Origin of the sequence: Synechococcus sp. H55.11 (assembly GCF_047462475.1) — a bacterium.
Lineage (GTDB): Bacteria > Cyanobacteriota > Cyanobacteriia > Thermostichales > Thermostichaceae > Thermostichus.
The window spans coordinates 1-54,005 of the sequence record NZ_JANSJI010000187.1; the positions used below are offsets into that span (position 1 = coordinate 1).

General features: G+C 60.6%; 64 protein-coding genes and 1 pseudogene (1 of these 65 running past the window's edge). 26 read left to right on the top strand and 39 right to left on the bottom strand.

Translation table 11 applies throughout. From position 1 onward, the window contains the following. Nucleotides 1–72: 72 nt before the first annotated feature. The 3 genes from NW853_RS07725 to NW853_RS07735 form a co-directional block, all read right to left on the bottom strand. Nucleotides 73–1,389, bottom strand: coding sequence for a bifunctional folylpolyglutamate synthase/dihydrofolate synthase (locus tag NW853_RS07725; RefSeq protein ID WP_414334695.1), 1,317 nt, complete (start codon nt 1,387–1,389; stop codon nt 73–75). A gap of 59 nt (nt 1,390–1,448) precedes the next feature. Then, nucleotides 1,449–3,029 carry a phosphoglycerate dehydrogenase gene (gene serA / locus NW853_RS07730; RefSeq protein ID WP_414334694.1) on the bottom strand — a complete coding sequence of 527 codons (1,581 nt, stop codon included), beginning with the start codon at nt 3,027–3,029 and terminating at the stop codon, nt 1,449–1,451. Between the two features lie 220 nt (nt 3,030–3,249). Beyond that, the gene (locus tag NW853_RS07735; RefSeq protein WP_414334693.1) at nt 3,250–3,486 is read right to left on the bottom strand and encodes a DUF3148 domain-containing protein; all 237 of its coding nucleotides are present in this window, start codon (nt 3,484–3,486) and stop codon (nt 3,250–3,252) included. Nucleotides 3,487–3,983: 497 nt separating this feature from the next. Between NW853_RS07735 and NW853_RS07740 the strand changes: the two genes are divergently transcribed. From NW853_RS07740 to NW853_RS07760, 5 genes are all read left to right on the top strand, one after another. After that, nucleotides 3,984–4,205: a DUF2949 domain-containing protein gene (locus NW853_RS07740; RefSeq protein WP_041438119.1), complete on the top strand. Its 222-nt coding sequence runs from the start codon at nt 3,984–3,986 to the stop codon at nt 4,203–4,205. Beyond that, nucleotides 4,186–5,268, top strand: coding sequence for a nucleoside triphosphate pyrophosphohydrolase (gene mazG, locus NW853_RS07745; RefSeq protein ID WP_414334696.1), 1,083 nt, complete (start codon nt 4,186–4,188; stop codon nt 5,266–5,268). Before NW853_RS07740 ends, mazG begins: the two co-directional genes overlap by 20 nt. Before the next feature lie 47 nt (nt 5,269–5,315). After that, nucleotides 5,316–6,227, top strand: coding sequence for a transglutaminase family protein (locus NW853_RS07750; protein WP_414348744.1), 912 nt, complete (start codon nt 5,316–5,318; stop codon nt 6,225–6,227). Nucleotides 6,228–6,285: 58 nt separating this feature from the next. Then, nucleotides 6,286–7,494 carry a VLRF1 family aeRF1-type release factor gene (locus tag NW853_RS07755; protein ID WP_414334691.1) on the top strand — a complete coding sequence of 403 codons (1,209 nt, stop codon included), beginning with the start codon at nt 6,286–6,288 and terminating at the stop codon, nt 7,492–7,494. A 90-nt stretch (nt 7,495–7,584) separates the two neighbouring features. Continuing rightward, the gene (locus NW853_RS07760; protein ID WP_414334690.1) at nt 7,585–8,091 is read left to right on the top strand and encodes a DNA recombination-mediator protein A; all 507 of its coding nucleotides are present in this window, start codon (nt 7,585–7,587) and stop codon (nt 8,089–8,091) included. On the opposite strand, the gene NW853_RS07765 is transcribed toward NW853_RS07760, so the two are convergent. Then, entirely contained in the window at nt 8,079–10,817 is a 2,739-nt protein-coding gene (locus tag NW853_RS07765) for a CBS domain-containing protein (RefSeq protein ID WP_414334689.1), read from the bottom strand. The genes NW853_RS07760 and NW853_RS07765 overlap by 13 nt on opposite strands. Nucleotides 10,818–10,947: 130 nt before the next feature. After that, complete coding sequence (frr, locus tag NW853_RS07770) at nt 10,948–11,496, bottom strand: ribosome recycling factor (RefSeq protein WP_414334688.1); 549 nt, start codon at nt 11,494–11,496, stop codon at nt 10,948–10,950. A 485-nt stretch (nt 11,497–11,981) separates the two neighbouring features. On the opposite strand from frr, the gene NW853_RS07775 reads away from it, so the two are divergent. The 4 genes from NW853_RS07775 to cpdA all read left to right on the top strand — a co-directional run bounded on the left by NW853_RS07775 (nt 11,982) and on the right by cpdA (nt 15,228). Next, a complete protein-coding gene (locus NW853_RS07775; RefSeq protein ID WP_414348745.1) occupies nt 11,982–12,665 on the top strand; it encodes a polysaccharide deacetylase family protein in 684 nt (227 codons plus the stop codon). 65 nt (nt 12,666–12,730) lie between these two features. Beyond that, nucleotides 12,731–13,489 (top strand): PspA/IM30 family protein, encoded by a 759-nt coding sequence (locus NW853_RS07780; RefSeq protein WP_414334686.1) that lies wholly within the window; start codon nt 12,731–12,733, stop codon nt 13,487–13,489. Between the two features lie 197 nt (nt 13,490–13,686). Continuing rightward, a complete protein-coding gene (psbP, locus tag NW853_RS07785; RefSeq protein ID WP_414348746.1) occupies nt 13,687–14,271 on the top strand; it encodes a photosystem II reaction center PsbP in 585 nt (194 codons plus the stop codon). Between the two features lie 162 nt (nt 14,272–14,433). Beyond that, nucleotides 14,434–15,228 carry a 3',5'-cyclic-AMP phosphodiesterase gene (gene cpdA / locus NW853_RS07790; RefSeq protein ID WP_414334684.1) on the top strand — a complete coding sequence of 265 codons (795 nt, stop codon included), beginning with the start codon at nt 14,434–14,436 and terminating at the stop codon, nt 15,226–15,228. Here the strand turns inward: cpdA and NW853_RS07795 are convergent. After that, nucleotides 15,225–16,067, bottom strand: a complete 843-nt coding sequence (locus tag NW853_RS07795) for an ABC transporter permease (protein ID WP_414334683.1) — start codon at nt 16,065–16,067, stop codon at nt 15,225–15,227. The two genes, cpdA and NW853_RS07795, sit on opposite strands and share 4 nt — an antisense overlap. Further along, nucleotides 16,064–16,969, bottom strand: coding sequence for an ABC transporter permease subunit (locus NW853_RS07800; RefSeq protein ID WP_414334682.1), 906 nt, complete (start codon nt 16,967–16,969; stop codon nt 16,064–16,066). Before NW853_RS07800 ends, NW853_RS07795 begins: the two co-directional genes overlap by 4 nt. A 63-nt stretch (nt 16,970–17,032) precedes the next feature. Between NW853_RS07800 and NW853_RS07805 the strand changes: the two genes are divergently transcribed. From NW853_RS07805 to NW853_RS07815, 3 genes are all read left to right on the top strand, one after another. Continuing rightward, nucleotides 17,033–18,187 carry a homocysteine biosynthesis protein gene (locus NW853_RS07805; RefSeq protein WP_414334681.1) on the top strand — a complete coding sequence of 385 codons (1,155 nt, stop codon included), beginning with the start codon at nt 17,033–17,035 and terminating at the stop codon, nt 18,185–18,187. A gap of 142 nt (nt 18,188–18,329) precedes the next feature. Then, entirely contained in the window at nt 18,330–18,863 is a 534-nt protein-coding gene (locus tag NW853_RS07810) for a thermonuclease family protein (protein ID WP_414334680.1), read from the top strand. A 57-nt stretch (nt 18,864–18,920) separates the two neighbouring features. Further along, nucleotides 18,921–19,589: a cofactor assembly of complex C subunit B gene (locus tag NW853_RS07815; RefSeq protein WP_414348747.1), complete on the top strand. Its 669-nt coding sequence runs from the start codon at nt 18,921–18,923 to the stop codon at nt 19,587–19,589. 67 nt (nt 19,590–19,656) lie between these two features. Here NW853_RS07815 and bchI read toward each other — a convergent pair whose 3' ends face one another. Continuing rightward, nucleotides 19,657–20,715 carry a magnesium chelatase ATPase subunit I gene (gene bchI / locus NW853_RS07820; RefSeq protein WP_414333222.1) on the bottom strand — a complete coding sequence of 353 codons (1,059 nt, stop codon included), beginning with the start codon at nt 20,713–20,715 and terminating at the stop codon, nt 19,657–19,659. Between the two features lie 340 nt (nt 20,716–21,055). Here bchI and NW853_RS07825 point away from each other — a divergent pair, with 340 nt between their 5' ends. Both NW853_RS07825 and NW853_RS07830 read left to right on the top strand, forming a co-directional pair. Then, nucleotides 21,056–21,469, top strand: a complete 414-nt coding sequence (locus NW853_RS07825) for a DUF4168 domain-containing protein (protein ID WP_414333223.1) — start codon at nt 21,056–21,058, stop codon at nt 21,467–21,469. A 113-nt stretch (nt 21,470–21,582) separates the two neighbouring features. Beyond that, entirely contained in the window at nt 21,583–22,122 is a 540-nt protein-coding gene (locus tag NW853_RS07830; RefSeq protein ID WP_414333224.1) for a DUF3611 family protein, read from the top strand. Nucleotides 22,123–22,286: 164 nt separating this feature from the next. Here the strand turns inward: NW853_RS07830 and NW853_RS07835 are convergent, their stop codons facing one another. Together NW853_RS07835 and psaK are read right to left on the bottom strand one after the other, a co-directional pair. Next, a complete protein-coding gene (locus NW853_RS07835; RefSeq protein WP_414333226.1) occupies nt 22,287–22,424 on the bottom strand; it encodes a photosystem II reaction center protein K in 138 nt (45 codons plus the stop codon). 125 nt (nt 22,425–22,549) lie between these two features. Then, on the bottom strand, nt 22,550–22,795 hold the full coding sequence (gene psaK, locus NW853_RS07840) for a photosystem I reaction center subunit PsaK (protein ID WP_414333228.1): 246 nt from the start codon (nt 22,793–22,795) through the stop codon (nt 22,550–22,552). A 329-nt stretch (nt 22,796–23,124) separates the two neighbouring features. Here psaK and NW853_RS07845 point away from each other — a divergent pair, with 329 nt between their 5' ends. From NW853_RS07845 to NW853_RS07855, 3 genes are all read left to right on the top strand, one after another. Continuing rightward, nucleotides 23,125–24,084, top strand: a complete 960-nt coding sequence (locus NW853_RS07845; RefSeq protein ID WP_414333229.1) for a fatty acid desaturase — start codon at nt 23,125–23,127, stop codon at nt 24,082–24,084. A gap of 1 nt (nt 24,085) precedes the next feature. Further along, entirely contained in the window at nt 24,086–24,967 is an 882-nt protein-coding gene (locus NW853_RS07850; protein ID WP_414348748.1) for a hypothetical protein, read from the top strand. A gap of 70 nt (nt 24,968–25,037) precedes the next feature. Continuing rightward, entirely contained in the window at nt 25,038–25,907 is an 870-nt protein-coding gene (locus tag NW853_RS07855; protein WP_414333232.1) for an SDH family Clp fold serine proteinase, read from the top strand. On the opposite strand, the gene NW853_RS07860 is transcribed toward NW853_RS07855, so the two are convergent. Beyond that, nucleotides 25,899–26,594, bottom strand: coding sequence for a J domain-containing protein (locus NW853_RS07860; RefSeq protein ID WP_414333234.1), 696 nt, complete (start codon nt 26,592–26,594; stop codon nt 25,899–25,901). The two genes, NW853_RS07855 and NW853_RS07860, sit on opposite strands and share 9 nt — an antisense overlap. Nucleotides 26,595–26,670: 76 nt before the next feature. Between NW853_RS07860 and NW853_RS07865 the strand changes: the two genes are divergently transcribed. Then, complete coding sequence (locus NW853_RS07865) at nt 26,671–26,961, top strand: DUF3082 domain-containing protein (protein WP_414333236.1); 291 nt, start codon at nt 26,671–26,673, stop codon at nt 26,959–26,961. 55 nt (nt 26,962–27,016) lie between these two features. Here NW853_RS07865 and sixA read toward each other — a convergent pair whose 3' ends face one another. The 3 genes from sixA to murA form a co-directional block, all read right to left on the bottom strand. After that, entirely contained in the window at nt 27,017–27,598 is a 582-nt protein-coding gene (gene sixA, locus NW853_RS07870) for a phosphohistidine phosphatase SixA (RefSeq protein ID WP_414333238.1), read from the bottom strand. Nucleotides 27,599–27,679: 81 nt separating this feature from the next. Next, on the bottom strand, nt 27,680–29,812 hold the full coding sequence (locus tag NW853_RS07875) for a transglycosylase SLT domain-containing protein (RefSeq protein WP_414348749.1): 2,133 nt from the start codon (nt 29,810–29,812) through the stop codon (nt 27,680–27,682). 103 nt (nt 29,813–29,915) lie between these two features. Then, nucleotides 29,916–31,250, bottom strand: a complete 1,335-nt coding sequence (murA, locus tag NW853_RS07880) for a UDP-N-acetylglucosamine 1-carboxyvinyltransferase (protein WP_414348757.1) — start codon at nt 31,248–31,250, stop codon at nt 29,916–29,918. A 421-nt stretch (nt 31,251–31,671) separates the two neighbouring features. Between murA and NW853_RS07885 the strand changes: the two genes are divergently transcribed. From NW853_RS07885 to NW853_RS07900, 4 genes are all read left to right on the top strand, one after another. Beyond that, nucleotides 31,672–32,325 carry a DUF3386 domain-containing protein gene (locus tag NW853_RS07885; protein ID WP_414348750.1) on the top strand — a complete coding sequence of 218 codons (654 nt, stop codon included), beginning with the start codon at nt 31,672–31,674 and terminating at the stop codon, nt 32,323–32,325. A 122-nt stretch (nt 32,326–32,447) separates the two neighbouring features. Next, nucleotides 32,448–33,716, top strand: a complete 1,269-nt coding sequence (locus tag NW853_RS07890) for a GNAT family N-acetyltransferase (protein ID WP_414333243.1) — start codon at nt 32,448–32,450, stop codon at nt 33,714–33,716. A gap of 23 nt (nt 33,717–33,739) precedes the next feature. Then, the gene (locus tag NW853_RS07895) at nt 33,740–34,345 is read left to right on the top strand and encodes an Npun_F5749 family FMN-dependent PPOX-type flavoprotein (protein WP_414333245.1); all 606 of its coding nucleotides are present in this window, start codon (nt 33,740–33,742) and stop codon (nt 34,343–34,345) included. Nucleotides 34,346–34,546: 201 nt separating this feature from the next. Beyond that, a complete protein-coding gene (locus NW853_RS07900; RefSeq protein WP_414333247.1) occupies nt 34,547–35,131 on the top strand; it encodes a hypothetical protein in 585 nt (194 codons plus the stop codon). A gap of 13 nt (nt 35,132–35,144) precedes the next feature. On the opposite strand, the gene folD is transcribed toward NW853_RS07900, so the two are convergent. The 3 genes from folD to xseA form a co-directional block, all read right to left on the bottom strand. Continuing rightward, nucleotides 35,145–36,014, bottom strand: a complete 870-nt coding sequence (folD, locus tag NW853_RS07905) for a bifunctional methylenetetrahydrofolate dehydrogenase/methenyltetrahydrofolate cyclohydrolase FolD (RefSeq protein WP_414333248.1) — start codon at nt 36,012–36,014, stop codon at nt 35,145–35,147. A 144-nt stretch (nt 36,015–36,158) separates the two neighbouring features. Beyond that, on the bottom strand, nt 36,159–36,395 hold the full coding sequence (gene xseB, locus NW853_RS07910; RefSeq protein ID WP_414333250.1) for an exodeoxyribonuclease VII small subunit: 237 nt from the start codon (nt 36,393–36,395) through the stop codon (nt 36,159–36,161). Next, complete coding sequence (xseA, locus tag NW853_RS07915) at nt 36,376–37,662, bottom strand: exodeoxyribonuclease VII large subunit (protein ID WP_414348751.1); 1,287 nt, start codon at nt 37,660–37,662, stop codon at nt 36,376–36,378. Before xseA ends, xseB begins: the two co-directional genes overlap by 20 nt. Nucleotides 37,663–37,739: 77 nt before the next feature. Between xseA and NW853_RS07920 the strand changes: the two genes are divergently transcribed. The 4 genes from NW853_RS07920 (at nt 37,740) to NW853_RS07935 (ending at nt 41,661) form a co-directional block, all read left to right on the top strand. Beyond that, the gene (locus NW853_RS07920) at nt 37,740–38,870 is read left to right on the top strand and encodes an AI-2E family transporter (RefSeq protein WP_414333253.1); all 1,131 of its coding nucleotides are present in this window, start codon (nt 37,740–37,742) and stop codon (nt 38,868–38,870) included. A gap of 174 nt (nt 38,871–39,044) precedes the next feature. Further along, a complete protein-coding gene (locus tag NW853_RS07925) occupies nt 39,045–39,488 on the top strand; it encodes a ubiquinol-cytochrome c reductase iron-sulfur subunit (protein ID WP_414333255.1) in 444 nt (147 codons plus the stop codon). Nucleotides 39,489–39,559: 71 nt separating this feature from the next. Beyond that, entirely contained in the window at nt 39,560–40,696 is a 1,137-nt protein-coding gene (locus tag NW853_RS07930; protein ID WP_414333257.1) for a glycosyltransferase family 4 protein, read from the top strand. Between the two features lie 74 nt (nt 40,697–40,770). Continuing rightward, nucleotides 40,771–41,661 (top strand): PRC-barrel domain-containing protein, encoded by an 891-nt coding sequence (locus tag NW853_RS07935; protein ID WP_414348752.1) that lies wholly within the window; start codon nt 40,771–40,773, stop codon nt 41,659–41,661. A gap of 51 nt (nt 41,662–41,712) precedes the next feature. Here NW853_RS07935 and NW853_RS07940 read toward each other — a convergent pair whose 3' ends face one another. The 22 genes and pseudogenes from NW853_RS07940 to rplD all read right to left on the bottom strand — a co-directional run. After that, the gene (locus NW853_RS07940; protein ID WP_414333261.1) at nt 41,713–42,693 is read right to left on the bottom strand and encodes an alpha/beta fold hydrolase; all 981 of its coding nucleotides are present in this window, start codon (nt 42,691–42,693) and stop codon (nt 41,713–41,715) included. Between the two features lie 24 nt (nt 42,694–42,717). Beyond that, nucleotides 42,718–42,942, bottom strand: a complete 225-nt coding sequence (infA, locus tag NW853_RS07945; RefSeq protein WP_011434173.1) for a translation initiation factor IF-1 — start codon at nt 42,940–42,942, stop codon at nt 42,718–42,720. 267 nt (nt 42,943–43,209) lie between these two features. Continuing rightward, nucleotides 43,210–43,983, bottom strand: coding sequence for a type I methionyl aminopeptidase (gene map, locus NW853_RS07950; RefSeq protein WP_414333305.1), 774 nt, complete (start codon nt 43,981–43,983; stop codon nt 43,210–43,212). Between the two features lie 32 nt (nt 43,984–44,015). Then, nucleotides 44,016–44,597, bottom strand: a complete 582-nt coding sequence (locus NW853_RS07955) for an adenylate kinase (protein WP_414333263.1) — start codon at nt 44,595–44,597, stop codon at nt 44,016–44,018. Then, nucleotides 44,597–45,895, bottom strand: a complete 1,299-nt coding sequence (secY, locus tag NW853_RS07960; RefSeq protein WP_414333264.1) for a preprotein translocase subunit SecY — start codon at nt 45,893–45,895, stop codon at nt 44,597–44,599. Before secY ends, NW853_RS07955 begins: the two co-directional genes overlap by 1 nt. A 105-nt stretch (nt 45,896–46,000) precedes the next feature. Next, the gene (gene rplO, locus NW853_RS07965; RefSeq protein WP_414333266.1) at nt 46,001–46,468 is read right to left on the bottom strand and encodes a 50S ribosomal protein L15; all 468 of its coding nucleotides are present in this window, start codon (nt 46,466–46,468) and stop codon (nt 46,001–46,003) included. A gap of 35 nt (nt 46,469–46,503) precedes the next feature. Next, complete coding sequence (gene rpsE, locus NW853_RS07970) at nt 46,504–47,040, bottom strand: 30S ribosomal protein S5 (RefSeq protein ID WP_414333268.1); 537 nt, start codon at nt 47,038–47,040, stop codon at nt 46,504–46,506. An 18-nt stretch (nt 47,041–47,058) separates the two neighbouring features. After that, nucleotides 47,059–47,427: a 50S ribosomal protein L18 gene (rplR, locus tag NW853_RS07975; protein WP_414333269.1), complete on the bottom strand. Its 369-nt coding sequence runs from the start codon at nt 47,425–47,427 to the stop codon at nt 47,059–47,061. Nucleotides 47,428–47,434: 7 nt separating this feature from the next. Then, nucleotides 47,435–47,980, bottom strand: coding sequence for a 50S ribosomal protein L6 (gene rplF / locus NW853_RS07980; RefSeq protein ID WP_414333271.1), 546 nt, complete (start codon nt 47,978–47,980; stop codon nt 47,435–47,437). 33 nt (nt 47,981–48,013) lie between these two features. Then, a complete protein-coding gene (rpsH, locus tag NW853_RS07985) occupies nt 48,014–48,424 on the bottom strand; it encodes a 30S ribosomal protein S8 (protein WP_414333273.1) in 411 nt (136 codons plus the stop codon). 54 nt (nt 48,425–48,478) lie between these two features. After that, nucleotides 48,479–49,021, bottom strand: coding sequence for a 50S ribosomal protein L5 (rplE, locus tag NW853_RS07990; RefSeq protein WP_414333275.1), 543 nt, complete (start codon nt 49,019–49,021; stop codon nt 48,479–48,481). A 59-nt stretch (nt 49,022–49,080) separates the two neighbouring features. Then, nucleotides 49,081–49,479, bottom strand: coding sequence for a 50S ribosomal protein L24 (gene rplX, locus NW853_RS07995; RefSeq protein ID WP_414333276.1), 399 nt, complete (start codon nt 49,477–49,479; stop codon nt 49,081–49,083). Next, nucleotides 49,480–49,848 carry a 50S ribosomal protein L14 gene (gene rplN, locus NW853_RS08000; protein ID WP_011434162.1) on the bottom strand — a complete coding sequence of 123 codons (369 nt, stop codon included), beginning with the start codon at nt 49,846–49,848 and terminating at the stop codon, nt 49,480–49,482. Continuing rightward, nucleotides 49,845–50,096 carry a 30S ribosomal protein S17 gene (gene rpsQ / locus NW853_RS08005; RefSeq protein WP_414333277.1) on the bottom strand — a complete coding sequence of 84 codons (252 nt, stop codon included), beginning with the start codon at nt 50,094–50,096 and terminating at the stop codon, nt 49,845–49,847. The genes rplN and rpsQ overlap by 4 nt, the downstream gene beginning before the upstream one ends. Then, nucleotides 50,096–50,332: a 50S ribosomal protein L29 gene (gene rpmC / locus NW853_RS08010; protein ID WP_414333279.1), complete on the bottom strand. Its 237-nt coding sequence runs from the start codon at nt 50,330–50,332 to the stop codon at nt 50,096–50,098. Before rpmC ends, rpsQ begins: the two co-directional genes overlap by 1 nt. Before the next feature lie 16 nt (nt 50,333–50,348). Beyond that, complete coding sequence (gene rplP, locus NW853_RS08015) at nt 50,349–50,825, bottom strand: 50S ribosomal protein L16 (RefSeq protein ID WP_414333281.1); 477 nt, start codon at nt 50,823–50,825, stop codon at nt 50,349–50,351. A gap of 47 nt (nt 50,826–50,872) precedes the next feature. Next, complete coding sequence (gene rpsC, locus NW853_RS08020; RefSeq protein ID WP_414333283.1) at nt 50,873–51,622, bottom strand: 30S ribosomal protein S3; 750 nt, start codon at nt 51,620–51,622, stop codon at nt 50,873–50,875. Nucleotides 51,623–51,664: 42 nt separating this feature from the next. After that, nucleotides 51,665–52,039, bottom strand: coding sequence for a 50S ribosomal protein L22 (gene rplV, locus NW853_RS08025; protein ID WP_414333285.1), 375 nt, complete (start codon nt 52,037–52,039; stop codon nt 51,665–51,667). 41 nt (nt 52,040–52,080) lie between these two features. Next, complete coding sequence (gene rpsS / locus NW853_RS08030) at nt 52,081–52,362, bottom strand: 30S ribosomal protein S19 (RefSeq protein WP_414333287.1); 282 nt, start codon at nt 52,360–52,362, stop codon at nt 52,081–52,083. Nucleotides 52,363–52,432: 70 nt separating this feature from the next. Beyond that, on the bottom strand, nt 52,433–53,317 hold the full coding sequence (gene rplB, locus NW853_RS08035; protein WP_414333289.1) for a 50S ribosomal protein L2: 885 nt from the start codon (nt 53,315–53,317) through the stop codon (nt 52,433–52,435). Between the two features lie 58 nt (nt 53,318–53,375). Continuing rightward, entirely contained in the window at nt 53,376–53,675 is a 300-nt protein-coding gene (locus tag NW853_RS08040; RefSeq protein WP_414333291.1) for a 50S ribosomal protein L23, read from the bottom strand. A 226-nt stretch (nt 53,676–53,901) separates the two neighbouring features. Further along, nucleotides 53,902–54,005, bottom strand: a pseudogene (gene rplD / locus NW853_RS08045) (50S ribosomal protein L4); its annotated part runs 523 nt beyond the window's last position; the annotation flags it as partial.

The window sequence follows — 54,005 nt, forward strand, 5'->3', positions numbered from 1 at the left end:
TAGCTCGGTGCCAGGCTCACCTCTGCCCCCCCACCACCCAACGGGGGGGCTAGTCTTTGCTCAACCCCGCTGTCAACGGGCCAATCCCCATCCCAAGCATTCCCGCATCACTTGGCCCAATAGATACAAAGACCCGCAAACCACAGCCGGTGGCTCCCCAACAGCTTGAGACTCCTGCATCTGAACACAAAAAGTAGACAAATCGGGCAATGCTTGTGCTGAAGCGAGATGGGGTTGCAGGGTTTGGGCCAGTTGGGCCAGTTGTTCGGGATCTGTCCCTAAGTGTCCGGCAATTGGCAAGGCGAAGAAGGAATCTCCCGGTCGCAGCAGGGTGCTGAGAATACCTTTGACATCCTTGGTGCTGAGGATACCGACATACCAGGCAAGGGATCCAGGTTGGTGCTTGTCTAGATAACGACGGAGAGCCTGGGCGGCGGGTAAGTTGTGGGCTCCATCCATCAGCAACTGGCGGCAACCAAGCTGCACCCGTTGTAAGCGCCCCGGCCAGCGGGTGATGGCAAACCCCTTTTCTACGGCGGCATCGGGGATCTGCCAGCCCTGTTGTTGTAGGGTTTCCACAACGGCAAGGGCTACCGCTGCATTGGTGAGTTGTACATCGCCGCTGAGGGGCAAGGTGAGGATCTGCCCTCGCCATCGGACGGTTTGGGGTTGCAACCATTGCAGGGGTTCAACCACCCGTAGGGGGCTTTGCAACTGCTCTGCCTTGGCTCGGATAACTGCTGTAACCTCTGGGGTTTGGGGTGCGCACACTGCTGGGATCCCTGGCTTGAGAATACCCGCCTTTTCAGAGGCAATTTGGGGCAGGCTGTTGCCCAAGCGCTGCCAATGATCCCAGCCGATGGAGGTGATGGCGGTCACCACGGGCTCGATCCCGGCATTGGTGGCATCCAGCCGACCACCCAAGCCCACTTCTATCACTGCCACGTCCACCTTTTGCCGGCGGAAGTACAGCCAAGCGGCAGCGGTGATGACCTCAAACTGGGTGGGAGAAGCCTCGCCAGGAGCATAGGTTTGTAGGCAGTCGCGCACTTGGGCCAACGCTTGGCTCCAGTCGTTGGCAGAAATGTACTCCCCGTTCAGCCAGATCCGCTCCCGCCAGTCCACCAAATGGGGAGAGGTGTAGCGACCGACGCGATAGCCCGCTGCCCACAGCACGTGGCTGACCCAGGCACAGACGGATCCCTTGCCGTTGGTGCCGGCCACGTGGATAGCCGGGATCCCGGCTTGGGGCCGACCCAGGCGCTGCAGCAGGACTTGCATGCGCTCCAGGCTGAGATCCACACCAAAATGGCCCAGCGACTCCAGAAACGCCGGCCAATCCCAGTCTGGGATCTGAGGCAGGTTTAAGGACAGATCGCTCTGGCTCAAGCCAAGACTCCGTCTCGCTAGCTAGGGGAAGTGAGGTTTGGGGATCGCTACCAGCGGCTCTAGAGGTTCACCACAAAAGCGTCGCGAATGCCCGGCTGCTTGAGTACCTCTTCTAGGATCCCATCTGGCAGGGGATCATCTAAGCTGAGCACCATTACTGCATCGCCGCGGATGATCTTGCGGCCCACCTGCATGCTGGCGATGTTGACATTGTAGGCTCCCAGCAGGGTGCCAATTCGCCCGATGATCCCGGGCATATCCCGGTGCAGGGTCATCAGCATGTTGGCGGAAGGGGGCACATTCACCGGGAACTCGTCAATCTGGGTAATCCGCACCTCTCGCTCCCCGATCAACGCCCCCGAAACGGAGCGGATCCCATTGGGGCCATGGGCAATCAACGTCAGGGATCCCGAATAATCTTTCAAGGAGGGATCTCGGGTTTCCACCACCCGAATGCCCCGTTCTTTGGCCTCGATGGAGGCGTTGACGTAGTTGACCCGTTCCCGCAGCGCCAGCGTCAAAAGCCCTTTGAGGGCGGCAATGACGATCGGCTGCCCATCTTTTTCCGCCAGATCTCCCTGCAGGCGGATCTCCAACTGGTTGACGCGATCCCCAGCCAACTGGCCAACCAAGTTGCCCAAGGTTTCGGCCAAGTCCAGGTAGGGTCTCAGGTTTTGCAACACCTCTGCCTGTAAGCCGGGGATATTCACGGCAGAGCGGGCCGGCAGCCCCAGCAACACATCGCGGATCTGCTCGGCCACGTCGATAGCCACATTCACCTGGGCTTCTTCGGTGGAGGCCCCTAGGTGGGGGGTGAGCAGGACTTCCTTGCCCAAAGAAAACAGCGGAGAGTCCTTCAGCGGCTCGTTGGCAAAGACATCCAAAGCGGCTCCGGCAATTTGGCCGGATTTCAGGGCTTCGTACAGCGCCTGTTCATCCACCAAGCCGCCACGGGCACAGTTAATTAGGCGAGCAGTCGGCTTCATCATACGGAAGGTTTCGGCGTTGAACAGGTTGGTGGTTTCAGGCGTTTTGGGAATGTGCAGAGTGATGTAGTCCGATTCCTGTACCAAAGTCGTGAAGTCCACCAGGCGCACCCCCAGTTGCTCTGCCCGCTCCATGGAGAGGTAGGGGTCGTAGGCCAGCAGCTTCATCCCCATCGCCTTGGCAATCTGGGCCACGTGGGAGCCAATTCGCCCCAATCCCACAATCCCCAGGGTTTTTTTGTAGACTTCTACGCCGACAAACTCCTGCCGATTCCATTGGCCCGCTTTCAGAGAGGCATTGGCATCCGGTATGTGGCGCGAGAGGGCCATCATTAAAGCAATGGCGTGCTCGGCAGCGGCAATGGTGTTGCCCTCGGGCGAGTTGACCACCAGGATCCCGGCTTTGGTTGCGGCAGGCACATCGATGTTATCGACTCCAACACCCGCCCGCCCGATGATTTTCAAGTTCGTCCCCGCCTCGATCACCTCGCGGGTGACCCGTGTGCCGGAGCGCACCATGATGGCATCGTAGCTGGGGATAACCGCGATCAACTGCTCTGGGGTGAGCTGGGTTTGCACATCCACCTGAGCCACTTGAGAGAGGATATCGATCCCCGCCTGATCGATGGGATCTGTAACGATAACTCTGGGCATAAGCAGCGCTGGTCTTGTGGGATGGAGGGCAACAGAAGCAGAAGAACCAATTGCTGCCAGTTAAGGCGGATCCCAGCGGATAAGCCAAACCTTGATCCAACCTCAATTGGCACACTTTAATCTACCGCGAAAGTCCGCCGGTAAGGTGAAAACTCAATTCTGCAGCAAGCTGTCCGATCCCAAAAACCCATCGAGCTGCCTTGGAAGAGAGATGGGCCCGTTAAGACAGGGATCCCACCGGGGCAATATATTTCCCGTCGATGAGAAAGACGCCATTGGCAAATTGCACACAATAGGTGCCCAACAGCCGCCGCTGCAGGATCACCCCTTGTTCGTGCAAGCGGATCAAATGGGCCGGGCGCAACATCGGCATCGGGTCAGCCGTCTTTAGATAGGGCGGTATCTCCACCACCTGAACCGTCGCCCCCACCGGCAGTAACCCCTGAGCTTCAGACATAGGGAGAGTTCATGCTGCAACCATCTCTAGCTTAGCCGAGACCTAGGCCGGTGCAGGCCCGAAACCTGACCCGACCCAAACAACAAGGCAAAGCCCAGAACCCACTGGATCCCTGAGCCATTAATGTAAGATTTTTATCTTAAGTACCGAAGTTGCCAGGATAAAAAGGTAACATCTTGCTCAAGCTCCCTGGTTTTTCCCAAGAGGAAAAGCTAGCCAGCCTTTTGAGATGCTGCCAACTGTTCGTGAGTCTGCTATCATACCATGACCTCTTCCAACTGTTTTTTGTATCTTTGGATACGAAAACCTCATTTACCCGAGTAATCTAGGGGTTTTCTCGCTGTGGAGCTGTGGGCGCAGGGCTTGGCAAACCGGCCTTTGGCCCACTCGCTGGCCAGATCTTTGCCGAAATCCTATAGGAGTGTTAAGAATAGTTACATTGGTTGACTATCTTCTCAGTTTTCACAGTCGTCCTTCTTCAGCGCCGCGAAACGACCATGCTAGATCCGATTCCCCCCCCAGCCCTTGAGGAATATCTGTTGGAAACGGGTATTATCGACCGTTCTCAACTGAGTTTGGCCAAAAAGCTGCAGCATCGCCAGCAAGGGCCGTTGCTGATGATTCTTTTGGAGTTGAGTTTCATCGATCTAGAGCAGCTCAGCCGCCTTTTGGATTTGGGCCGCACCTACCCTTTTGACCATGCTGCAAACGCTGGATAGTCTTCAGCCCGACTGGCAACAGGCGCTGGCTCGGTGGTCTACTGCGGAGCAGGGATCCCTGCTGCTGAAAAGCTGTGGGGGAAAGGATCTGGGGGAGTTACGCCGTTTTCTGCAACAGGTCTGTGCCCCTGTCCAGTCTGTTACGCTGCTGGCAGAAGGCTTAGAGGTGGTGGCCGGCCCCTTGACGCTTCAAAGCTGGGATCCGCAGACAACGGGCCATTTTGCCCACCTTTATCTGGAGCGTCCCGCCTCTACTCTGCACCTGAGTCGTTTGGCGGCGATTGTGGCTCGGTTGCGTGCTCCCGACGGCTGCCCTTGGGATCGGGCCCAAACTCCAGAGTCTCTTACTCCCTACATTCTCGAAGAGGCGTATGAGGCGGTAGCGGCCATTCGCGGCGGGGATCCGGCAGCGATTGCCGATGAGCTGGGGGATTTGTTGTTGCAGGTGGTGCTGCAGTCGCAGATCTTTGCCGAGCAGAACCACTTTGATCTGGAAGCTGTGGCGGCGCGGATTGCCGATAAGCTGATCCGTCGTCACCCCCACGTATTTGGGGAGGCTGTGCCGGCAGACCTGGCCGAGCTGCACCGCTCTTGGGAGCAGATCAAGCAAGAGGAGCAACCGGATCAAAGCCTTGGTCAAAAGCTGCTCCACTATGCTCAAAGTTTGCCCCCCCTGATGGCTGCTCTGAAGATCTCCCAAAAGGTGGTGGGAGCGGGATTTGAGTGGCCAACGGTGAAGGGGATCTGGGCCAAGATCCGCGAGGAAGAAGCCGAGCTGCGCCAAGAATTGGAAAGGGATCCCCCCGATCCGGCCCGACAGGCAGCCGAGTTGGGGGATCTGCTGTTTGCTCTGGTCGACTTGGGCCGTTGCTATGGCTTGGATGCTGCCCAAGCGCTGGCTCAGACCAACCTGCGTTTTGCCCGTCGTTTTTTGCGCATGGAAGAGCTGGCCCAGGAGCCGACAGGATCCATGCCCGGCGATGGCAAAGGCTCCATGCTCAAAGGACGCAGTCTCCAGGAATTGGAAGTTCTCTGGCAACAGGCCAAGCAAGACCATCCCTAGTTCGTCTGGGGTTGGGCCGGCTCTGAGGAGTATCCATTCACCGAACCGTGCAAATTCAAATCCGCCATTTCATCGAATACCGCTACAGTTGTCCGGTGCAACTGGAGCCCCACACTGTGCGCTTGCGACCCCGTTGCAACGGGATCCAAGCCCTCTTGGCCTTTGATCTGCAGGTGGATCCCCGCCCGGCAGGCCAATCGGAGCTGGTGGATCTGGATGGCAACGCGGCGGTTCAGCTCTGGTTTGGGGATCCCACCGAACATCTGCGCGTCCAAACCCAGTCCACCGTGGTCACCCTGCGGCGCAACCCCTTTGACTATCTGCTCTGCGATTGGGCCACCCACCTTCCCATCAACTACCCCAGCACGCTGGCAGCCCAACTGCAGCCCTATCTGGCGACCCAGGCAGATGCCGGCATCCAAAGCCTGGCCTGGGAGCTCTGGGATCAGGTGCAGGGGGAGACGACGGCTTTTTTGCCGGCGCTTAACCAACGCATCTACTCCGAGTGCCGCCACATCTTGCGGGAAAAGGGGGATCCTTGGCCCGCCGGCCTGACCTGGCAGCGCAAAACCGGCGCCTGCCGTGACCTGACGCTGGTGTTTATGGAGGTCTGCCGCACCGTAGGCTTGGCCGCACGCTTTGTCAGTGGCTACCAGGTCGGTTCTTCGCAGCCGGCGGGGGAGACCACAGAGCCTGTGCATCGTCATCTGCACGCCTGGGCAGAGGTGTATCTGCCGGGGGCCGGTTGGCGGGGGTTCGATCCCACCCAAGGGCTGGCCGTGGCCGATGGCCATGTGGCTTTGGCGGCCAGCGCCTACCCCAGAGATGCCGCTCCTATCTACGGCCATTGGCTGGGCAGGGGTGTTCACAGCCACATGAGCTACACTATCCAGATCCAGGCAGAATCTTCTCCCCAAGGCCAAGCCCAACTGAGCTCCATCTTGCGTGGGATCCCTTGAGGGATCTGCCGTCGCATTCCCTACTTTAGATATCTTGCAGTGAAGCCCTTTCAAAACCATGGACGAGCTCAACACCCTGATCCGGGATTTGCAAGCTGCCTTTGGCGACAGCAGCACGCCGGTGCTCTCGTTATACGCCGACATCAACCCTGCCCGTCCTGAAAACGCCCGCCTTGCCTGGGTGGGACGCATCAAGAACGCTATCAAAGAGCTGCCGGAGTTCCGGGAGGGCAAGCGGGATCCTTCTCTCTACGAGCAAATCCTTGCCCTGCTGGAACAGGAGCGCCCTTCCGCCCGCACCTTAGTTCTTTTTGCCAGCCGCAACGCTGATGGCAAGCTAGTGCTGCGTCGAATCGACCTGCAGGTGGAGCTGCCCGTAGTGGATCTGGCCCACGGGCGGGTAGAAGCCCGCTGGGGTGAGCCGTACTTGACCCCTTTGATTTTCGCCTTCGATGAATATGAGCGGGCCGGGGTGTTGCACCTGTCCGGAGCCAGGTGGCACTTCTACGAGCTCTTTTTGGGAGAACTGCGGGAGGACACAGAAGTCTTTGCCAACATCAGCGCCGACGAGTGGCGAGAACTCCAGGAGCTGGCCGGCCGCATCGAGAATGTCGTTGCCGAGCGTCGCGCCCGCAGCGGCGGCACCTTCGACAAACTCTCCCCCAAGGAGCGGGAAGCGGCCAAGGTCAGCCTCTGGATGCACAAGCTTTACGTGCGCCTGGCCCACGCCCTCGACAAAGCGGTGGATCGCCTGGGCATCGAGCGCCTGGTGCTTATGGGCGAAGCCTGGCAGGTGTCTCACTTTGAGGGCTACCTCAACCGCGGCTTGCGCAACCGCATCGTCGCGCGGGTGGGGCATCCGACCAATTTCCACGCCCCCACACCGCAAGACATCCTCGAGCGGGTGCTGCCCGTCCTGGAGGCCGCCGAGCGCCGAGGGGAACTGGCCTTGTTGGAGCGGATTCGGGAGCAGCCCGGCGCTTGGGGCGTGGACGCGGTGCTGGACGCTCTCCAACTGGGTCGGGTGGAAATTCTCGTCCTGCCCTGGAGGTTGGAGACTACCATCTGGCGCTGCCCAGACGGCTCGGTGGGGGGAACCCAGGAGATGGCCCGGCTCCTCTGCCCAGAGCCGCAACCGGTGGCGCTGCGGGATCAGGTCTGGGTGCTGGCCCGCGATTTTGGCGCCAAGCTGGAGTTTGTCCGTGGCGAGGCCGAAGACCGCTTGCTCCACGAATTCCAAGGAGCAGCCGCGCTGTTGCGCTGGTAGAGGCCGCGACCCAATAAGGCCGGATCCCAAGGCGAAAAATTGGGCTAGCATAGCCTAGCCAAGATCTTGAAAGTTTGCCGAGGGATCCCGTTGACCCAGTCTATTGATCTTCCCACCAGCGTTGACACCTTTTTGCAGGAGCTGGCCGCGATTCAGCAAGTTGGGCCGAAACGAGTGGCAATCCTGGGCAGTCGTCACGTGCCCATCACCCACCAGTACCTCATCGAGACCCTCAGCTATGCTTTGGCCCTCACCGGCAACCAGATCCTCACCTCTGGGGCCATTGGCACCAACCTGGCCGTGATTCGGGGGGCGATGCGGGCGGACATGAAATCGCTGACGGTGATCTTGCCGCAAAGCCTGGAGCGACAGCCGGCAGAGTCGCGGGCCAGCCTGGAGCAGGTGCTGCATTTGGTAGAGCACCCCGAAAATGACCACCTTCCCCTGGCAGAAGCCAGCCGCCTGTGCAATCTGGAGATCATCAGCAAGTGTCAGCAGTTGATCTGCTTTGTCTTTCACGACAGCGTCACGCTCCTGGATGCCTGTAAGCACGCCGAGGAGCAACACAAGTTGGTAACTCTCTTCTATTTCGATTGATGGGGCTCCTCGCTGGGTTGAGCTGGCGGCAAGGGAAAGTGTTCTTGTAGCCAGGCTTCGGCTTCTGCCGGGGTGGTGAGTTCGCCGTTGAGGGTGAGACAACGCAGTTGCTCCAAGATCGCCTGGAAAGAGCGACCTGGCCTATAGCCCAGACGACGCAGGTCATGGCCGTTGAGGAGCGGCTTGACCCAGTGCCACTCCTGCAAGTAGCGCCAGATCAGTCGCCGGGCCGGTTTGTCGGCAAGGCTGGCCAACAAAATCACCGCCGGGATCCGCAGCCCCTGCAGCCGTTGCACCACCTGGGCAGGAGACAGGGATCCAGAATTCAGTTGGGCCAGCAGGGTTTGGTAGTGGGGGAACTGGCTGAGGCGTTCGACGCCCGCTTGGGTGAGGTGGAGCTGGTTGGCTACCTGGGGCGCTTGGGGCAGTGTGAGGAGGAGAGCCTCGAGGCGCAGTTGCCAGATCTCCTGGGAGCCCAGCTCGGGATAGCGGCGGCGAAAGTGATGGGCCCAGCGGCCCACCCGCTGCAACCGCCGACACAGGGAGGGATCCCACTCCAGGTCGGGGTGAATACAGCGCAAGGCTCCCCATTCCGCCAGCCGCTCAAAAGCCTGCGGCCAATCGCGGGATTGGAAAATGTAGGCCAGCTCTTGCTTGAGGCGATCCCCGCCGACAGCATCGTGCAGGCCACTGGCCACGGCAGCGCGGATCCATTTTTCTGTGGTCGAGTCCAAGCTAAAGCCCAGGCGCACCGCAAAGCGCACTGCTCGATAGATGCGGGTGGGATCCTCGATGAAGCTGTTGGGGTGCAGGGCGCGGATGATCCCCTGCTGCAGATCCGCTTGTCCGCCGAAAAAATCCAGCACCTGTCCCCGCTGGGGGCCGTTGAGGCGCAGGGCCAGGGCGTTGATGGAAAAATCCCGCCGGTAGAGATCTTGTTGGATGGATCCCATGGCCACTTCGGGGGGCGAGGCCGGGTAGGGGTAAAACTCGGTGCGGGCACTGGCGATATCCACACAAAAGCCGCCTGGCCAGATCAAAGCCGCCGTTTGGAATTTGCCGTGGATCTCCAGCCGCGCTTCTGGGAAGTGCTGTTTGAGCGCTTGTCCCAAAATCAAGCCCCAGCCTGGGGGATCTGTCCCGGCGATAGCCAAGGGGTAAGGCCCATCCACCACCAAGTCCAGATCCAGCCGCTCCAGGTTGGGTGAGGGCGGGCGCCCCCACCGGTGCAGCAACAGATCTCGTACCGTTCCCCCGACCAGATACACCCTCAGGCCCTTTTCATCGGCGATGCGGGCGGCCTGCTCCAGCAACTGTCGATGCCGTTCCGACAGAGCCGCGAAGGTGAGATCCAGAGGGCAGGAAAGGGCAGGGGAAGCCAACTGCGGCGAGAGGGCCGGCAGCTCGTGTAGATGCCGCAACACGTCGGTGCGGGTCACGATGCCCACCAACTGGTCATCCTGGAGCACGGGCAGGCGGCCAATATCCCACTGCACCATCAACCGCTGGATCTCCGCCAGCGGCGTGTCGGGGGAGAGCGTCTTGACGTCGGTGGTCATGTAGCCCTTGACAGGGGCATGGCCAAACCCGTGGTGCAGGGCGATATCGATATCCCGCCGCGAGATCACCCCCACCAAGCGGCCTTGGGCATCCACCACCACCAGGCCAGAATGGCCATAGCGCAACAGCACCCGCTGCGCCTCGTCGATGGTGATCTCCGGTCGGATGGTGCGCACCGGGGCCGACATCAAGTCTTTGGCCGTCACCGGGGGTGGGATCCGCGCTTTGACCGCCTGGCTGAGGGCCGCCAGGACTTGGGCCGGGTCGGGCAAAGGCTGGTCGGGGCTGGCTTTCAGCGTGGCCGCCGCTGCACAGTCGTGGCCGCCGCCACCGTAGAGGGCCATCACCTGGCTCAGGCGGGCAAACTCCTGCCGTGCCCGCCCGATCAGGCTCAGCCGCTCCCCCTGCCGCGCCACCAAGAGCAGCACGTCCACCCCCGTCAGATCCATCAGCCGCATCACCAAGCCGGCCAAGCCGGGCACAAACTCCGGCAGCTCCAGCAGCCACGTTCCCAGGCGATACTCCCCCACCTGCTCTACCTGCATCTGGGCCAGCCCCTGGCTGAGCAGTTCGCGCATCTGGGGGGTGAGGCCATCCCCCAAAAAGCGCCGCAACAAGACCAGGTTTACCCCCTGCTGCAACAGCCAGCTCAGGGCGGCAGCATCGCGGGCGGTGGTTTCCGGGAAAGTCAGGGATCCGGTGTCCATGTGGATGCCCAAGGCCAGCGCCAGCCGCTCAAAAGGGCTGAGGGGGATCCCGGCAGCCTGCAGCCGCTCCACCAGCAATGTACAGGTGGATCCCACAGCCTCGATATGGCAGGTAACCTGCTGCTGCGGCCAAAAGCAATCTGGCGGGGTTTCCGGATCCTGGAGGTGGTGGTCGAAAATCTCAATCTGCGCGCCGGGGACATTCACCCAAGCGGCGGCCTTGCCCAGGCGATCCGGATCGTGGCAATCCACCACAATCCACCGCTGCACCTGGCGGGGATCCACCGAACGCAGCTCGATGAGGGGAAATTCATCCCGGTACAGGGCCAAAAACTCCTGTACCCCCGGCAGGGATCCCCCGGTCAAGGCAATGCGGGCTCCCGGGTACAGGCGCGCTGCCCCCACCGCTGCCCCCAAGGTGTCGAAGTCCGCCGCTTGATGGCACAGGATCAGATCCATGGACAGCTATGCCCGCCGCCTTCTTCCTTCCATCCTGGCCCAACCTGGGATCCCGGCCACAGGGAGAGAACTGCCGCTTGACTGCTGTGGGCCAAAAATGAATTGGCAGGGGTGCTTCAAGGACAAAGCCTTAAAGAGTGGTCAGTTCCTTTTCTTTTTCTGCCAGCAGCTCATCGATTTTCTTGATGTAGCGGTCGGTCAGTTTCTGGATATCCTCTTGCAAGCTTTTGGATTCATCTTCCGACAGCTCGCCGTTTTTCTCCCGCTTGCGCACCGAGTCGATGCCATCCCGCCGGATGTTGCGGATCGAGACCCGACCCTCTTCGGCCAGTTTGGCCACCTGTTTGCTCAGCTCTTTGCGGCGTTCTTCCGTCAGAGGGGGAATGTTGAGGCGCACCACCTTACCGTCGTTACTGGGGGTTAAGCCCAGGTCAGAGGCGACAATAGCCCGCTCAATGGCCGCCAAGGTCGAGGGATCAAAGGGCTGGATCAAGAGAGTGCTGGAGTCTGGCGTGGTAAGGCTGGCCAAGGCCTTCAGGGGAGTGGGCACGCCGTAGTACTCCACCTGCACGCGATCCAGCAGGCTGGCATTGGCCCGCCCGGTGCGTACCGTATTAAAGGAGCGCTGTGTGGCTTGCACAGCTTTGTTCATCAACTCCTCAATCTCAGCTAGCTCCACGGCGTTTTCCTCGCTTTCAAAACAGTTTCCAGGCTTTGGCAGCCAACTCGACACCTCTACGGTCAGCCTGACCTCAATTTTACTGCTTCGTTGGGATCCGCAAGGGATCCAGATAGCGACAGCACGGCCAGATAGATCCAGTTTGCCCTAGTGCCGGCTCTTGGCTTCCCAGCAGTTGATGAGGTGAACCTCAGCCAAGCGGGATCCTTCCTACGCAAGAGATGGATCTAGAGATGGACCTATATTGCTAACGCTGGAAGAAGCTGCGACTGGATTGCTGTGGGCGGTCACACGTAAACTACATTGTTGTCCGGCTTCTCGCATTCCTCCCGACGCAAGGACTCCGTCCCGCTTCGCGACCGGCTACGCCAGAGCGCGGGGCTTCTGCGGTTTCTAGCTGAATGGGTTGCTTCAACTGCTCGCTCAACGCTGCCGGGAACTGGCTCTAGGCTCAAGCTATCTGTAGACTTGCCAGGCTAACGGAAATGCTCTTTTCTTCTCGGCAAATCTTGCCCTCATTCTTCTACCCACCCCTGCATTGGGGCCTCAAGATCCTCTTTCCCGAGGGCCTGTGGGAGCTGCCGGCAGATCCCCATGCTCGGCGGGTGGCCCTCACGTTTGACGATGGCCCTCACCCCGAGTACACCCCGGCTCTGTTGCGGGTTTTGCTGGATTTTCAGGTGCCGGCCACGTTTTTTGTCCTGGGAGAACGGGTGCAGCGCTGGCCCCACCTAGCCCGTCAGATCCGCCAGCAAGGTCACCGCATTGGCCTTCACGGCTGGCAGCATCGCTCTTTTACCCAGCTTGCCCCCGACGAACTGCGGCGGAGCCTGAAGCGCAGCCAAGCTGCCCTGGTGGCTGCCTGTGGCGGGATCCCCGGCGATTATCGGGCTGTGCGCCCGCCCAATGGCTTGTTTTGGCCGCAGACGCTTGTGGATCTGCGCCGCTGGGGATTCTTTCCAGTCATGTGGAGCGTAGTGCCCGAAGATTGGCTGGAACCACCGGTAGCGGTGGTGGTGGAGCGGGTGCTGGCCCAGGTACAGCCTGGCTCCTTGATCGTGCTCCATGATGGGATCCAGGGGGGATCCCAAGTGGCTGAGGTGGCGCGGCAGTTGATCCCGGCTTTGAAGGAGCGGGGGTTTGAATTTGTCCACTTGCCGGATCCCTAGAAGATCTGTCAGTTGCGGAGAAAGTTAAATACAGTAGAGGCAAGAGCAAACAGGAGGGTCAGGTCATGGGTGCACGCAAGATCATCTACGGCATTTTCGGGCAACGGGCCGGCAGCGTCATCGTCGGAACTTGGAACTGGCTGTGGGGGCTCCCCGTGGACAAAGGGGGCACAGGGGCAGTGATGGTGGCGGAAGAATCCCTGCGCACCATGCAGGAAACGGTTCAGCGTCTCACCGAAGCCGTTGCCACCCAAGTGGCTGCCTATCAGCGGGCCGAGCAGAAGTACATGCAAAAGGTGCGGGAGTACCAGGCTCTGGAGAACAAAGCTCGCCTGGCCGCCCAACGGGGCGATCAAGAGGCGGCCCGCTTGGCCATGTCCCAAGCGCTGCAAATTGAGGCCATTCTCGGCCCCCTCAAAGAGAATGTGGAAACTGCCGAGCGCTATGTCAACGCGGCCAAGCAGAAGCTGGCCCGCGAAAAGGAGCGACTGGCCGCCTACAAGAGCGAGCTGAGCAACCTCAAAGACATCAACGAGGTGAACCAAGCTCTCGAGCAGATGACCCGTGTCAACAATTCCTACAACATCGACTCAGCCAAGTCGCAATTTGAGGCAGCCAAAAACGCTGTCCAGGCTCGCCAGCTCAAGGCCCGCGCCCTGAGCGAGCTTTCGGAAGATCGCAGCGAGCAAATTGCCGCTCAACTGGACGAGATGGCCATGGACGATGAGATCTCTCGCCGCTTGGCGATGCTGACGGGCCAGGGGGGCGCGCCGGCCAACCTGCCGCTGCCAGATTTGGACTTCGAGAAGCGGCTCCCTCAATAGCGGCAGCAGCTTCCCATTCTGGGGATCCCCTGTTTCCGGGTTCCTCGGCAACTGGGCCGAACATCTCCGTCTGAGCCCATGCGGTAGCCGTGCTGTACAAGGGGGAGCCTTGCCATTGAGGGTCAACGGGCTAGCGCTGATGCGCTCGTACTAGGATGATAAGGATAGGTAACCCATCTGAGGGGAGGATCCCAGCGATGCCAGCAGCACAGGGCGGGCATTCTGCCCGATTGGTTCTACGGCTGTCCAGAGCGTTATTGCTGCTCTGTGTCTGCCTCAGCCTTTTGACCAGTGCCTGCTCTGCAGGCTCCAACCTGCGGGCCTACAGGGATCCCAGCGGGGCCTTTGCCTTTGCCTATCCCAACGGTATGGTGGCGCTCAAGCTCGGGCCGGGGAAAGGGCCGACGGTGCTGCTGCGCGACCTGGTGTACGAGACGGAGAATGTCAGCTTGATGATCGCCCCCTTTGATAAGGGAGAGACGATCGCCGACCTGGGTGGCCCGGACGAGGTGGGGCAGTTGGTGGCAGAGAAGATCATCGCTCCTGAGGGATCCGGTCGCTCCGCCAAGCTGTTGGCTGCCGAAGCCTTTGAGCGGCAAGGTCAGCCCTACTACCTGCTTGAATACCAAACCGACATGGGATCCCAGCTTCGCCATGAAGTGGTGACGGTAACCGTGCGCCACCATCGCCTTTATACTCTGACGGCCTCCACCCAAGAATCCCGCTGGCCGCAGGTGCAAGCCGCTTTTAGGAATGTGGGCCGTTCTCTAAATGTTTCCTGAAGCTTTTTCTTGAGGATTTTCTCATGAAGGGGACGGGGCGGACTTGGGCAAGTTAAAGCTGGGCCTTCCAGATGAAGTTGCCTGCCGATCCCAGCCGGGAATCCGGTGCTAAAACGGTGGTGTTTTTTATAGAGGGGATCCCGCCTCTCTCCAGCCGCTTCCATGACTGTTTACGTGGTTCAGATCAGCGACCTGCATCTGTTTGCCAAGCCACACCAGCGGCTGCTGGGGGTGGACACAGAGACCTCTTTTCTGCAGGTGCAAAAGGCCATTGCCGCCTTGGATCCCTTGCCGGATGTGCTGCTGCTCACCGGGGATCTCGCCCAAGATGGCAGCGCCGCCGCCTACGCCCGTTTGCGAGAGCATCTGCAAGCTCTTCCCATCGACACCTATTGGCTGGCGGGGAACCACGATCGCCTTCATAACATGAACTCAGAGCTCCGCGCCGAGCGGGTACACGGGGAGAAAAGCTTCAGTCGAGAGAACTGGAGCTTGATTCTATTGAACTCTCTAGTGCCGGGCAAAGACAGCGGCTACCTGACGGAGCGCACTTTGCTGTGGCTGAAACAAGAATTGCAGCGGAGCAAAGCCGCCCAACACCATGTTTTGCTGGCCTTGCACCATCCTCCTTTTTCGGTGGATTCTCCCTGGCTGGACCAAAGTGCCCTGCAGCAGCCGGAGCGGCTGTTTGGGGTTTTGGACGAGTTCGACCACATTCGCCTGGTGCTCTTCGGCCACATCCACCAAGACCTGCACCGCCGCCGGCAGGGGGTCGATTACTTGGCCTGTCCTTCCACCTGCGTGCAATTTCGCCCCAAGAGCCCTCGGTTTGGCCTGGACGTGATCCCCCCGGCTTTGAGGCAGATATGGCTGGAGCAGGACGGCAGCTTCAAAACCCAGGTGCAGCGGGTGGAAGCCGCTCTGCAAACTCCTAACTTGGCCTTGAAAGGATACTAATTCCCTTCCTCTGGGATCGCGGTGGGCGCCAGTCCGACCGCTTGTCCCAAACAGAAACTGGCTGCCAACAGGGCCAGCCATCCCGGCAGCACCGACAGGAGGGCCACCACGGCCATCGAGGTGTGGTTCCCCCCCTGCAAGAGGCTGTAGAGCAACATCGGCAGGGTGAGCACCCGCCCACCGCCGACGAAAAAGGTGAGCAAAAATTCGTTCCAAGAGATCAAAAAGGCAAAGGCTGCCCCAATAGCTGCTCCAGGGGCCACGAGGGGCAACGTTACCTGCCACCACACCTGCCAGGGATCCGCCCCCAAACAGCGGGCCTGGGCCTCGTAGCTGCGGTCGAAGCGGGCAAACACACTGCCCATCACCAAAGCCATGTAGGGGATGGTCGGGATCAGATGCACCAAAACCACCCCCAACAGGGTGCCTTCCAGGCGCAGGCGGATCAGCACCCCTTGGATCCCCATCAGCACAGCCAGAGGAGAGGTGATGACCGGTAACAGCAAGAGCAGGCGCAGCCAAGCAGGCAGCGGGCGGGTGCCCAAAACTCGTCCCGCCGGGATCCCCACCCCTAGGGCCAGCAGAGTGGTGAGCAGGGCAATTTGTAAGCTCTGGCCAAAGGCTGCCCTGAGCTGAGATCCCCGCTCTAGGAACTCCTGCCAGCCGGCTAGGCTCCACGCCTGCGGCAGGGCATCGGGGAAAAACCAGGCCCGCGTAAAAGCCCAGAGGCCCAGCACTCCAAAGGGCAAGGCCCAAAGGAAGGTCACCCCGACCACCCCCAAGCGGAGCAGGGATCCCTCCATCCATCCAGAGAGGCTGCAGGCGCGGCGTCCTTTCACGGCTTTCTCCCCGGCGGCTGCAAGAAGGCTCCCCTGGCCGCAAACAGCCCCGCCATCAGGCTGACCACCGCGGCCGAGATGGCCAGCAGGATCACCCCCAACGCCACCGCCTGCTGCCGCTGCTCCAAATTGATATGGGTAAAACGCTGGTAGATCAGCACCGGCAAGGTGCGGGGGTAGGTGGGCCCCAAAAGCAGCGGGATCTCAAAAGCGCTGAAGACAAAACCAAAGATGAGGATCCCGGTGGCCAGCAGCCCCGGCCTGAGCAAGGGCAGCGTTACCTGCCAAAACGCTTGCTCGGCAGAGGCCCCCAACAGGCGCGCCTGCTGCTCCAGCTCGGATCCCATTCCCCGTAGCAGCGTCAGCGCCACCAGAGCGGCAAACGGGATCTCCTTCCAGAGCCAGTAGAGCAACACCCCCACGTAGCCGCGGTCGTTCACCCAGAGCGGGAAATCCTGATCCGAGGCAATCCACCCCAGTTGGAAGGCCAGCCGCGCCAGCCAACCGCTGGGAGCCAACAACAGCCACATTCCCGCCGCCCCCACCAAATGGGGAACCGGCAACGTCAACTGGGCCAGCCAGATGGCCCACCCCCCTAGCCCCCGCAACAACAGCGCCGATCCCAACCCCAAAACCAGCGCCAACCCGGTCGCCAGCAAAGCAAGCCCCAGACTCAGCAGCAGGGATCCCCACACCTCGGCATCTCCCAGGAGCTCCCCGTATCCCTGCAGGCTCAACCCCGTCCTCCCCAAGCCGTAGAGGCCGACACTCTGGGCCAGGGCCAGCAGCAGCCCACCGCCGTAGATCAGACCTACCAGGCTCAGAGCCGGCAGCAGCGGCCCGTACTGCCCCAGCCAGCGGCTTACCTTCCTGAGCCCTCCCCAGCCATCTAAGCTATTCATACAGCCATTGATCAGCCATTCGGGAACGCTGCCTCAAAGGACGCGGACTGCCTCTTGCACTCCATGGAAAGAACTCTAGACCAGATTAACCAACGCATTGCCAAAGGCCAGGCGCGGGTGTGGACGGCCCTAGAGGCCAAAGCCAAGCTGGCCACCCTGGGCATTGAGCAGGCTTTTGAGCAGGTGGATGTGGTAACCACGGGCACCTTTGAGCCAATGGAGTCGTCAGGGGCAATCCTCAACCTGGGCCATACGGATCCGCCCATTAAGATTCGCCAAGCCTGGTTGAACGGGGTGCCCGCCTATGCCGGGTTTGGCGCCGTGGATCTCTACATCGGGGCGGCCCAGCCCAGTGAGCAAGCCGAGCACCCCTATGGGGGCGGCCATGTTATCGCCGATCTGGTGGCCGGCAAGCGGGTGCACCTGCGGGCTGTTGGCCAGGTAACCGATTGCTATCCCCGCGCCGACTACGAGTCCACCCTGACACGGGATCAGCTTAACCAGTTCTACTTGTTCAACCCCCGCAACGCCTACCAAAACTTCATTGTCGGCGTCAACGGCGGGGATCGGCCCTTGTACACCTATTTGGGCCTGCTGGAGCCGCACCTGGGCAATGCCGTCTATTCCAACCCAGGCGAGCTCTCCCCCCTCCTCAACGACCCCCTCCTGCGCCGGGTGGGGATCGGCAGCCGCATCTTTCTGGGGGGCGGCAGCGGCTACATCGCCTGGGAAGGCACCCAACACTTCCCGCGGCAAAAGCGGCTGCCCAACCATACCCCCATCGGCCCGGCGGCCACCTTGGCCCTCATTGGCGACGCCAAACAGATGCAAGCGGAATGGGTGCGAGGCTGCTACTTCCGCAACTACGGCCCCAGCCTGATGTTGGGGGTCGGGATCCCCATCCCCATCCTCTCCCCTGCCGATCTGGAGCCCATTGCTGTCCGGGATGAGGAACTGGTGGCGCCGGTGATCGACTTTTCCATTCCCCGGCGGGTGCGGCCCACCTTTGGCCTGGTGAGCTATGCCCAGCTCAAATCCGGCTACATTGTCCTCAACGGCCGCAAGGTGCGCACTGCTCCTCTGGCCAGCCTGCGCCGCTCAATGCAAGTTGCCGAGATCCTCAAACAGTGGATTGTCAGCGGCCAGTTTACTCTCACCCAGCCGGTTGCCCCTCTGCCCCTGGATCGGGAGTTTCTCGCCCAAAACCCTCATCCATAAAGGGATCCCCATCGCCAAAACCGGCCATCGGATCCCTGGTAAGGGGTTGTCTTCCAGGCAGTTGCCGCTACCATTACGCCTTAGGTGTTGCCGGTAAAGGCTCCCTGGGGGAAGGGGGCCGGTATCCGCAAGGGGGAAAGACATGTTCCGGCGTATTGCTTTTGGCTCGGCGGTGTTGGGATGGCTCCTGGCCCTGCCCGCCTTTCCCGGCCACGGGTTGGGGGAGCGGCGGGTCGTGCCCGACACCCTCTTCTACTTCGACAACCACTATTTCGATCGCTACCCCGAGGCAGTGGTGGTGGGCGTAGTCAATGGTGACACGCTGGTGGTGCAGATCGAAGGGGAACAGAAACTGCGCCTGATCCGCTTGGCCGGGATCCAGGGCCTCAGGCCGGAGGAGGATCCCTTTTACCAGCAGGCGATTGAGCTGATGCGGGAGCGTATCCTGCGCCGCACCGTCAAGCTGGAAGGGGACAAGCTGCTGCGCAACGTCGATGCCACCGGCTTGGTGGAGGCCTACGTCTGGCTGGAGGGCCAGCAGATGAACGCCATGCTGGTGCGCAACGGCCTGGCCCGCATCATCCCCTACAGCCACAACATTAAATACGACAGCTACTTCGGTGGCCTGCAAAAAAGAGCCCGCCAAGAGCGACTCGGCATCTGGAGCCGTCTCTAACGCCTTGGATAGCTCTAGACTGGGTTTACTGGGCACTCTTAGATACGTCTGCCTGCTTTGAGGGTTAAATCCACTCCAGCTTCCCGGGATCCCAACCGCTGGCTGAGGCATCTGCCTTTGGTGACCGGCCTTTTGGGCAGCGCCCTCTTGGTTATTAACCGACTGGCTTTTACGCCGGAACTGTTCGCCAGCCAGTCCCGCTCTGATGCTTTGGGGATCCTCCTCAGCGCCATTTTGATCCTGACCGGCCTGCTGTGGCAGCAGATCCAGCCCCGTCCCCCCCAGGCATCCCCCCTGCAGGGGAGTTCAGGCTGCGATTGGCACCCCGACCTTTCCGAGAGCGAAAAACTGGAGCTGGCCTGGGCCTCCCACACCCTCCTTAGCACCACTGCTGCCCGCACGGTAGTGATCTGGGTGGAGGGGCGCACCCTACTGCAGCGGGGGATCCTGGCCAGCCCCGGCCAGTTGCCCTCCATCCGGCCCCAGAGCATCTTGCAGCGGGTGTTGCAGACCGGACGGCCCGTCTATCTGGTGGATTTGAAACTGTTCCCGGCCCGCGCCGAGTTCGAGGGCCTGCTGCCCCCCGGATCCCAGGCGGTTCTCTGCCAGCCCATCGGCCAGAAGGGATGCCTCATCTTGGGCAGCGACACCCCCCGCAGTTTCAGCCGCCAGGAGCAAGCCTGGATTGCCGCCATTGCCGACAAACTAGAAACCCTACTCGCCTAGCTCCCCTCTCCCTTTGGGAGAGGGGCTGGGGGTGAGGGTGGGAGAGGGGCTGGGGGTGAGGGGGAGGCTAAGCAGCGCTCTCCAGGCTCACCTGAAACACCTCGCTAAAGGCCTTCTCGACCTTGTAGCCGGAGTCGATGGTTTCCAGAGGATCCTTGCGCAGGCGGTGGCGCAAACACAGGCTGATTACCCGGCGAATATCGGCAATGGTGACCTCGCTGCGCCCCTCCAGAGCCGCCAGGGCCTTGGCCGCCCGGTTGGTGACGATATCTCCCCGCAGCCCATCCACCTCCAGAGCCGCACACACGCCGGAGATCTTCAGGCGCAACTCAGGATCCACCATCACAGTGGGCAAGAGGTGCTGGGCCTTTTCAATGCGCTCCCGCAAGTGTTGCTGGGCCTCGGCGTATTTGGCCAAGAACGCCTGGGGATCGGCGTCGAACTGGCTGCGCTCCTCCACAATCTGCACTCGCAGGGCCGGATCCCGCACCGTTTCGATGCGCACGAACATACCGAAGCGATCCAAGAGTTGGGGCCGCAATTCTCCCTCTTCGGGGTTGCCGGATCCCACCAGGACAAAGCGGGCCGGGTGGCGAATGGAAATCCCCTCCCGTTCCACCGTGTTCCAGCCAGAGGCCGCCGCATCCAGCAACACGTCTACCAGGTGGTCGTCCAGGAGGTTCACCTCGTCTACGTAAAGGATGCCGCGGTTGGCCTTGGCCAAGAGCCCCGGCTCAAAGGCCTTCACCCCCTGGGAGAGAGCCCGCTCGATATCCAAGGTGCCGCAGACCCGGTCTTCGGTGGCTCCCAGGGGCAGATCCACCATCGGTACCTGGATCCAGGTGGCTTCCAGCGTTTCTCCCGCCTGCAGGCGTTCCCACACCTGGTCGCTCATCAGATCCCGCTGCCGCGGGTGGCTGTTGAAGGGATCCCCTTTGACAACCTCGATCTGGGGCAGCAGATCTGCCAAGGCGCGGATGGTGGTGGATTTGCCCGTGCCGCGATCCCCCATGATCAGCACCCCACCGATGCGGGGATCGATGACGTTGAGGAGCAGAGCCAATTTCATCTCCTCTTGGCCGACAATGGCGGTGAACGGGAAAACCGGGCGACGTTCCAAGTTCATAGGGGCAACAACCAGCAATTCATCCTCATTATCCCAGAGGCTCCTCCCTTCTGGGCGGTTCCAGGCTGCAACAGGAACCTAAAGGCCGCTTTTGGGTCAAATGGATAAAGCAAGCTCCGGTGCCGGTCGGGGATCCCTGGCTTCTTTTGGGGAAGACTAGATAACATCGGAGCCTGCACGGTTGGCTGGGAGTGGGTTGAATCTGGGTAACAGCGAAAGCTACACCAAAAGAAAGGGGGCTCCCAAAAGCGCCGGCAACCACAGAGAGAGTTCGTTATTGGGTGGGGAGATAGCAGCGGTGTCAGGTCAAGCAAGTCGGAGACGATGGACGGCATTCTCGATGCCCAGCGTGGCCCAAAAAGGGCTGGTGGGCCTGATCTGGGTCTGCACCTGGATCCCTGTCTTGAGCATTTCCCTTGCCGTAGCCCAAACCGCCGCTACCTCTCTGGTTTTGACCGATGAACAGGTCGCCAAGTATGCCCGCATCGTTTTGGAGATGGAGCCCCACCGACAAGAGGCCCAGCAGCGCTCCCAGGCCACCGCGGATCCGGCCAGCAAAGATCAAATCCGGCGGGAGTTCATTCGCACCGCCACCGAGATCATCACCCGCCACGGCATGACCGTGCCCGAATACAACCGCATCACCCTGTTGATTCGCTCCGAAGAAGGCAGAGACCTCCAACAGCGCATCGAAGCCGAAATCCTGCGCCTGCAAAGCGGGGATCCCAGCGTGAGCCCTAGCTCCAAACCCTAACCCCCCCCTTGGATCCCCTGCAGCGCTTTTGCCCGGATGTGACGGGGGACGGAAGATAGCGGTAGGCTGGAAGCGGAGGTCGGTGCTCGTCCGTAGAGAGCGGGGGGAGAGCAATGAACGAGCCTATGTCGCCGTCAGTACGGGCGGCTGTCGAGCGCATGAAGTCTCGCTTGCGCCTGACGCGCCGCTTCGGGTTCTGGTTTCAGGCGGTTCTGGGGGCAACGGCTCTGCTGCTCTGGCTGGGATTTTTAGTTGGCCAGAATACCCTCTATCGCGACGACTCGATGGGGGCCTTTATCGCCTTCTGGTTTACCCTGTTTACCCTTCTAACCCTGGCAGCCGGTCTCTTCTTTAACTGGCGCTACCTGCTCCAGGCGGAGCGCCGCTCAGTGTCTGCCGCTACCCCAAGCCAGTTGGATCTGCCCAAGCAGTTGCAATTGGTTACCTATGTCAGCCTGATCGGCGCTTTCCTCGCCCTCATCGCCATGGAGGCGCAGGTGGGAGAGCTGCTGGTGCGGCTGTTTACCCGCACGCTGAGCACCCAGACAGCAGGAGTGCTGCTATTGGCTGCCAATATCAACGTTACCTTTGCCCACTTCGTCTGCTTAGCAGGGGTGCTCTGGATTACCGGCGCCCTCGACCGCGAGCCCTGAACCCCAGCCGGCCAGTCTTAACTTTGCAAGGCAGAAAGTCAGGCCTGCGGCACAGTGGCCCGCCCTAAACTTGCCCCAGCTAAAACTGCCCCCCTGCCAGAGGAAGAGGGGCAAGCGGAAGCAGTCTCGAAGTCCGTAGTTGCCAATCGCAGATTCCGAGGGCTTCACTTAAAGCCCACCGCCGCCTGCCAAACAAAAGCCAGCAAAAAGAACAAAACAGGGATGATCGGCAGAATGTCGATCAGGGGATCGAACAACTCATAGCCTTCTGGCAAAGCCGCCAGGAGCATTATCGCAGGCATGACAACAAACCTCGACAAGAAGAAAGTGGAGTTGGAGAAACTGCTCTTTTCAGAATTGACAGGGATTTTAACATTGTCGGGCCGGAATCCCGGCTAAAGTCAAGAAATGTGAAGGAGATGGTGACCTAGAGAACTCCCATGTTGGAGAGGCCCAAGATCACTCCCGCGCCCAGCAGATGGCCGAAGCTGGCGACCCCCAGCACTTCCGGCCAGGTCATCCCCAGCACTGGCCCCGTTTCTGAGGCCGCTCCCGAAGAGGACTTGAAGATCAAGTAGGCAAGACCTGTGCAGAGAAAGATGGTTACGGCACTCAAAGGCGACCAAGAGCTGGTGTGGGCAGTCATGGCCAACGGCACAACAACGGGCATCATGGTTTTCATCCTCGGCTCAGGTTAACCGCCCCCTAGATTACCCCCATTCCGCAACTCCCAAGGGGATCCCCACATGAATTGCAACAGAGGCCGCAACAAAACCTCACACTGTGGCTTCTTCTGGCTCCATGGCCGATCTACCCCTCGCCGGGAACAGCCTGGACGGGCTGGAGTTGGCAAGAAAAATCCGGTCTGGGCGCAGATCTCTGCCGTATACTAACGAAAGTTAACAAATCCTTCTCTTCCCCCGCTTTGCAGGTGATGAACTGGCTCTTTTGCCTTGATCCATCCTCACCGTCTGCGCTGTGCACACCCAAGGATGGCTGCCGATGACTGCTGCTGCGACTCCGCAACCGGATCCCAAGCCTTTTGCGTTACCCCGTGAGCTGTTGGGGCCGCCGCCGGAATTTTGGAACCCCACCCTGTTGATGTTTTTGGCGGCGGTGGTGCTTTCGGCCTCTTGCTTTGGCGGGTACGCCTTTTGGCATTGGCCCCGCTGGCTGGTGTTTTGGCTTAACTTTGTCGCCCTCTATGTGTTGGGCACGGTGATCCACGATGCCTCTCACGGCTCGGCCCACCGCAACCGCTTTTTGAACGAGGCGCTGGGTCACGGCTCTGCCTTGTTGCAGGGCTTTGTCTATCCGGTCTTTAAGCGGGTGCACATGCAGCACCACGCCCATGTCAACCACCCCGAAGACGATCCCGATCACTATGTGTCCACGGGCGGGCCGCTGTGGCTGATCGCACCGCGCTTTTTCTATCACGAGGTGTTTTTTTTCAAGCGGCAGCTCTGGCGCAAAGGCCGCTGGGATCTGCTGGAATGGGGGCTGAGCCGACTGGTGGTGGTTCTGACGTTTGCGTTGGCCATTCACTTTGGCTACACCGACTACATCATGAACTACTGGCTGCCCCCTGCTTTTATCATGGGCTTTCTATTGGGCCTGTTTTTCGACTACCTGCCCCATCGTCCCTTTCAATCTCAAGAGCGGTGGCACAACGCCCGCGTCTATCCCGGTTGGCTGACCAACATTCTGCTGCTGGGGCAAAACTATCACCTGATCCACCATCTCTGGCCCTCGGTTCCCTGGTACAAATATCAGGCAGCCTACTGGGCGGCCAAACCTGAGCTGGACGCCCGCAACTGCCAGCAAACGCTGGGGATCTGGGAGAAGGGAGAGTTTTGGAGCTTTTTGTACGATGCGCTGATTGGCCTGCACTGGCACAAGCCCAACTCAACTCGTCCTGCTGCGCCAGCCGATCCAGAATCTACGGATCTGAGGCTTACTTAACATGGTTTTGCCCACGCTACGGATCCCTCAGTTGCTGCTGTTTGTGGAGGCAGCCGGCTTGCTGCGGGACTCCAGCCAGGCCCTGTTACAGGCTGGTCAGGCGACGGCAGATCTGCCAGAGTTGATCGCTGAAGCGCAAGCGCAGGCGGAAGCCCAATTGCAAACCCTTGGGATCCCGGCAGAGTTGCGGGCGCAGGCCCGAGGGATCCTGAGGTTGACCTCGCCGCCGCAGGTGCTGGCTTACCTGCAGGATTTGCTCGACAGGGGAGCCGGCCCGGATTTGGAAGCCTTTTTGGAGCAGGCGGGATCCGACTCTACCCTGTTGCGCTTTCCGCCGCTGTTGGTGGGGGCTGTGGCTTTGCAGGTGTTGCTGGAGCGGCTGGATTTTTCTCCGCAAGAGAGAGCTGTGTTGCAAGCCCAACGGGATCAATGGGAACAGGCCCTGGCAGAATTGGCCGCTCACCACCAGGTTTCCCCAGAGCCGCTGCGGGCGGCTGCCGAGAGGGAGCTGCGGGCTGCCTCAGCAGAAGAGCTGCTGCAACTGGGGCAGGATCTCTTTCAAGATCTCCAGGATCTTGCCGGGCCCGATTCTGAGCCGGAAGCCGAGTCTCAGGTGGAATTGGCGGGGCCGTTGCTGTTGATGATGGTGGCCGACCACCTGTTGGCCCAGACAGAGCATCCGCTCACCCCCGATCAACGGCTGGACTTACAAACCAACCGCGCCGAGGCAGAAAGCCGCCTTTTGGCCATGCAAAAGCTGGGCCGTGTTGAGAACTTGGCGGAGCAGCAGGCTTACATTCGCTCCTGGATTGACCAAACTTCTGTACCGGATTTGCTGCGGGCTTTGGATCGCTTTTTTGCGGCGTCTGAACCCAACGCGTGAGGCCCCCGGATTGCCAGAGGTTCCGTATCCTCTATGCTGGAAGCAAAGGGATCCCGCTTGAGGCGCGAAAGTGGACTGGGGCAGCTTATTTTGGATTTTTTTGATCTTCAGCTCGCTGCAACCCCTGTTGAACCGGCGAGCGCAAGAGTTCCGGCGCTTGCTGGCCATTCGGGAGTTGGAGCAAAAGCGGGGCAGCCGCGTGATTTTGCTCATCCACCGCCAGGAGTCGATCAGTTTTTTGGGGATCCCGGTTTCCCGCTACATCAGCATCGAGGACTCGGAGCAGGTGTTGCGGGCGATCCGCCTCACCCCGCCCAATACTCCCATTGATTTGATTCTGCACACCCCTGGCGGCCTGGTGCTGGCTACTGAACAAATTGCCCGCGCCCTGATCCGGCACCCGGCCAAGGTGACGGTATTTGTGCCCCACTACGCTATGTCGGGCGGGACGATGTTGGCCCTGGCTGCCGATGAAATTGTCATGGATGCTAACGCCGTGCTGGGGCCGGTGGATCCGCAGTTGGGGGGGTATGCTGCCGCCAGCATTCTGCAGGTGGTGGCGGAAAAACCCATTGCCGAAATCGACGACCAGACCTTAATTCTGGCGGATCTGGCCCGCAAGGCGATGCAACAGGTGCAGAACTTCGTGCGGGATCTCCTGAAGGACGATGTGCCCAAGCGCAAAATTGCCCCCGAACGCATTGAGCCTCTGATCCAGTACCTGACCAGCGGTCGGGTGACCCACGACTACCCGATCACTGCTGAAGAAGCGCGGGAGCTGGGCCTGCCCATCTCCACCGAGTTGCCGCCCCAGATCTACGCCCTGATGGACTTGTACCCCCAGGCCAGCATGGGCCGTCCTTCCGTGCAGTACATTCCCACCCCCTACGATCCTCGTCCCGCTTTGCCCAAAGGGGGATCCCGCTCTGGCCTAGGGTGAACTCTTGGCGTAGACATCCATGGCTTCCAGGCGCAGCCCTTTTGCCCGCCGAAATAGCTCTTGTCCGGTGTGCAAGTGGCGTTCATCGAAGTTCAGCGGGAAATACTTCAGCTCCTCCAGAGCGTCTTCCAAGTGGTTGAGGGCATAGTAGAGGCGGGAAGCCACACCCCCAAAGCTGCTGGGATTGGGAAGGCGGCGAAAGATCTGCTGAGCTTGGGCCAGCTTCTGGCCGCACTCTTCCAGATAAGCCTCAAAGGACTCCAACAGGTCAGGGTCGAACGGATCTGCCGCCAAAGCATTTAACTGAGGCTTCAGAGAAGACAACAAGGGCCCCAAAACTCGGTTCAGGGGGGTGTAGACCTGTCGGATCCAGGCGGCGCGGGCGATGGCTTCCTGGCTGACGGTTTCGCCAGGGGATCCCGTCGGCTGAGGGCGGGGTGAGGTGTGGCTGGAGTGCAGTTGCCGATCGTAGTCGCGGCGAGATTGCGGATCCTTGAGCACCGCGTAGGCAGCGTTGATCTGGCGGATGCGCTCGGAGGTGGCCCGATCTTTTTTGGCCAGCAGGCTGTCGGGATGGTGGTACTTGACCAAACGACGGTAGGCAGACTTGATCTCTTCCGCCGTCGCCAGGACGGAAACGCCCAAGACCTCGTAGTGGGATCCGACTCCAGCTCCGCTCTCCATCATCGCTAGGCTTGCCGGCAAGAAACTCCCACATTGTACCTGCAGCCTAGAATAAAGGTGAGTTTTCCAGTGCTGCCCCATGTCTTCCTCCTCACAGGGATCCCCCCATCCTTTCAGTGCCCTCTTGGGGGCCACCATTGCCGTCAGTCTGGGCTACGGGTTCTTGCAACTGCTGCTCTCGATGGTGACCAAATTGCCGCCAATCGATGTCGAGACTGGATCGCTGGCGCGCGGGATCAGCATCCTGGTGCGTTATCTCCTGGTCGGTTCCGTTTCCCTGATCGCCTTCATGTTTGCCATGGTGGGGTTGGGGCTGGCGGCCTATTCTGTGCAATTGCTGGGAGAGCGGCTAACATCTTCTCAGCGCTGAGCCTGGGGATCCGGGCACGACCTCTGGCCGACTTAGTTTGCGTTGGGACGGCTGCCTAGCGCAACACCACCTTGGGCGAGAGCAACAAAGTCAGGGATCCCTGGCAGTGGTCAATTCGGCCTTCGGCAAAGCGCACCTGGGCCAGGCCCGCCTTTTTAAGGGTGATCGCGTGGGCATTGGCCGGGTTTAGCCCAACAGCCGCTTGCACCCACAGGCTCAGATCCGGCTGGTGACCGACCAGGGCCAAAGACGTGAGGGATCCCCGCTCTGCCTGCCAGCGCACCAGGTCGGCAAAACTGCCGCCCGGAGCCAGCGGCTCAAACACCTCCACCGCTGCGGCCAGGTTCTCGTCCAACAAGATCTCGGCGGTCTGCCGCGCCCTCACCAGGGGACTGGTGAGCAGGAGATCCCACTTCCAGCCCATGCTCTTGAGCTGGCGGGCCACCTTGCGGCAGCGCTTGCGACCTTCGTCTGTAAGGGCTCGCAAGGCATCCTCAACTTCTGGCCGGGGTTCTTCGGCTATGCCATGGCGGATGAAGTCCACAGCCAATTCCTGCCGGGCAATCTGCTTCTCAGTTGCTCCCTGAGAGTGCTCCCCACCGCGAACGCCCTCCTGTTGTTCAAGCCCAGAGATCATCGAACCCCGTCCCGTCAATGCAAACGGCACCGTCAAACTTTGCCCAGACACTCTCCCAGAATACCCTGGGGGACGCTCTCTCTACGAGGAGGGGTTGTGCAGGCGCTGGCCGACCAAAGTGCGCCCTTCCTGGGTGTAGAGCTGCCAGTAGTTCCAGTAGTTGCCAAAGACAGACTTCACATAGCCCCGCGTTTCGGCGAAGGGGATCTGCTCCACAAACACATCCGGATCTTCAAAGCCAAAGCGGCTCAGCCATCTGGCCACGTTGCCGGGGCCGCCGTTGTAGCTGGCCAGGGCCAGCAGGGTGTTGTCTTGATAGGTGCGGTGGGTGTAGTCGAAGTACCAGGATCCCAGGTAAAGATTGTCGGCGGGGTTGGTGAGGCTGTATTGGGCTAGGCCAATTTGTTGGGCAATCCAGCGCCCGGTGGCAGGCATCACCTGCATCAAGCCCAGCGCCCCTGAGGCCGAGACGATCTCCGGCTCAAAGCGGGATTCCTGCCGGATCAAGGCCGCCACCATCAGGGGATTGAGGTTAAATTGCCGTGACCAGCGGGCCAGGCCGGGCCGGGCATAGGGATCCCCGCCCCAGGAATTGTCTGGGCCGGCGTAGTAGTGCAGCGGATAGACGGCCTGCCAGAAATCTTGGCGCTGCCTCAACGTCTCCAGCAGGGGATCCGGCTCTTCGCTGAAGCGCAAAGCGGCCACCTGGTTGATACCCCGCAGGTGCTCTCCGGCACTGTTGCGCAGAATACCCGTGACAAAGCGCTCAGCCACACTCATCTGGCGGGGATCCCGTTGCAGCACGGCCATTTCCCCCTGCCAGCGTTCCCAGGCCAGTTGGCTGGCTCCCATCAAGTGCAAAGTTTGCGTGGCCTCAGAGACCCCCGGCAACGGTAGCCGCACCGGCTGAAAATCCACCTCCACCCTTTGGCGCCCGCTGTAGAAATCCCCCACCGGCCAGCCCAGTTGCACTGCCGACCGCCAGGCGTAGTAGGTGTGGGGAAACTGTTGCAGCACCTGTTGATAGGTTTGCCGCGCCGCAGCCACATCCCCCAGCCGTTCCCGCCATTTGCCCGCCCAGTAGAGCAGTTGCGCCCCCATTTCCGTATCCCGCTGGGCGGATCCGATCTGTTGGGCCAGGGCGATGGCTTGGCCGAGATTGCCCGCTTGCGCTTGACTCCAGGCAAGTGTCCAGGCGGCGTTGGCCGCGGCTTCGCTGGCCGGAAAGCGCTCCCAAAGAGCTTGCCGAGCCGCTTGGGCCGATTGCGGGCTGGCATGGCGATCGTAAAGCTGGCTGAGGCTGAGCAACGCTTCTGGAGCCTCTCTATCCGAGCCGGATCCCGCCTGGCGCAGCAGCTCGATTGCCGTCGACAGGTCGCTCAATTCTGCCAAACGGCGACGGGTGAGGGAAGCCTCTGGCCCATTGGGAAATTGAGCCAGCAGCGCTTGGTAAGCCGCTCTCGCCTGGGGAAACTCCCGCGAGATCTGGTGGCTGCGGCCCCAGCGGTAGAGATTCTGAGAGGTGGCGGGGGCACGCCCATAGGCGCGGGCAGCTTTGCCGTACTCCCGTTGTTCCCAATAGGCATCGGCCAGGATCTGCCAATCGGAAGCCGTGAGGGATCCCTCCTGAGCCTGCCGCCAGCGATCCAGCAGCGGCGTTAACCCAGGGGTTTGCGGGTGATGCAGAGCCAAATCCCGCAGCAGGTCGTAGCGGTCGGGATCCCGCTCCAGCAAATGCTGGAGGGCGCGGCCAGTCAGCGGGTGAGTGGGAAATTGCTGCCGCAACTGATCCACCTGGCCCATCCCCCAGAGGGCATAGGCGGCCACCGGGCTGTGGGGGTACTCCTGCAAAATCTTGGGCCACCAGATCCCTTGGGCTGTTGCCTTATCCTGCAACTGCTCGTAGGCTTGGGCCCTGAGCTTCCAAATTTCCTCCCGCAGAACCGGCAGGCTCTCTTCCAACCCCTGCAAACCCTGCAGGGCCAATTGCGCTTGGCCGGCCTGCAGCGCTGCGTAAGCCCGCAGAAAGGCCGTTGTGGAAGTGTGGGGCAGTTGTACCGGATCCCTGCCCTCTGGCGCCGCAGCCACCTCCACGGTTTCTGCCCAGGATGAGGTGTAAAAGCCCCAGATGGCCCCGCCCAGAGCCGCTCCTGCCGCCAGCACACCGGCAACCCATCTTGCCCAGCACCGTTTGCTGCCTGTCAGGATACCCATGCTTTGTCTCTCTGCAACCTCTGACTACGATACTCAACCCGACTGCGTTGGGTCACCTGGGATACCTGTACCGCAGGCATTGGGCCCGGCAGTCGTTTATGAGTTACTTGCCAGATTGCAGGATCCGCGGCGGACTTTCACTGCGGTACACCTTGGCCCCGACATCGCGCAGCTTTTTGTCGATGGCCTCGTAGCCGCGATCGATGTAGTGGAGCCCGTGGATCGTAGAGCAGCCTTCAGCCGCCAGGCCGGCCAACACCAAGGCTGCCCCCGCCCGCAAGTCCGTAGCCACCACCGGCGCCCCCGACAGCGACGGCACCCCCCGGATCAGGGCCACCCGGTTCTTCAAACGAATGTCCGCCCCCATGCGATTGAGCTCGGGAATGTGGTGCATGCGGTTTTCAAACACCGTCTCCTCGATGGTGCAACTGCCCTCGCTCAGGGCGGCCAAGGCCATGATCGGCGCCTGCACATCGGTGGGAAAACCCGGATAGGGCAGCGTTTGAATATCGGTCGCCTGGCAGAGCCAGCCCGAACTGAGCTGAGCCGGGGCAATGCGCAGCCGGTTGGGGCCTTCTTCTTCGACCCGCAGCCCCATGTCACGCAGCTTGGCGATCACCGCCCGCAAGTGATCGGGAATAACAGGGCCAACCGTGAGGTGAGAGCGGGTAATGGCCCCGGCAATAAGATAAGTGCTGGCCTCGATGCGGTCGGGAATAACCGTGTACTCGGTTCCATGCAAGCGGGGCACCCCCACCACCACAACCGTGTTAGTGCCAACACCGCGAATGCGCGCCCCCATCGCCTGACAAAAACGGGCCAAATCCGCCACTTCTGGCTCTTGGGCGGCATTTTCAATCACCGTTTCCCCATCCGCCAGCGTAGCGGCCATCATCAGGGTTTCAGTAGCGCCGACGCTGGGATAGTCCAGGTAGATGCGGGTTCCCACCAGCTTGCGGGCATAGGCATGAACAACCCCATGTTCGATTTGCACGGTCGCCCCCAGCGCCTGCAGGCCCCGCACGTGCAGATCCACCGGACGGGAGCCAATGGCACAGCCGCCCGGCAGGGGAACTCTGGCTACCCCCAACCGCGCCAACAGGGGCCCGATGATGAAAAAGCTGGCCCGCAACTGGCTGACCAATTCATAGGGAGCTTGGGAAGTTTTGAGGGAGCTGGCATCCAGGTCGAGGGTATTGCCCACATGGGACACTTTAACCCCTAGGGTGGTCAGGATCTGCCCCATGCGTTCAATGTCCAGCAGACGCGGCACGTTGTGAATTCGGCAAGACTCAGGAGCCAAAAGGGATCCGGCCATAATCGCCAAGGCAGAGTTTTTCGCCCCGCCAATGGGAATGTGGCCGCTCAAGGGCTGCTTGCCAGTTATCTGCAGCACTGGCCCCATCATTTCGGGTGAGGGTGTAACTAAGGATTCCACCCTGCTGACGTGCTGGAACTCTGCCGTGAATTCTCCCAATCTTCCTCCTCACCCACAGAAAATATAGAGCACACAAGCAAGCCTCTTCCAGGAAATACTCTGGAGAGAGAAGCAGCCAAAAGGTCAACCAGAAACTTGGTAGAGGAAGGAAGAGAAGTTCTGCCCCTATCTTACCCAAGTTCCTCAGTTTGCGGCAGCAGTTGGGGCAACTCGGCCAAAGAATCCTATTCCGCCGGCGCCAACAGAATCCAAGCCCCATCTGGAAGTGCCCTACGTTACGCCGAAAGAAGCAGACCGGTCTCCGCACATCCCCAAAAAAGATGCCCCATGTTAGATATAGACTCCTACTGGGTTGGGCCCAGCAGCCAGAAGCAGTATGATACTCGTGAGAAATGCTTGCAATAGCCATAGGAGACAGTCGATGATCGCCACTCAAGTCTCTGCCCAAGAGTTGTTTCGGGCCGCCTATGAAAATCGCTACACCTGGGATCCCGCTTTCCCGGGCTATAGCGCCGAGGTCACTTACTGGGATGGGGAGCGCACTTTTGTGGGGCAGGTGCGAGTGGGGGCAGACCTAAAGGCCACCGTTACGGGCGTGGAGGATGAGGAAGCCCGGAAAGCCATTCACAATCAACTTTGGGAAATTGCCATTCACCGGGTGCGCCGCAGCTTTGCCGAGACCCACGGGAACAACACTTTCCGCTATGGGCAGACCCTACCCGATGGCACCGTGGAGATCCTGGTGGGGGGCAAAGCCGAAGGGGATCGCTACCACGTGCGCGACAACCAAGTAACCCTGGTGCATCGGCATATTCATGGGGTGGTGGTGACCATCCACACCTTCAGCAGCCACGACACGGGCGAAGGCTACCTCTCTCACCGCTACGATTCCGTCTATCACGATCCCCAAACGGGTGAGCAAAAGGGCGGGCGCAGCCAATTTGAGGATCTCTACACCAAAGTCGGCAAGTACTACATCCTCTCGGAGCGACGCATTCAAACAGAGACGGAAACCGGCCCTGTGGAAAAGCGCTTTACCTTCCGCAACTTGGCGTTGCTGGATGCCGGGGCTTAATTGGCCAAACGCCAACGCAAAACCCGATAATCATGAACTTTATGGCAGCAACGACCTCCTCAGTTAGAATTAGAAAGGAAGCCTGAGCTATGCTTTGAATATTCTCCCGCCTACACTTTGGCATGAACAACCCTGCGGCAAAGCCCGACCCAGATTCCAAAGCCCCTACCGAGGTTCCCGAACTGATTCTCCGCCCCGCTCAACTGGGGGATCTGGAGGCGGTGGAGGAGATCCTGGCGCAAGCCTTTGAGGAGGACTACAGCAGCCGCTCGGTGGATATTCGTCGCCAGGTGCGGCGGCTACGTCAGTGGTATGGCCCCCTGAGAACCCTGAGCCTGTTTCCCAACCGCTTTCAGCACATGTTTACCGTCCATGTGGCGGAGCTGGAAGGCAAAATCCAGGGGGTCATTCAAGTTTCTCCCTTTAACCATTCCCGCAGCACCTGGCGGGTGGATCACATTGCGGTGGCGCCTTCGGCCCAGCGGCAGGGAATCGGGTCTAAGTTGCTCAGGCACTGCACGGAGCACTTTCGCGAGGCCCACACCTGGATTTTGGAGGTGAACATCCACAATAAGGGGGCAATGGCCCTCTACCGACACAACGGCTTCCAGCCCTTGGCTCAGATCACCTATTGGTCGATCCCGGCGGAGATTCTGGCTGCTCTCAGCCGGCACGAGGCCAAGTTGCCCAACCTGGTGCCGGTGACCAACCGCGATGCCTACGCCATCTATCAACTGGATACGGGATCCATGCCGGCCACTGTGCGCCAGGTGTACGACCGCGACGTGAGCGACTTCCGCACCAGCCCACTGGAGTGGCTTTTGGAACGGGCCAAGTGTGCCATCAGCCAAACGGAACGGGTGGAGATGTGTGTCTATGAGCCCGAGCGGAAAACCGCCATTGGCTATTTCAACCTCAAGTTGGATCGGACGGGGCAGCAGCCGCACGTGGCCAAACTCACAGTTCACCCTGCCTATACCTGGCTCTATCCTGAGCTCATGGCCAAGATGGCCCAGCTCACCCAAGCTTATCCCCCGCAGGCTTTGGCCTTGGCTTCCACCGATTACCAACCGGAGCGGGAGGAGTTTTTGCTCAAGCTGGGCGCCCAGGATGTGGAGCGGACGCTGCTGATGTCGCGCTCGGTGTGGCATAAGGTGCGGGAAGTCCGCTCCCCTTGGTATAGCGAGTATCTCGCTCTGGTGCTCCAAAAATTGCCGGTGAAGCAGCCGGTGCCAGAACGCTTTGAGGGGCTGGCGGAGGGCTGGCTGGAACATCCCTTTCATTCTCTTCACCCAACTGTGCCGGATCCCAATGCCGTTCGCGCTACTCAGCCGGAGTCCTCACCGGGGTGCGCCAGAGACTCGCAATCAGAGGCTCCTCCCCCTCCCTAGTTGAAGTCTTGGCTGGCACCCCCATGAACCCGTTAGCCAGGGATCCCTCTTGGCGGATGTTGCTCCAGGCGGCCCTGCACCGCAACCGCAGCGATCCCGGTGTACGCTATTTGCAACTGGCTACAGTGGATCCCCAGGGGCATCCGCGTAACCGCACGGTGGTTTTTCGGGGGTTTTTGGGGGACACCGACCGCATCCAGTTGGCGGTGGACGGCCGCAGCGAGAAGCTTTGCCAGATCGCCCACTGCCCGCTGGCTCAGATCTGCTGGTATTTCAGCAAGACGCGCGAGCAATTTCGCATTGCCGGCACTCTGGAGGCCATCACCGCCGATCATCCGGATCCTGAAGCGCAGCAGCAGCGGCAGCAGTTGTGGCAACAGATCTCGGAAAAAGGACGGCTCCTCTGGTTTTGGCCGGAACCCAAGGGGCCTCTTGCCTCGCCCGAGGCTTTTGTTCAAAAGCTGCCGCCAGAGAAAGCTTCATGGCCGCCTCCGACTTTTGTGGTGCTCCTGTTGCAGCCGACTGAAGTCGATCACCTGCAGCTCAAGGGGGATTCGATCTATCCCCAACGGCGAACGGTGTACGAGCGCAAGCTGCAAGGCTGGCAATGCCGAGCGGTCAACCCCTAGAAGGGATCCCAGCCGGTTTCAAGCTGGCGTGGGGCAGCGCCTTTCGAGAGAATGTTGAAATCTTGAAGAGAATTAAGAGAATAAAGGTGTTAACGTAGCTGAACAATCGTCCTGTTCCGTGCCCACCCCACCGACGCTGTGAGGGTGGCCGCTCGGGTTTTTCTCCATCTGGTATGTAGCATTCCTGGTTGCGGTAATCTGATGTTCGCCTTGATCCCCTCATTTCCTGACCGCATTGCCCAAGCTGTTGCCGCTCTTCTTGCCGGCGGGCCGTCGGTGAACATGACTGCGAAAGGCAAGGGATCCCTGTTTTTAGCTGCCGCCTTGTTTGGGGTGAGCGTTGCCGTGCAGGGGTTGAGAGCACAAACTCTGGGGAGACCGACGCCGGAAGCTCTAGAAGACTCGGTTGAGGGGAATGTTGCTCCTGTTCTGCTTGCAGAAGCGGCCTCACCCTCGCAGACCGGCCCCACCTCTGCCCGCACAGGCTCCTTTCGTGTTGGCAACCGCACCCCCCATCCGGTGCGGGTGGTGATCTTGATGCGCAGCGGCGGGCGGCTGCTCAACCCAGAAACGGCCCACTGGGATTTTGCGCCCGGAGAAGGCGGTAGCGAAGGATTGGTGCTGAGCTTGGGGGAAGAGCCGCTGCAGATCGGCCCCGGAGACATTGTGGTGGCTTTTGTCCTCGATGGAACCCGCCGCTACTGGGGGCCGAACGTGGTGGGAGAGTCTCTGGCCCCGTTTTGGAATGAGGAGAGCGGCTCCTGGTCGATGATCCTGCAGCCTTAGGGCAGTCTCCAAGCTACAGGTGGCTGCGCAGTTTGTAGCTCTCTAGGGTGTTGGCCAGCAGCATCGCTACCGTCATGGGTCCCACACCACCCGGCACGGGCGTGATGGCGGCGGCCCACTCCTTGACTGCCGCGTAATCCACATCTCCCACCAATTGCTCAGATCCGTCGGGGCCCTGGATACGGTTGATGCCTACATCGACGACCACGGCTCCCGGTTTTACCATCTCTGCCTTGAGCAAGTGGGGGCGACCGACGGCCATCACCACAATGTCGGCGGCGCGGGTTACTTCGGCTAAGTCGGGGGTGCGGGAATGGGCCAGGGTAACGGTGGCATCGGCAGCCAACAACATCAGGCTCAGGGGCTTGCCCACCAGGATGCTGCGACCGACCACCACCGCCTTTCGTCCGGCAATCGGGATCCCTTCCGCTTGCAACAGGCGCATCACGCCCAGGGGGGTACAACTGCGCAGGCCGGGCTCGCCGCGCAGCAGCCGGCCCAGGTTGAGGGGGTGAAGCCCGTCCACGTCTTTGTCGGGGTCGATGGCCAGAAGGGGCGGGATGGGATCCCAGCCGGGGGGTAAGGGCAGTTGCACGAGGATGCCATCGACGCGCTCGTCCTGGTTGAGTTGGGCGATGGCGTCGAGCAGGTGGGCGGGGGAGTCTTGGGCGGAAAAATGGCGGCCAAAGGAGGCGATGCCCACCCGCTCACAGGCCCGCTCTTTGCCGCGCACGTAAGCTGCACTGGCGGGATCCTCCCCAACCCGCAGCACCGCCAATCCCGGCGGACGCCCCACCCGCGGCAGCCAAGCCTGCACTTGGGCGGCCATCTCCGCTTGCAGGCGGGCGGCCAAGGCTTTGCCATCCAAGATCTTGGCGGACATAGAGGGCGCCCCAAGAGATCTTGACAACTTGACCATCTTCAGGGGCGCCGCCCCCTTCGTCAAGTCTTGCCGCCGTTGAGCAACAGCAGCAGGGGCACCTGGGGCCTTTGCCCAGTTTTTTGGGCTGCCCCATTCCCCCCGGCTCTAGAACTCGCGCGACTCTTCTTCGCCGGGCCCTAACTCCTCAATGAGGATCTCCACCTGCTGCCGCTTTTCCTCCAAAAACTGGGCGCAGCGCTTTAGGGTCTGGGCGGCCTGCTGGAAGCGCTCCACCACCTCTGCCAGATCCAGCTCTCCCGATTCGATCTGGGCGATCAGACTTTCCACTTCGGCGATGGCTGCTTCGTAGCGCCAGGGATCCTCACGTTTGCGGCGGCTCATGGCTCTCCTCCACTCGGGCCCAGAGGCTTCCCGAGGCCAGTTGTATCCTCAGCCGGGTCTGCGGCGGTAGGTGGTGGGTGCGGACCAGGGATCCCCGTTCGTCCCGCACCAGGGCATAGCCCCGCCTGAGGACGGCGGCAGGGTCGAGGGCTTGCAGGTGCTCCTGGAGGGCCTGTTGGCGCTGTTGCTGCTGCTGAAGGCGATGGCGCACCGCCTGCACTAGGCGCTGCTGCCGTTGGGTCAAGCTTTCCTGCGCCTGTTGCAGCAGCCGCTCCGGATGGATTTGGGCGAGATGGCGCTGGGTGTGCTGGAAGCGCCGCCGTGCCCTCTCCAAAGCCTGCAGCGTGCGTTCGATCAACTTCTGACGCAACTGGGATCCCTGGCGCTGCAATTCCCGCAGATCGGGCACGATCCGCTCGGCCGCCGCTGTGGGGGTGTGGGCCGCGTAGTCGGCCGCGTAGTCCGCCAAGGTCTCGTCCCGCTGGTGGCCGATCCCCGTCACCACCGGAATAGGGCACTCGGCAATGGCCCGCACCACCCGCTCATCGTTAAAGCAAGCCAAATCCTCGCCGGATCCACCCCCCCGGGCAATCAGCAGCACTTCCGCCCGCCCATCCTGTTCCACCCGGCGAATGGCCCGCACGATCGACTCCGGGGCCGCTTCCCCTTGCACCTGGGCCGGCGAAAACAGCACCCGCAGCCCGGGGTAGCGCTGGTTGAGGGTGCGGCGGATATCGCCCCAGCCGGCGGCGTCGGGAGAGCTGACGACGGCAATGCACTGAGGGTGGGTAGGTAGAGGCCGCTGGTTGTCGAACAGGCCCTCGGCAGCCAGGCGGGCCTTGAGCTGCTGCAAGCGCCACGCCAACAGCCCCTCGCCCGCCGGCAGCAGTTGCCAGATAACAAGGCGATAGTAGCTGCCGCCGCTGTAGATGCCGATTTGCCCCAGCGCAAGCACCTGTTGCCCCACTTCTGGCCAGAAGCTGAGCCGGGAAGTTTGGCTCCGCCAGATCACCCCCTTGAGGATGTCGCCGCTTTCCGGATCCACCAGGGTCAGAAACAGGTGGCCGTTGCGGTTGCGCTGGCAACTGGAGACTTCTCCAACCACCCACAGCCTGGCCAAGTAGGGATCCCCGGCCAGCAGCGACTTCAAGTAGCCGGACACTCCCCCCACCGAGAGGAGGGGGACTTCCTCGGCAGGAAAGGATTCTGTCCCGAAGTCGAGGCCATCAAAGGCCAGAGCCATTGCTTGCGGATCCAGATCGCGCATACGGCGCTTCCCCATGGGAATGCTCGGGATCCCATCTAGAATAGGCGACGACAGGACGAGAGAGGAGGTGAGCTGCGGTGACCTTCGCCCATTGGCTGGGGCTGGCAGCGCTGCTGGGCCTGTTGGTTCTGCTCTGGCAGATCCGGCAGATCCTGCTGTTGGTGTTTGCGGCCATCGTCTTGGCAGTAGCTTTGGACACCCTGGCTCAGATCCCGCAGCGCTACGGCTTTCGCCGCGGCCCCTCGCTCCTCATCACCGGCTTGACGGTTCTGGTGGGGGCGATTCTGGTGGGGCTGATCGTAGTGCCTCCCCTGGCGGATCAGTTGCGGCGGCTGTTTACCGATGGGGTGCCCGCCGGGATCGTGCAGGCGCAGCGGCTATTTGAGAGCCTCATCCTCTCGTTGCCGACGGATATTGAGCTGCCGACGCTGCGGGAGTTGGCCAATAGCCTCGTGCCCCAGGCCACTGAGTTGGTGCGCCAGGTGCGGGACTTTTTCTCCCAGTCCTTCACCGCCTTCTTTGCCACCCTGCTCAATCTGTTGTTTGTCATCATCCTCACCATCCTGCTGTTGGTGGATCCCCAGGCCTACAGCCGCGCCTTTGTCTCGGTTTTCCCCGCCTTTTACCGCCCCCGCGTCCGCTACATCCTCAAGCGCTGCGAGCTGGCCCTGCGAGGGTGGCTGGTGGGGATCCTCTTCACCAGCAGCCTGGTAATGCTGCTGAGCGGCATTGGGCTGTGGATTTTGGGCGTGCCTTTAACCTTGGCCAATGCCGTGCTGGCGGGACTGTTTAATTTCATCCCCAACATCGGCCCCACCTTGAGTGTGGTCGCCCCCATGCTGGTGGCCCTCACCGATGCCCCCTGGAAATCGCTGGCGGTGCTGGGGCTCTACATCTTCATCCAACAGTTGGAAAGCAGCGTCTTCACCCCCATCGTCATGTCGCGGCAGGTGTCGCTTTTGCCGGCTCTGACTTTGGTGGCCCAAATTACCTCGGCCTTTTTCTTCGGGGTGCTGGGCCTGTTTTTGGCTGTGCCCTTGGCAGCCATCCTGCAGGTGTGGATCCAAGAGGTGCTGATTCGGGATGTGTTGGATCCTTGGCAGGGATCCCGGACGCTCCCCTTGCTCAGATTAGAGAGCAGGGCAGACCAGAGCTCCACCCATCTGCCGGACTCCGCCTCGCTACCGCAATCGGCGCCAACAGATTGAAGCAACCCAGATGCCTGCTGCGGACTTTGGCCAGAAAAAATGGGGCTCAGCTCTGGCCGAAACTGTCTTGGCGTAACAAAATATTAAGGGCAGCACTTGCATTGGGATCCCTTGCGGGGCAGGCTGTTGCTGGCCCACGACCGACATTTGGCAGATATTTAGGGACACATAGCCATGTACAACAATCGTCGCGGTTTTCTTCGCTGGTTGGCTCTCGGTTTCGGCTCGCTGGCGGGTTTGTTACCGGCCTTGGCCCGGCGCCGTTTTGCCCTTGCCCGGGAAACCAAGGCTCCTGAACCAGAGTTTGTGAAAGTGGCCAACCTCGCCGATTTCAAAGATGGCCCCTTCAAAGTGGAAAACGCCTTTGGAAAGAACACCGCCACCCTCTGGTTGGTCAAGGATCCCCAAAAAGAAGACTCTTTCCTGGCTCTGGATGCCGCTTGTCCCCATGCCGGGTGTGACGTGGACTGGCGGGGGGAGAACTTTGTCTGCCCTTGTCATGGCTCGGCCTTTGCTGTCGATGGCAGCCGTACCCGGGGCCCGGCCAAGGCCGACCTGACCGCTTACAAAGTTAAGGTGGAGAAGGAGGAGATTTTCGTAGCCAAAAGCCAATCCTAGGCGGGTAGCCAGCTTTCTGCAAAAGCAGGTAATGGGCTGAGCCAATGAGGCCACCCAGGGAGCGTTGCTACTTGCGCTATTTGTTTGTCTCCACCCCCGTTGGCCCGCTCGGATCGGGGGCTGGCGGCGGCGTGGAGCTCAATCTTGCCAACCTGACCCGTGTCTTGCTGCAGATGGGATCCCAGGTGCGGGTGTTGGCCCCCGAGGGATCCCAAATCGACGCATTGCCGGTGGAGGTGATCGAGGCGGTAACCGGCCTTCCCCCGACCTATGCGCAAAGCCAGCGCCGCGACCAGCCGGTTCAGATCCACACCCCCTCTCTGCTGGCCAATCTGTGGCAGCGGGCTGCCCAACTGCAAGACCAGTTCGATCTGATTGTGAACTGGAGCTACGATTGGCTGTCGTTTTATTTGACGGATTTTTTCCGCACCCCGGTGGCCCACATCGTCAGCATGGGATCCCTCAGCGACGCCGTCGATCAGGCCTTGGAGCACATTGCGCAGACCTACCCTGGCCGGCTGGCGGTGCACTCGCGAGCCCAAGCCCAGACCTTTGCCTTTGCCCGCGCCCAGATGGCGGCAGGTCGGGATCCCTTTGTCTATCTGCCCTGCGGCGTTGATCTCAGCCGCTACGACTTTGTGCCCGAAGGGAACGGATCCCTGTGTTGGATTGGCCGCATTGCTCCGGAAAAGGGCCTGGAAGACTGTGCTGCCCTGGCCGAGAAGACGGGAAGATCGGTGGTGCTCCTGGGCCACCTGCAAGAGCCAAGCTACTGGCAGCAGATCCAGGAACAGTACCCACAGGCCCAACTGGACTACCGAGGGTTTCTGCCCACATCGCAAATGCAGCGAATTTTAGGGCAATGCTCCGCCTTGGTCATGACCCCCAAGTGGGTGGAAGCCTTTGGCCTGGTGGCAGTGGAGGCTTTGGCTTGTGGCGTGCCGGTGATCACCTACCGCCGTGGGGGGCCAGCGGAAATTGTTAGCGATGGCGAGACCGGCTGGGTGGTGGATCCAGACGACGTGGCGGCCTTGGCCAGGGCTGTAGAAAACTTGGATCGCATCGACCGCAGCCGCTGCCGACACCATGCAGAACAGCGCTATTCCCTGCAGGCCATGGCGGAGCGGTTTTTGGCCTGGAGCGAGGCAATTGGCCGGGATCCCATCTGGGCAGCCCGCGAGGGAGGAGACAGGCAATGGTACTATTAACTTGATTCTGGCAATCTGCGCCAGACGCGCAGCCCAACGACGCGAACATTTTGACTTACGACAGGGAAACCACCATGACGACTGGGAAAGGATCTGTTGCGCTGGTGCGATCAGAGGTTCGTCGGCGGTCACAGGTTCTGGGAACGCAGGTGATTAGCCAGGTCAATGCGGCCCGGCTCGGAGTAGTTAGCGAAGTTTGGGCAGATCTGGAAGCCAAGCAAGTGCTGGTGCTGGGGGTGCTGGAGAAAGCCTTTGCCGGATCCCCACGGTTGCTGAACCTACGGCAGGTAACGGCCTTGGGCCAGGATGCCATCCTCGTCCCCAACGATGAGGTTTTCGACGACTTGGATTTGGAAGGCCTGAGCCGGGTGGTTGGCAGCGAGGTGGTTACGGAAGAAGGGATCCGCCTCGGCAAGGTCAAAGATTTTCAATTTAACTCCGTCTCCGGCCTGATCACGGGTTTAATCCTCTCCAACCTTGGCCTCACCTTTTTGCCCGGCTTTATCCTCAGCACCTATTTGCTTCCGGCTGATGAGATCGTCTCGGTTGGCGGCGAGCGCCTCATTGTTGCCGATGGCGCCGAAACCCGCCTGACCCAACTGGCCAAGGGAATCTTGGAAACCCTGGGACTCGGCAAGCCTCCTTGGGAATCCGGAGTCAGTCCTGCCCCTGCCCTGCCCAGTGCGGTCGAGGGTTACGCTGTTGAGGAAGACTACGAAGAAGAATACGAGGAGGAGTACGAGGAGGGCGCAGAAGAAGACCCCTACGCCGAAGCAGAGCCGGAACCTCAGAGCGAGGCGACGCCTCCCCGTCGGCCCGAGCCGCCTCCTGTCTCTGAACAACCGGAATGGGAGCAAGAGTACGCCAAAGAGGAAGCTCCTCCTTCTCCTCCCGAGCCCACTCCTCCCCCCTCTACGCCCACGGATATCGACCCCTGGGAAGACAAGTCCGGCGAGCCCACTTGATGGCGGAGCGTATCCCATCCCCAACGGATGCGACGCCTGGGGCGTTGAGGTCTATCCCGGCAGGGCAGGATCGGCCTCGGCTAAAAAGCGCAAAGCCACCGATAAAAAAGCTTGCGGCGCTTCGATGTGGGGGAAAGCAGCTCCCGGCAATCGGTAAACCGGCACCTCTGGCCGCAGAGCGCGATACCGCTCCACCTGCTCAAGGCCGGTAAGGCGGTTCTGTTCCCCCCAAACCAAAGCCATGGGTTTGGCCACAACGCGAAAGTCGTCTTGAATGGGCAAATTGAGTTTGCCGGTCAAAAAAGAACGGGGAGCAAATTGGGCCCCCGCCTGGTGAGCCGCCTGATAGTAGTAATCCACCACCGCCTCCTCCAGAGCATACCCCGGCGAGAACAGGCTCTGCTCCGTAAACAGACGTATATTCCAGGGGGCGGTGATGCCGTTGTAAAAGGCTAACCCCAACACAGGCAGGCTGAGGAAGCCGTAGAGGGCCTCGGCCAAAGGGATCCCCAGCGCCGGGGGGATAAGGCTGTTGTCTCCCAGGGGGGCGATGAGCAGCAGCTTCTGCCACTGCTGAGGTTGCAGCCGGGCCGAGCGCAGCACAAATCCTGCCGAGAGGGAATTGGCGATGGCGTGGCAGGGCCGCCCGATCACCTGCCGAACAAAATCCCCGATCAGCTCGGCGTAGAGATAACCGGTGTACTCCAGATCGGGGCGCTCCGAGTTGCCCCAACCCAACCAATCCAAAGCATAAACCTGATAGTGCTGGCTCAGCTCCGCCATGATGGCGCGGAACTCGTAGCTGGAAGAGCCGGCCCCGATGCCGTGCAGCAGCAACAAGGGCTGGCCGGATCCCGCCACTTTGTAAAACAGGCGATGGCCCCGCCAAAAGTGGTGCCTCTCCTCTCCCGGCAACAGGCTGGGCAAAGGCTGGGTGCGAGAAGCAATCCAGGCGTTGAGAACGGCCAGGGCGCCCACCCCGCCGGCTGCAACCCAAAGACCGGTCTTGAAAACTTGGCTCAGCTCCTTCATGAGCAGCAACCCCCGCCGGGGATCCTACTTTTTCTTGAGGCGGTAGGTGATGCGCCCTTTGTTGAGGTCATAAGGGCTGAGCTCCACCTTGACCCGATCTCCGGGCAGGATCTTGATGTAGTTACGGCGAATCTTGCCGGAGATATGAGCGAGCACGTTGAAGCCGTTATCCAGATCCACCCGGAACATGGCGTTGGGCAGGGACTCTGTGACGACCCCTTCCATTTCAATGGCATCTTCCTTAGACAAGGAGACCTCCCAAAAAACGACACAGTGAGCAACCCACTCCTCACAGCCGCGACGACACGCGCTGTTAAGAAGTGAAAAAATACTCCACCTCTTCTATCCTAGCTGTTGCAGTCCTTCACTAGGGGATCCTTCAGCTAGAAACCGCAGGAGCCCGTCCCTATACCGTCTCGACCCCTCCCCCCCTATACGGGGAGAGAGGGGGCCCGGGCTGTTGGCTTGCCAACTGCAGGGCTACCCAAAGCCCGCTCCGTATCGGGGTTGGTTAGTTTAGGACTGAAAAGGCGTGCGATCGGTCAAAATCTCTGCTCCCGATTCGGTGACCAAGACCGTGTGCTCGAACTGAGCCGACCAAGCGCCATCCACCGTCACCACCGTCCACCCATCCGACAACACACGGGTGGCCTCTCCTCCTGCATTCACCATGGGCTCAATGGCCACGGTCATGCCGGAGCGCAGCTTGGGATTGGGCAGATCGCGGGTGCGATAGTTGGGGAATTGCGGCTCTTCGTGCAGGTTGCGCCCCACCCCGTGACCGACATACTGCTTTACCACAGAATAGCCCCGCCCCTCGATGTAATCTTCAATGGCACCCGAAACATCCTGCAGCCAGACGCCGTGGCACACATGGTCGATGCCCGTCTGCAAGGCTTTGGCCGCAGTATCGATCAGATCCCGGGCTGCATCGCTCAGGGGTTCTAGGCCGATGCTGAGGCAAGAATCCGCATGCCAGCCCTCCACAACGGCGCCGAAATCCACCTTGACCACATCTCCCGGCTGCACCACTTTGCGGGGACTGGGGATCCCGTGCACCACCTCGTGGTTAATGCTGACACAGACGCAGGCCGGGAAGCCGTAGTAGCCTTTGAAGCTGGGCAGAGCGTTCAGTTCGGCCACCCGTCGCTCGGCGTAGGCATCGATATCTGCCGTCGTCCAGCCCGGCTCTAAGCGCTCGGCGATCTCCTGCAACACTTGGGCCACCACCCGCCCGGCCCGCCGCATTTTTTCCACTTCGCGGCGAGATTTGATCTCGATGAGCTGCATGCCCCGCCGCTGCTTCTCAGCTCCTGGTCTGATCACGCTGTCCTCCTGAAGCCGTCCAAAAGAGCCTGCAGATGTTCTTGTACGGATTCCATCGGCTGGTTGCCGTTGACTCGCTGCAAGCGCCCCTTGGCCGCATAAAAATCGATCAGGGGAGCCGTCTGCTGCCGATAGACCTCCAAACGCTTGAGAATCACCGAGGGATCCGCATCATCGCTGCGCCCCTGTTCCTTGCCCCGGGCCAACAGACGGGCCACCACCACTTCGTCCGGCACATCCAAGTTGAGGACGCAGTCGTAATCTTGCCCCAGCTCGCGCAGCAGCTCTTCCAGGGCTTCCGCCTGGGCTAGGGTGCGAGGAAATCCGTCCAGGATCCAACCCTGCTCTGGAGACTGCTGCAACTGGCCTCTGACCATCCCGATCAACACCTCATCGGGCACCAGCTCTCCCGCGTCCATGTATACTTTGGCCTGGCATCCCAGCGGGGTCTGGGCCTTCACCTCTGCCCGCAGCAGATCGCCTGTGGAAATTTTGGGCGTGTGGTAGATGGCCGCCAGCCGCTCCGCCTGTGTACCCTTGCCCGCCCCCGGCGGCCCCAAAAAGATCAACCTCGGCACTACTGCTTGACCATCCCTTCGTAGCGTTGTGAGATGACATAGGTCTGGATTTGTTTGGAGGTCTCGATCGCCACCCCCACCAAAATCAGCAGCGAAGTCGCCCCCAAACCTTGGAAAGTGGTGATGCCGGTCGCCCGCTCCACCGTCGTCGGGATGATGGCCACCGCACACAAGAATAGGGCTCCCAGCAGCGTCAGCCGGTTGAGGATCCCTTCGATGTATTCAGCCGTAGCCTTGCCCGGTCGCACCCCTGGAATACTGGCCCCCATCTTCTTCAAGTTTTGCGCCAGATCCACCGGGTTGATGATCAAGGAAGCATAGAAGTAGCTGAAGAAGAGGATCAGCACGAAATAGAAGGGAATGTAAAACCAGGAGGTGGGAGATAAAAAGTTGGCCACCTGCACCAACGTTAGGTTCTGGGTGTACTGAGCCAAAGCCAAGGGCAGAGACATCACCGAGTAGGCGAAGATGATCGGCATCACCCCCCCTTGGTTTAGCCGCAGGGGCAGGTAGCTCTTCTGCTCGCGGAATAGTTTGTTGCCCACCTGGCGCTTGGCGTAGACGATCGGGATCTTGCGGCTGCCCTCTTGGACAAAGACAATACCGACAATGGTGGCCAAAAAGATAGCCGTCAACAGCAAGATGCCGCCGATGGTGCTGCTATCGGCGCGGGCCAAGCTGATGGTCTGGCCCAGGGCGCGGGGCAGCGTGGCCACGATGTTGACAAAGATCAGCAGCGACGGGCCACTGCCCACCCCCTTTTCCGTGATCATTTCCCCCAACCACATGACGAACATGGATCCCGCCGCCAGAGCCAAGGTGGTGGAGGCCATAAAGGCCAGCTCATTGGTGGTGTTGGCAAACTCCCGCACCCAGAAGGAGATGCCGATGCCCTGGATGATGGCCCAAATCAAAGTAACGTAGCGGGTGTACTGAGAAATCTGTCGCCGCCCCTGTTCTCCCTCGTTTTTCTGCAGGTTCTCCAGGGCCGGAATGGCCGAGACCAGCAGTTGCATGATGATGGAAGCGTTGATGAAGGGCAGGATCCCAAGGGCGAAGATCCCGAGGGCAGAGATACCGCCTCCGGAGAAGATATCCAGAAAGCCGAACACTGGGCTGTTGGCGGCCTCGGCGGCAAAGCGGGCCCGGTCAATGCTGGGGATCGGAATGTAGATGCCCAGCCGCACCAACAACAACAGTCCTAGGGTCAGCAACAGACGGCTGCGCAGGCCAGAGGCCATCGCCATCTGCATGAAGGTCTCTTGGGCGGAGGGAGCAGAGCCTCGTGTGTCAGCCATAGGTAAAGAAAACCTCGCAGGAGCAAAGGGCCAGGTGAGCTACTTACCACTCTACGCTTCCGCTGGGGAAGTCGGCAAAATGAAATGCTGCCAACCTCGGCCCATCTAGGAGCCGGCGGCTTGGGATCCCACAAGCTCGACCCGGCCGCCGGCTGCCTCGATCTTGGCTTGGGCTGAGGGGGTGATGGCAGCCGCCCTGATCGTCAGGGGCACGCCGATTTCCCCATCTCCCAAGATCTTCAGCGGGCCATCGTTGGTGGTCACGATCCCCCGTTCCATCAGACTTTCCAGGCTAACCTCGCTGCCGGCAGGCAGCTCTGTCAAGGCGCGCAGGTTGATCAGCGTGTACTCCAGACGCCGGGTGTAGCGGGGGAAATGTTTAAGCTTGGGCAAACGCCGATAAAGAGGGGTCTGGCCGCCTTCAAAGCCGGGTCGCGTGCTGCCTCCCTTGCGGGCCTTCTGCCCTCGCATCCCCTTGCCACAGGAGGCTCCCTGCCCGGCAGCAACGCCACGGCCCAGGCGCCGCCGCCGCCGCCTCGAACCTGCTTGAGGTCGAATGTCTTCCAGTCGCATGGCTTCCAGCTCCCTTGCTCTATATCATGGGTTCATCACTTGCTGAATAGGCGGCGCACATCGATATCTCGATCTTGAGCCACCTGTTCAAAGGTTCGCATCCGCCGCAGCGCATCAATGGTGGCACGGGCATTGTTGAGGGGGTTGCTGGATCCCAGTTGCTTGGCCAAGCTGTTGCGTACACCTGCCAACTCCAGAACGGTGCGCACCGCTCCCCCGGCGATGACGCCTGTGCCGGGAGCTGCTGGCATCACCAAGACGGCGGCACCGCCACCTGCCCCCCGCATGGGATGGGGGACGGACAATCCTTTGGTGAGGGGAACTTCAATGAGGTGCTTTTTGCCGTCCACCACTCCCTTGCGCACGGCCCCGATCACGTCGTTGGCTTTGCCCACGCCGACTCCAACTTGGCCGCGCTCGTTGCCGACCACCACCACCGCGCGAAAGCTCAGTTTTTTGCCGCCCTTGACCACCTTGGTGACGCGCCGAATCTGGATAACCCGTTCTTGCCACTCGGTGGGTTGCTCTTCGCGGCTTTTTTTGCTTCTGCGACGTTCTCTCTGCTCAGCCATGTGCCTTTTCCTCAGTAGCTAGAACTGTAACCCCGCCTCTCGGGCAGCCTCTGCCAGCGCTTGAACGCGCCCGTGATAAAGCTTGCCCCCCCGATCGAAAACCACGCGAGAAATACCCATTTGCAAGGCCCGCTCGGCAACTGAGCGGCCCACCAAGGCAGCCGCCTCTTGGGTGGCCGTCCCGGTCTCTTTGAATTTTTCGCGCAGCTCCGTGTCCAGGGTGGAGGCAGAGGTTAGGGTATGCTGAGCTACATCGTCGATCACCTGGGCGTAGATGTGTCGATGGGAGCGAAACACAGCCAGGCGAGGCCGCTCGGCAGTGCCAAAGACCTTGCGGCGAATGCGGCGATGGCGACGTTGGGTGGTGATTTTGCGGTTGGTTTTCATAGGCTATTTACTTCTTGGCTTTGCCCGATTTACCTGCCTTACGGCGAACTTGTTCTCCCAGATAACGGATCCCTTTTCCCTTGTAGGGCTCTGGGGGCCGGACGGCCCGAATGCGGGCGGCAGTGTTGCCCACCAGTTCTTTATCCATACCTGAGACGACAACGATGTTGTTTCCTTCAACGGCCATTTGGATGCCGGGGGGAAAGGGGATCTCCACCGGGTGGCTGTAGCCGACGTTCAGGATTAACTTGCTGCCTTGGGTGGAAGCGCGGTAACCGACACCTACCAGCTCCAGCCGCCGCTCAAATCCCTTCGATACCCCATCTACCATGTTGGCCACCAGGGTGCGGCAGAGGCCGTGCAGTTGGCGGGCGGGACGGGAATCGTTGAGCCGGCTGACCGTGAGCATCTGAGCGTCTTGCCGGACGGTGATCAGGGGAGGCAAACTGCGGGACAGTTGTCCTTTCGGGCCTTTCACCGCAATGTGCTGGCCGTCGATCTGGATCTCCACCTTGGCAGGAAGGGCGATGGGGCGTCTACCGATGCGAGACATGGGAAAAACTCCTGACAAGAGAAAACTGAGAACCTAGTAGACAAAACAGAGTACTTCGCCACCAATGCCCTGTTTGCGAGCCTCCCGATCGGTCATGATGCCGTTGGAAGTAGAGATGATGGCAATCCCAATTCCGCCCAATACGCGGGGCAGCTCTTTGTGGCTGCGGTAAACCCGCAGGCCCGGTCGGCTCACTCGCTTTAAGCCGTTGATGATGGGCCTGCAGTTGCGCCCTTTGCCTTTATACTTCAACCGCAACACCACGCGGGCTTGGATCCCTTCTCCTTCCTCTTTCCATTCGCTGACGAACCCTTCTTCATGAAGAACGCGAGCGATGCTGCGGGTCATGCGCGTGGCCGGAACTGCCACCGACTCGTGCCGAGCCAGGGTGGCATTGCGAATGCGGGTGAGCATGTCGGCGATCGTGTCGTTGGTGTGGGCCATCGGTGGGTCAGTGCTCCTCGGAAGATCGATCAAGAAAACTCAGGATAGGCAAACCTAAGAAGCAAAGGGCATGCCAAACGCCTTGAGCAGGGCACGGCCTTCTTCATCGGTTTTAGCAGTGGTCACGATGGAGATATCCATACCTCGCAGCTGATCTACAGAGTCGTAGTTAATTTCCGGAAAGATCAGTTGTTCACGAATGCCAAGGGTGTAGTTGCCGCGTCCGTCGAAGGCTTTGGGGCTGATGCCGCGGAAGTCGCGGATACGGGGCAGGGCAACATTGATCAAGCGATCCAAAAATGCATACATGCGCTCCCGCCTTAGGGTTACCATCAGGCCAACCGGCATGCCCTTGCGGATTTTGAAGCTGGCGATGGCCTTTCTGGCGCGGGTGATCACCGGACGCTGGCCGGTGATGGCGCTGATCTCGGCAATGGAGGACTCCAGAGCTTTGGCATTTTGGGAGGCTTCCCCTAAGCCGCGGTTGATGACGATCTTCTCCAGGCGGGGCACCTGATGGATGTTGGTGTAGCCCAACTCTTTTTGTAGCTTGGGGACGATGACAGTGTTGTAGTGGATTTGCAGGCGTTGCGGCATGGTGGCTTCTCCTTTTGGCTCTGGGCTGGGTCAGAGCCCTAGTCAACTTCAAGGGACACTTAGTCGAGGATCTCGCCTGTTTTCTTGAGGACACGGACTTTGCGGCCATCGGCGGTGATTTGATAGCGGATGCGGCTGGCCACCTCCTGCTTCTTGGAATAGAGCATCACCTTGCAGGCGTGGATCGGGGCTTCTTTGGTCTCAATTCGGCCACTTTCCCCTTCTCGCTGCGGCTTGCGGTGGTAGGTGACGATGTTGACTCCTTCCACCACAACCATGTTGCGCTCGGGAAAAACCCGCAGCACCTCGCCGATTTTGCCTTTGTCATCGCCGGAGATCACCTGCACGGTATCCCCCTGCTTGATGCGCATTTTGTAGCGCAGGCTGTTGCGGTGCTTGCGAATGCCGGGTTGCCGGATTAAGCGCCGAATTTGGCTGGGCTTGAGGGGGCGGGCCATCTAGAGTACCTCCGGAGCAAGGGAGATGATCTTGGTGAAGTTTTTCTCCCGCAGCTCGCGAGCCACAGGGCCGAAAACACGAGTCCCACGGGGGTTACCGTCGTTGTTGATGATCACGGCGGCGTTGTCGTCGAAGCGGATGCACATGCCGTCAGGGCGACGTACGGTATCGACGGTGCGGATGACCACGGCCTTGACGACGTCAGATTTTTTGACGGGCATGTTGGGCAGGGCATCTTTGACGACGCCGATAATCACATCGCCCAAGCTGGCGTAGCGGCGGCCACTGCTGCCCAACACGCGAATACACATCATCTTGCGGGCGCCGGTGTTATCGGCAACCGTCAGCATGGTTTGCTGCTGAATCATAGTTTCTTCACCTCCCGTAAGATTTCGGCCACTTGCCAACGCTTGGTGCGGCTGAGGGGACGGGTTTCGGTGATGCGCACCAGATCCCCTTCTTGGCAGCGGTTCTCCTCGTCGTGGGCTTTAAACTTTTTGGTTTTGACGACGATTTTGCCGTATTTGGGGTGGGCAACCCGGTTTTCCACGGCAACAACCACCGTCTTTTGCATCTTGTTGCTGACAACAACGCCGATCTTTTCGCGAGCAGGCATTACTCCTCCTTCTGGGTCTGAGTTGAGGGCAAGAACTTGCCGCGTTTGCGCTCGGATTCAACGGTCAGCAGTTGAGCCAGCTTGTGTTTGCGCAGGCGAATGAGGTGGGGCTGGTTCAACTGCCGCGTGGCCTGCTGCAAACGCAGCTCGAACAGCTCTTTTTTGACGGCGTAGATCTCCTGGCTCAGTTCCTCGTCCGATAGGGCACGGGCATCGGCAATTTTGGGCATGGGCATGGTTGACTCTCCTCCCTCAGGTAGGGCTAGCTACCGGTTCTGGGGTTTCCGGAACTGCTTCCTGGGCAGGTTCCGGCTTCTCAAAGTCGGCTTTGGTTACAAACTTGACTTTGATCGGCAGCTTTTGGGCGGCCAGGCGCATGGCCTCTCGAGCCGTGGCTTCAGGCACTCCTCCCATCTCAAAGAGGATGCGGCCTGGCTTGACGACGCAAACCCAATACTCGGGGTTGCCTTTGCCGGATCCCATGCGGGTTTCGGCAGGCCGTTGGGTAACAGGCTTGTCGGGAAAGATGCGGATCCAGATTTGGCCGCCTCGCCGGACGTAGCGCGTCATGGCCCGACGGCTGGCTTCGATCTGCCGAGCCGTAATCCAGGCGGGTTCTAGGGCCACAAGGCCGTATTCCCCAAAGTTGATGCGGTTGCCGCGGGTCGCTTTGCCTTTCATGCGCCCGCGCTGTTGCTTACGGTATTTGGTGCGTTTGGGGCTTAACATAGCCGTTCCTCAATCATTGGCGAACCGATGGGATCCCTAGCCGACGCTCAAGTCTCTGCTGTTGCCGAGCGATCTTCAAAGGTGGGCCGCCGCCGCTGCTGCCGGCGTTTGGGCTGTTGCAGGGGAACCTTTTGTTCGGGACGTTCCTGCCCGGGCAGAACTTCTCCTTTAAAGACCCAAACTTTGACCCCGATGATGCCGAAGGTGGTGCGGGCGAGGTGCTCGGCGTAGTCGATGTCGGCCCGCAGGGTGTGCAAAGGGATCCGCCCCTCCCGCGTCCATTCGGTGCGGGCGATCTCGGCCCCGTTGAGGCGACCGGCAATTTGGATTTTGATCCCTTGTACACCGGCCCGCTGCGCCCGCTGGATGACCTGGCGCACGATGCGGCGAAAAGCAATCCGCCGTTCCAGCTGTTGGGCAATACTTTCCGCCAGCAAAGCTGCTTCGGCATCGGCACGGGTAACTTCCACAACGTTGATGCGGATGGTTCGTTCGCCGCCACCTCGTGAGCTCAGCTCTTTTTGTAGGCCTTGGCGCAAAGTCTCTAAGCCGGATCCTCCCCGACCCACCACCACCCCAGGGCGAGCAGCGCGGATCTCGAGGTCAATTTGATCCGCCTTACGCTCAATCTGGATGTCGGCCAGGCCGGCACTGCTCAACTGCTTGGTCAGGTAGGCGCGGATCTGATCGTCCTCCTGCAACAAGGCCGGGTAGCGGGCCGGATCGGCAAACCAGCGGCTGCGATGTTCTTTGATCACGCCGAGGCGGAAACCGGTGGGGTGGATCTTCTGTCCCATGGTGTTGTCGGTTGAGGGGTAGAGGTCTGGGAATAGGGAAGGTTAGGAAGTTGTTGCTGCTCCAGCTTCTTCTATAGGCCGGACGGCGATGGTGATGTGACAGGTGCGCTTGCGAATGGGGTAGGCCCGACCTTGAGCGCGGGGGCGAAACCGCTTCAGCACAGGCCCCTGATCGGCGTAGGCTTGGCTGATCACCAGATCCCGCGGATCCAGGCCGCTGTTGTGTTCCGCATTGGCCACCGCCGAGCGCAGCACCTTGCGCACCGGCTCACAAGCAGCGTAGGGCATGAACTCCAACAGGATCAGGGCGTCGGCATAGGTGCGCCCTCGGATCTGGTTCAGCACCCGCCGCACTTTGAAGGGGGACATTCGGATGTAGCGGGCTACCGCTTTAATATCCGACGATGAATCAGCCATAACGCTCTCCTACTAGATCGCTCTCCTTATCAGCCGCTCAGTTAACGGCGAGATGCTTTTTTGTCGCTACCCGCATGGCCGCGGAAGGTACGGGTGGGAACAAACTCGCCCAGCTTGTGGCCCACCATCTGATCGGTGATGTAGATGGGCACGTGTTGCTTGCCGTTGTGCACGGCAATGGTGTGGCCGATCATCACCGGCAGGATGGTGCTGGCCCGCGACCAGGTTTTGATCATGTGCTTCTCGTTGCGCTCATTCATCTTCTCCACCTTGAGAAGAAGCTTGGCATCCACAAAGGGGCCTTTTTTTAGCGAACGTCCCATAAGAACCTCGACAGTTTGACAAGCAATTCAGCCTCGAAAACGCTTGAGGATACGGATGGCCAGCAGATTGCTATTGAGCGGCTCTCCCACCTCTGTCGCGACGACCTCCACGACGGCGACCGCGCACGATGAACTTGTTGCTGGGCTTGTTGCGCTTACGAGTTTTGTAGCCCAGGGTGGGCTTGCCCCAAGGGGTGACAGGGGTACTGCGACCGATGGGTGCTTTTCCTTCCCCGCCGCCGTGGGGGTGATCGACGGGGTTCATCACCGAGCCACGCACGTGGGGACGGCGCCCCAACCAACGGCTGCGACCGGCCTTGCCCAGGCTGAGGTTGTTGTGGTCGACGTTGCCCAGTTGGCCGATGGTGGCGTAGCACTCGCCGCGGATCATGCGGACTTCGCCAGAGGGCAGCTTAAGGGAGACATATTTGCCCTCTCTGGCCACCACTTGAGCTCCAGCCCCGGCAGCGCGAACGATCTGCCCGCCGCGACCGGGATACAGCTCCACATTGTGAACCACCGTTCCCAACGGGATCCGCTCTAAAGGCATGGCATTGCCGATCTCAAAGGGGGCCTCAGGCCCGGCCATGATGGTGGATCCCACCTGTAGGTTACGGGGAGCGAGGATGTAGCGCTTCTCACCGTCTTCGTATTCCACCAGGCAGATGTGGGCACTGCGGTTGGGATCGTACTCCACGGTTTTGACGGTGGCCGGGATCCCGCGTTTGTCGCGGCGGAAGTCGATGATGCGATAAAGCCGCTTGTGGCCGCCGCCCCGGTGGCGGCAGGTGATGACGCCGCGGTTGTTGCGCCCTTTCTTGCGGTGAAGAAATTGCAGCAGAGACTTTTCCGGTCTGGGCCGCTTGCCGTTCTCGTCACGGGACAGCTCCTCGAAGTCAGAGACCGTCATGTGACGGGTGCTGGGGGTGTACGGTCGGAGAGTACGAATGCCCATGGCTCGGGTGGGGGTGGAGGACTAGGGGTAGCGGCTTAGTAACAAGGGATCAAAGGGTCTAGGTATCCGGGAAGAGGGTGATGGAATCTCCCTCGGCCAAGGTGACGATGGCTCGCTTGGGACGGGTGCGATAGCCAACAAAGCGACCCACCCGCCGTTGCTTGCGGGGCAGCTTTAGGGTGTTGACCGAGGTGACCCGCACTCCGAACATCTCCTCGACGGCGGCTCGGATGAGGGGCTTGGTGGCGGTGGGCATCACTTCAAAGACGTATTTGCGCTGTTCCATCAGGGCGGTTGCCTTTTCGGTGATGACGGGTCGCAACAAGATATCGGCCAGGATCCGCTTGCTCTCAGTCATCGTCTTCCTCCTCTGCTGCGGCTGTTTCGGCCTCTTCTACGGCTGGTGGCTGGGCACTGTCCTGCTCCTGCAACTCTTCCTCGACTACAGCCTGATCTGTTGGCTCTTGGAGAGTTGCTGGAGCAACTTCTTGATCCGCCTGATCTGCTTGCGCTTTTGGATCTTCTGGCTGAGCTTGACCTTCGGCGGCTTCGGCTTGGGTTACAGCTTCTGTTGCTGCGCCGGATCCCCAGCGGGCCTTGAGCTGTTCCAGGGCAGAGGTGGTGATCAGCACCCAATCGACGTTGAGCAGATCAAAAACGTTGATCTGATCCAGGCCGATCAGCTTGA

Bases quoted from the DNA above. Each gene is read 5' to 3' on its own strand.
- rplP (WP_414333281.1), bottom strand. From the start codon at position 50,825: ATGTTAAGCCCCAAACGCACCAAATACCGTAAGCAACAGCGCGGGCGC.
- cpdA (WP_414334684.1), top strand. From the start codon at position 14,434: ATGACTGTTTACGTGGTTCAGATCAGCGACCTGCATCTGTTTGCCAAG.
- rpsQ (WP_414333277.1), bottom strand. From the start codon at position 50,096: ATGCCTGCTCGCGAAAAGATCGGCGTTGTTGTCAGCAACAAGATGCAA.
- NW853_RS07885 (WP_414348750.1), top strand. From the start codon at position 31,672: ATGATCGCCACTCAAGTCTCTGCCCAAGAGTTGTTTCGGGCCGCCTAT.
- rpsE (WP_414333268.1), bottom strand. From the start codon at position 47,040: ATGGCTGAGCAGAGAGAACGTCGCAGAAGCAAAAAAAGCCGCGAAGAG.
- rplB (WP_414333289.1), bottom strand. From the start codon at position 53,317: ATGGGCATTCGTACTCTCCGACCGTACACCCCCAGCACCCGTCACATG.
- NW853_RS07775 (WP_414348745.1), top strand. From the start codon at position 11,982: ATGCTCTTTTCTTCTCGGCAAATCTTGCCCTCATTCTTCTACCCACCC.
- rpmC (WP_414333279.1), bottom strand. From the start codon at position 50,332: ATGCCCATGCCCAAAATTGCCGATGCCCGTGCCCTATCGGACGAGGAA.
- rplE (WP_414333275.1), bottom strand. From the start codon at position 49,021: ATGCCGCAACGCCTGCAAATCCACTACAACACTGTCATCGTCCCCAAG.
- bchI (WP_414333222.1), bottom strand. From the start codon at position 20,715: ATGAACTTGGAACGTCGCCCGGTTTTCCCGTTCACCGCCATTGTCGGC.
- NW853_RS07845 (WP_414333229.1), top strand. From the start codon at position 23,125: ATGACTGCTGCTGCGACTCCGCAACCGGATCCCAAGCCTTTTGCGTTA.
- rplV (WP_414333285.1), bottom strand. From the start codon at position 52,039: ATGGCTGATTCATCGTCGGATATTAAAGCGGTAGCCCGCTACATCCGA.
- sixA (WP_414333238.1), bottom strand. From the start codon at position 27,598: ATGATCTCTGGGCTTGAACAACAGGAGGGCGTTCGCGGTGGGGAGCAC.
- mazG (WP_414334696.1), top strand. From the start codon at position 4,186: ATGCTGCAAACGCTGGATAGTCTTCAGCCCGACTGGCAACAGGCGCTG.
- NW853_RS07865 (WP_414333236.1), top strand. From the start codon at position 26,671: ATGTCTTCCTCCTCACAGGGATCCCCCCATCCTTTCAGTGCCCTCTTG.
- NW853_RS07825 (WP_414333223.1), top strand. From the start codon at position 21,056: ATGCCCAGCGTGGCCCAAAAAGGGCTGGTGGGCCTGATCTGGGTCTGC.
- NW853_RS07925 (WP_414333255.1), top strand. From the start codon at position 39,045: ATGTACAACAATCGTCGCGGTTTTCTTCGCTGGTTGGCTCTCGGTTTC.
- NW853_RS07780 (WP_414334686.1), top strand. From the start codon at position 12,731: ATGGGTGCACGCAAGATCATCTACGGCATTTTCGGGCAACGGGCCGGC.
- rplX (WP_414333276.1), bottom strand. From the start codon at position 49,479: ATGGCCCGCCCCCTCAAGCCCAGCCAAATTCGGCGCTTAATCCGGCAA.
- NW853_RS07895 (WP_414333245.1), top strand. From the start codon at position 33,740: ATGAACCCGTTAGCCAGGGATCCCTCTTGGCGGATGTTGCTCCAGGCG.
- NW853_RS07800 (WP_414334682.1), bottom strand. From the start codon at position 16,969: ATGAATAGCTTAGATGGCTGGGGAGGGCTCAGGAAGGTAAGCCGCTGG.
- NW853_RS07740 (WP_041438119.1), top strand. From the start codon at position 3,984: ATGCTAGATCCGATTCCCCCCCCAGCCCTTGAGGAATATCTGTTGGAA.
- NW853_RS07875 (WP_414348749.1), bottom strand. From the start codon at position 29,812: ATGGGTATCCTGACAGGCAGCAAACGGTGCTGGGCAAGATGGGTTGCC.
- xseB (WP_414333250.1), bottom strand. From the start codon at position 36,395: ATGAGCCGCCGCAAACGTGAGGATCCCTGGCGCTACGAAGCAGCCATC.
- map (WP_414333305.1), bottom strand. From the start codon at position 43,983: ATGCAGCTCATCGAGATCAAATCTCGCCGCGAAGTGGAAAAAATGCGG.
- NW853_RS07900 (WP_414333247.1), top strand. From the start codon at position 34,547: ATGTTCGCCTTGATCCCCTCATTTCCTGACCGCATTGCCCAAGCTGTT.
- rpsS (WP_414333287.1), bottom strand. From the start codon at position 52,362: ATGGGACGTTCGCTAAAAAAAGGCCCCTTTGTGGATGCCAAGCTTCTT.
- secY (WP_414333264.1), bottom strand. From the start codon at position 45,895: ATGGCTGACACACGAGGCTCTGCTCCCTCCGCCCAAGAGACCTTCATG.
- NW853_RS07810 (WP_414334680.1), top strand. From the start codon at position 18,330: ATGTTCCGGCGTATTGCTTTTGGCTCGGCGGTGTTGGGATGGCTCCTG.
- NW853_RS07890 (WP_414333243.1), top strand. From the start codon at position 32,448: ATGAACAACCCTGCGGCAAAGCCCGACCCAGATTCCAAAGCCCCTACC.
- serA (WP_414334694.1), bottom strand. From the start codon at position 3,029: ATGCCCAGAGTTATCGTTACAGATCCCATCGATCAGGCGGGGATCGAT.
- NW853_RS07940 (WP_414333261.1), bottom strand. From the start codon at position 42,693: ATGAAGGAGCTGAGCCAAGTTTTCAAGACCGGTCTTTGGGTTGCAGCC.
- rplF (WP_414333271.1), bottom strand. From the start codon at position 47,980: ATGTCTCGCATCGGTAGACGCCCCATCGCCCTTCCTGCCAAGGTGGAG.
- xseA (WP_414348751.1), bottom strand. From the start codon at position 37,662: ATGCGCGATCTGGATCCGCAAGCAATGGCTCTGGCCTTTGATGGCCTC.
- NW853_RS08040 (WP_414333291.1), bottom strand. From the start codon at position 53,675: ATGACTGAGAGCAAGCGGATCCTGGCCGATATCTTGTTGCGACCCGTC.
- folD (WP_414333248.1), bottom strand. From the start codon at position 36,014: ATGTCCGCCAAGATCTTGGATGGCAAAGCCTTGGCCGCCCGCCTGCAA.
- NW853_RS07850 (WP_414348748.1), top strand. From the start codon at position 24,086: ATGGTTTTGCCCACGCTACGGATCCCTCAGTTGCTGCTGTTTGTGGAG.
- NW853_RS07765 (WP_414334689.1), bottom strand. From the start codon at position 10,817: ATGGATCTGATCCTGTGCCATCAAGCGGCGGACTTCGACACCTTGGGG.
- NW853_RS07835 (WP_414333226.1), bottom strand. From the start codon at position 22,424: ATGCCTGCGATAATGCTCCTGGCGGCTTTGCCAGAAGGCTATGAGTTG.
- NW853_RS07755 (WP_414334691.1), top strand. From the start codon at position 6,286: ATGGACGAGCTCAACACCCTGATCCGGGATTTGCAAGCTGCCTTTGGC.
- NW853_RS07935 (WP_414348752.1), top strand. From the start codon at position 40,771: ATGACGACTGGGAAAGGATCTGTTGCGCTGGTGCGATCAGAGGTTCGT.
- rpsC (WP_414333283.1), bottom strand. From the start codon at position 51,622: ATGGGACAGAAGATCCACCCCACCGGTTTCCGCCTCGGCGTGATCAAA.
- NW853_RS07805 (WP_414334681.1), top strand. From the start codon at position 17,033: ATGGAAAGAACTCTAGACCAGATTAACCAACGCATTGCCAAAGGCCAG.
- psbP (WP_414348746.1), top strand. From the start codon at position 13,687: ATGCCAGCAGCACAGGGCGGGCATTCTGCCCGATTGGTTCTACGGCTG.
- NW853_RS07860 (WP_414333234.1), bottom strand. From the start codon at position 26,594: ATGATGGAGAGCGGAGCTGGAGTCGGATCCCACTACGAGGTCTTGGGC.
- rplN (WP_011434162.1), bottom strand. From the start codon at position 49,848: ATGATTCAGCAGCAAACCATGCTGACGGTTGCCGATAACACCGGCGCC.
- NW853_RS07735 (WP_414334693.1), bottom strand. From the start codon at position 3,486: ATGTCTGAAGCTCAGGGGTTACTGCCGGTGGGGGCGACGGTTCAGGTG.
- rplR (WP_414333269.1), bottom strand. From the start codon at position 47,427: ATGAAAACCAACCGCAAAATCACCACCCAACGTCGCCATCGCCGCATT.
- rpsH (WP_414333273.1), bottom strand. From the start codon at position 48,424: ATGGCCCACACCAACGACACGATCGCCGACATGCTCACCCGCATTCGC.
- psaK (WP_414333228.1), bottom strand. From the start codon at position 22,795: ATGATGCCCGTTGTTGTGCCGTTGGCCATGACTGCCCACACCAGCTCT.
- NW853_RS07830 (WP_414333224.1), top strand. From the start codon at position 21,583: ATGAACGAGCCTATGTCGCCGTCAGTACGGGCGGCTGTCGAGCGCATG.
- rplO (WP_414333266.1), bottom strand. From the start codon at position 46,468: ATGCGACTGGAAGACATTCGACCTCAAGCAGGTTCGAGGCGGCGGCGG.